The 54,888-nt window shown below is 69.8% G+C and carries 53 protein-coding genes and 1 riboswitch (2 of these 54 running past the window's edge); of the genes, 27 read left to right on the top strand and 26 right to left on the bottom strand.

The genetic code is table 11. The annotated features are described in order from the left end of the window. Positions 1-1,328 carry the 5' portion of an FMN-binding glutamate synthase family protein gene (locus G8A07_RS24975; RefSeq protein WP_195794607.1) on the bottom strand. The gene continues 352 nt to the left of window position 1, outside the view, so 1,328 of the gene's 1,680 nt are visible here — the first part of the coding sequence; the start codon lies at positions 1,326-1,328; its stop codon lies beyond the left edge, outside the window. A 100-nt stretch (positions 1,329-1,428) separates the two neighbouring features. On the opposite strand from G8A07_RS24975, the gene sppA reads away from it, so the two are divergent. The 5 genes from sppA (at position 1,429) to G8A07_RS24950 (ending at position 8,270) form a co-directional block, all read left to right on the top strand. Next, positions 1,429-3,291, top strand: a complete 1,863-nt coding sequence (sppA, locus tag G8A07_RS24970; protein ID WP_195794606.1) for a signal peptide peptidase SppA — start codon at positions 1,429-1,431, stop codon at positions 3,289-3,291. A 77-nt stretch (positions 3,292-3,368) separates the two neighbouring features. Next, positions 3,369-4,940, top strand: a complete 1,572-nt coding sequence (locus tag G8A07_RS28205; RefSeq protein ID WP_305798628.1) for a methyl-accepting chemotaxis protein — start codon at positions 3,369-3,371, stop codon at positions 4,938-4,940. Between the two features lie 23 nt (positions 4,941-4,963). Further along, positions 4,964-5,039: riboswitch (SAM riboswitch) on the top strand. A 50-nt stretch (positions 5,040-5,089) separates the two neighbouring features. Next, on the top strand, positions 5,090-6,220 hold the full coding sequence (locus G8A07_RS24960; RefSeq protein ID WP_195794605.1) for a homoserine O-acetyltransferase: 1,131 nt from the start codon (positions 5,090-5,092) through the stop codon (positions 6,218-6,220). Further along, positions 6,217-6,801, top strand: coding sequence for a methionine biosynthesis protein MetW (gene metW / locus G8A07_RS24955; RefSeq protein WP_195794604.1), 585 nt, complete (start codon positions 6,217-6,219; stop codon positions 6,799-6,801). Before G8A07_RS24960 ends, metW begins: the two co-directional genes overlap by 4 nt. A 92-nt stretch (positions 6,802-6,893) precedes the next feature. Next, positions 6,894-8,270, top strand: a complete 1,377-nt coding sequence (locus tag G8A07_RS24950) for an esterase-like activity of phytase family protein (RefSeq protein WP_195794603.1) — start codon at positions 6,894-6,896, stop codon at positions 8,268-8,270. 6 nt (positions 8,271-8,276) lie between these two features. Here G8A07_RS24950 and G8A07_RS24945 read toward each other — a convergent pair whose 3' ends face one another. Further along, positions 8,277-9,233 (bottom strand): succinylglutamate desuccinylase/aspartoacylase family protein, encoded by a 957-nt coding sequence (locus G8A07_RS24945; protein ID WP_195794602.1) that lies wholly within the window; start codon positions 9,231-9,233, stop codon positions 8,277-8,279. A gap of 69 nt (positions 9,234-9,302) precedes the next feature. Here G8A07_RS24945 and G8A07_RS24940 point away from each other — a divergent pair, with 69 nt between their 5' ends. Then, positions 9,303-9,548 (top strand): hypothetical protein, encoded by a 246-nt coding sequence (locus G8A07_RS24940; protein WP_195794601.1) that lies wholly within the window; start codon positions 9,303-9,305, stop codon positions 9,546-9,548. A 10-nt stretch (positions 9,549-9,558) separates the two neighbouring features. Here G8A07_RS24940 and G8A07_RS24935 read toward each other — a convergent pair whose 3' ends face one another. Together G8A07_RS24935 and G8A07_RS24930 are read right to left on the bottom strand one after the other, a co-directional pair. Beyond that, positions 9,559-11,178 (bottom strand): MORN repeat-containing protein, encoded by a 1,620-nt coding sequence (locus G8A07_RS24935; protein ID WP_195794600.1) that lies wholly within the window; start codon positions 11,176-11,178, stop codon positions 9,559-9,561. Beyond that, a complete protein-coding gene (locus G8A07_RS24930; RefSeq protein WP_195794599.1) occupies positions 11,175-12,539 on the bottom strand; it encodes a hypothetical protein in 1,365 nt (454 codons plus the stop codon). Before G8A07_RS24930 ends, G8A07_RS24935 begins: the two co-directional genes overlap by 4 nt. A 183-nt stretch (positions 12,540-12,722) precedes the next feature. Here G8A07_RS24930 and G8A07_RS24925 point away from each other — a divergent pair, with 183 nt between their 5' ends. Further along, positions 12,723-13,586, top strand: coding sequence for an alpha/beta hydrolase (locus tag G8A07_RS24925; RefSeq protein WP_195794598.1), 864 nt, complete (start codon positions 12,723-12,725; stop codon positions 13,584-13,586). A 36-nt stretch (positions 13,587-13,622) separates the two neighbouring features. Continuing rightward, on the top strand, positions 13,623-15,098 hold the full coding sequence (locus G8A07_RS24920; protein WP_195794597.1) for a M20 family metallopeptidase: 1,476 nt from the start codon (positions 13,623-13,625) through the stop codon (positions 15,096-15,098). Between the two features lie 92 nt (positions 15,099-15,190). Here the strand turns inward: G8A07_RS24920 and pobA are convergent, their stop codons facing one another. The 5 genes from pobA to G8A07_RS24895 form a co-directional block, all read right to left on the bottom strand. Then, the gene (pobA, locus tag G8A07_RS24915; RefSeq protein WP_195794596.1) at positions 15,191-16,366 is read right to left on the bottom strand and encodes a 4-hydroxybenzoate 3-monooxygenase; all 1,176 of its coding nucleotides are present in this window, start codon (positions 16,364-16,366) and stop codon (positions 15,191-15,193) included. Between the two features lie 78 nt (positions 16,367-16,444). Then, complete coding sequence (locus G8A07_RS24910; RefSeq protein ID WP_195794595.1) at positions 16,445-17,284, bottom strand: IclR family transcriptional regulator C-terminal domain-containing protein; 840 nt, start codon at positions 17,282-17,284, stop codon at positions 16,445-16,447. Positions 17,285-17,736: 452 nt separating this feature from the next. After that, complete coding sequence (pcaF, locus tag G8A07_RS24905; RefSeq protein WP_195794594.1) at positions 17,737-18,939, bottom strand: 3-oxoadipyl-CoA thiolase; 1,203 nt, start codon at positions 18,937-18,939, stop codon at positions 17,737-17,739. 33 nt (positions 18,940-18,972) lie between these two features. Then, positions 18,973-19,635 carry a 3-oxoacid CoA-transferase subunit B gene (locus tag G8A07_RS24900; protein WP_195794593.1) on the bottom strand — a complete coding sequence of 221 codons (663 nt, stop codon included), beginning with the start codon at positions 19,633-19,635 and terminating at the stop codon, positions 18,973-18,975. A gap of 2 nt (positions 19,636-19,637) precedes the next feature. Beyond that, positions 19,638-20,348 carry a 3-oxoacid CoA-transferase subunit A gene (locus tag G8A07_RS24895; protein ID WP_195794592.1) on the bottom strand — a complete coding sequence of 237 codons (711 nt, stop codon included), beginning with the start codon at positions 20,346-20,348 and terminating at the stop codon, positions 19,638-19,640. A 210-nt stretch (positions 20,349-20,558) separates the two neighbouring features. On the opposite strand from G8A07_RS24895, the gene G8A07_RS24890 reads away from it, so the two are divergent. The 5 genes from G8A07_RS24890 to G8A07_RS24870 all read left to right on the top strand — a co-directional run bounded on the left by G8A07_RS24890 (position 20,559) and on the right by G8A07_RS24870 (position 26,138). Then, positions 20,559-21,842 (top strand): HD-GYP domain-containing protein, encoded by a 1,284-nt coding sequence (locus G8A07_RS24890; protein ID WP_195794591.1) that lies wholly within the window; start codon positions 20,559-20,561, stop codon positions 21,840-21,842. Continuing rightward, positions 21,839-23,968, top strand: a complete 2,130-nt coding sequence (locus G8A07_RS24885; RefSeq protein WP_249937134.1) for a bifunctional diguanylate cyclase/phosphodiesterase — start codon at positions 21,839-21,841, stop codon at positions 23,966-23,968. The genes G8A07_RS24890 and G8A07_RS24885 overlap by 4 nt, the downstream gene beginning before the upstream one ends. A gap of 74 nt (positions 23,969-24,042) precedes the next feature. Continuing rightward, positions 24,043-24,363: a DUF1840 domain-containing protein gene (locus G8A07_RS24880; protein ID WP_249937133.1), complete on the top strand. Its 321-nt coding sequence runs from the start codon at positions 24,043-24,045 to the stop codon at positions 24,361-24,363. Next, the gene (locus G8A07_RS24875; protein WP_195794589.1) at positions 24,363-25,010 is read left to right on the top strand and encodes a histidine phosphatase family protein; all 648 of its coding nucleotides are present in this window, start codon (positions 24,363-24,365) and stop codon (positions 25,008-25,010) included. The genes G8A07_RS24880 and G8A07_RS24875 overlap by 1 nt, the downstream gene beginning before the upstream one ends. Positions 25,011-25,175: 165 nt before the next feature. After that, positions 25,176-26,138 carry a porin gene (locus G8A07_RS24870; RefSeq protein ID WP_371816393.1) on the top strand — a complete coding sequence of 321 codons (963 nt, stop codon included), beginning with the start codon at positions 25,176-25,178 and terminating at the stop codon, positions 26,136-26,138. A 68-nt stretch (positions 26,139-26,206) separates the two neighbouring features. On the opposite strand, the gene ruvB is transcribed toward G8A07_RS24870, so the two are convergent. The 4 genes from ruvB to G8A07_RS24850 all read right to left on the bottom strand — a co-directional run bounded on the left by ruvB (position 26,207) and on the right by G8A07_RS24850 (position 29,904). Then, on the bottom strand, positions 26,207-27,265 hold the full coding sequence (gene ruvB, locus G8A07_RS24865) for a Holliday junction branch migration DNA helicase RuvB (RefSeq protein WP_195794588.1): 1,059 nt from the start codon (positions 27,263-27,265) through the stop codon (positions 26,207-26,209). Then, positions 27,262-27,831, bottom strand: a complete 570-nt coding sequence (gene ruvA, locus G8A07_RS24860) for a Holliday junction branch migration protein RuvA (RefSeq protein ID WP_195794587.1) — start codon at positions 27,829-27,831, stop codon at positions 27,262-27,264. The genes ruvB and ruvA overlap by 4 nt, the downstream gene beginning before the upstream one ends. Positions 27,832-27,909: 78 nt before the next feature. Continuing rightward, on the bottom strand, positions 27,910-28,563 hold the full coding sequence (locus G8A07_RS24855; protein WP_195794586.1) for a response regulator transcription factor: 654 nt from the start codon (positions 28,561-28,563) through the stop codon (positions 27,910-27,912). Between the two features lie 99 nt (positions 28,564-28,662). After that, entirely contained in the window at positions 28,663-29,904 is a 1,242-nt protein-coding gene (locus G8A07_RS24850) for a sensor histidine kinase (protein ID WP_195794585.1), read from the bottom strand. 95 nt (positions 29,905-29,999) lie between these two features. Here G8A07_RS24850 and G8A07_RS24845 point away from each other — a divergent pair, with 95 nt between their 5' ends. Then, entirely contained in the window at positions 30,000-30,992 is a 993-nt protein-coding gene (locus G8A07_RS24845) for a PhoH family protein (RefSeq protein WP_195794584.1), read from the top strand. Further along, complete coding sequence (gene ybeY, locus G8A07_RS24840; protein ID WP_195794583.1) at positions 30,989-31,432, top strand: rRNA maturation RNase YbeY; 444 nt, start codon at positions 30,989-30,991, stop codon at positions 31,430-31,432. The genes G8A07_RS24845 and ybeY overlap by 4 nt, the downstream gene beginning before the upstream one ends. On the opposite strand, the gene G8A07_RS24835 is transcribed toward ybeY, so the two are convergent. Next, positions 31,423-32,523, bottom strand: coding sequence for a magnesium transporter CorA family protein (locus G8A07_RS24835; protein ID WP_195794582.1), 1,101 nt, complete (start codon positions 32,521-32,523; stop codon positions 31,423-31,425). The genes ybeY and G8A07_RS24835 overlap by 10 nt on opposite strands. After that, complete coding sequence (gene hemB / locus G8A07_RS24830) at positions 32,523-33,545, bottom strand: porphobilinogen synthase (protein WP_249937132.1); 1,023 nt, start codon at positions 33,543-33,545, stop codon at positions 32,523-32,525. Before hemB ends, G8A07_RS24835 begins: the two co-directional genes overlap by 1 nt. A gap of 293 nt (positions 33,546-33,838) precedes the next feature. Between hemB and G8A07_RS24825 the strand changes: the two genes are divergently transcribed. The 7 genes from G8A07_RS24825 to G8A07_RS24795 are packed head-to-tail and all read left to right on the top strand — an operon-like array spanning position 33,839 to position 38,796. Continuing rightward, complete coding sequence (locus G8A07_RS24825; protein ID WP_195794580.1) at positions 33,839-34,267, top strand: CopD family protein; 429 nt, start codon at positions 33,839-33,841, stop codon at positions 34,265-34,267. 2 nt (positions 34,268-34,269) lie between these two features. Next, complete coding sequence (locus G8A07_RS24820; protein WP_195794579.1) at positions 34,270-35,394, top strand: VanZ family protein; 1,125 nt, start codon at positions 34,270-34,272, stop codon at positions 35,392-35,394. Between the two features lie 31 nt (positions 35,395-35,425). Continuing rightward, a complete protein-coding gene (locus G8A07_RS24815; RefSeq protein WP_195794578.1) occupies positions 35,426-35,752 on the top strand; it encodes a ferredoxin in 327 nt (108 codons plus the stop codon). 10 nt (positions 35,753-35,762) lie between these two features. Next, positions 35,763-36,380, top strand: coding sequence for an alpha/beta hydrolase (locus tag G8A07_RS24810; protein ID WP_195794577.1), 618 nt, complete (start codon positions 35,763-35,765; stop codon positions 36,378-36,380). Positions 36,381-36,433: 53 nt separating this feature from the next. Continuing rightward, positions 36,434-37,582 carry a D-alanyl-D-alanine carboxypeptidase family protein gene (locus G8A07_RS24805; RefSeq protein WP_195794576.1) on the top strand — a complete coding sequence of 383 codons (1,149 nt, stop codon included), beginning with the start codon at positions 36,434-36,436 and terminating at the stop codon, positions 37,580-37,582. 35 nt (positions 37,583-37,617) lie between these two features. Beyond that, complete coding sequence (locus tag G8A07_RS24800; protein WP_195794575.1) at positions 37,618-38,499, top strand: D-amino acid aminotransferase; 882 nt, start codon at positions 37,618-37,620, stop codon at positions 38,497-38,499. 21 nt (positions 38,500-38,520) lie between these two features. After that, the gene (locus tag G8A07_RS24795) at positions 38,521-38,796 is read left to right on the top strand and encodes a DUF493 family protein (RefSeq protein ID WP_195794574.1); all 276 of its coding nucleotides are present in this window, start codon (positions 38,521-38,523) and stop codon (positions 38,794-38,796) included. A gap of 13 nt (positions 38,797-38,809) precedes the next feature. Here the strand turns inward: G8A07_RS24795 and G8A07_RS24790 are convergent, their stop codons facing one another. Further along, positions 38,810-40,120 (bottom strand): leucine-rich repeat-containing protein kinase family protein, encoded by a 1,311-nt coding sequence (locus G8A07_RS24790; protein ID WP_195794573.1) that lies wholly within the window; start codon positions 40,118-40,120, stop codon positions 38,810-38,812. A 185-nt stretch (positions 40,121-40,305) separates the two neighbouring features. Between G8A07_RS24790 and G8A07_RS24785 the strand changes: the two genes are divergently transcribed. From G8A07_RS24785 to G8A07_RS24780, 3 genes are all read left to right on the top strand, one after another. Next, positions 40,306-41,070, top strand: a complete 765-nt coding sequence (locus tag G8A07_RS24785) for a hypothetical protein (RefSeq protein WP_195794572.1) — start codon at positions 40,306-40,308, stop codon at positions 41,068-41,070. Positions 41,071-41,383: 313 nt separating this feature from the next. Continuing rightward, positions 41,384-41,641 carry a hypothetical protein gene (locus G8A07_RS28325; RefSeq protein WP_371816392.1) on the top strand — a complete coding sequence of 86 codons (258 nt, stop codon included), beginning with the start codon at positions 41,384-41,386 and terminating at the stop codon, positions 41,639-41,641. 29 nt (positions 41,642-41,670) lie between these two features. Continuing rightward, entirely contained in the window at positions 41,671-42,063 is a 393-nt protein-coding gene (locus G8A07_RS24780; protein WP_195794571.1) for a glyoxalase superfamily protein, read from the top strand. Positions 42,064-42,098: 35 nt separating this feature from the next. On the opposite strand, the gene G8A07_RS24775 is transcribed toward G8A07_RS24780, so the two are convergent. Further along, positions 42,099-42,743, bottom strand: coding sequence for a tetratricopeptide repeat protein (locus tag G8A07_RS24775; protein ID WP_195794570.1), 645 nt, complete (start codon positions 42,741-42,743; stop codon positions 42,099-42,101). 64 nt (positions 42,744-42,807) lie between these two features. Here G8A07_RS24775 and lipB point away from each other — a divergent pair, with 64 nt between their 5' ends. Beyond that, positions 42,808-43,476: a lipoyl(octanoyl) transferase LipB gene (gene lipB / locus G8A07_RS24770; RefSeq protein WP_195794569.1), complete on the top strand. Its 669-nt coding sequence runs from the start codon at positions 42,808-42,810 to the stop codon at positions 43,474-43,476. 23 nt (positions 43,477-43,499) lie between these two features. Further along, the gene (gene lipA, locus G8A07_RS24765) at positions 43,500-44,489 is read left to right on the top strand and encodes a lipoyl synthase (protein WP_195794568.1); all 990 of its coding nucleotides are present in this window, start codon (positions 43,500-43,502) and stop codon (positions 44,487-44,489) included. Positions 44,490-44,521: 32 nt separating this feature from the next. Here lipA and G8A07_RS24760 read toward each other — a convergent pair whose 3' ends face one another. The 9 genes from G8A07_RS24760 to G8A07_RS24720 all read right to left on the bottom strand — a co-directional run. After that, complete coding sequence (locus G8A07_RS24760; RefSeq protein ID WP_195794567.1) at positions 44,522-45,562, bottom strand: N-acetylmuramoyl-L-alanine amidase-like domain-containing protein; 1,041 nt, start codon at positions 45,560-45,562, stop codon at positions 44,522-44,524. Between the two features lie 100 nt (positions 45,563-45,662). Beyond that, positions 45,663-47,714, bottom strand: coding sequence for a glucans biosynthesis glucosyltransferase MdoH (gene mdoH, locus G8A07_RS24755; RefSeq protein ID WP_195794566.1), 2,052 nt, complete (start codon positions 47,712-47,714; stop codon positions 45,663-45,665). Beyond that, on the bottom strand, positions 47,687-49,255 hold the full coding sequence (locus tag G8A07_RS24750) for a glucan biosynthesis protein G (protein ID WP_195794565.1): 1,569 nt from the start codon (positions 49,253-49,255) through the stop codon (positions 47,687-47,689). The genes mdoH and G8A07_RS24750 overlap by 28 nt, the downstream gene beginning before the upstream one ends. A 161-nt stretch (positions 49,256-49,416) precedes the next feature. Beyond that, a complete protein-coding gene (locus G8A07_RS24745) occupies positions 49,417-50,808 on the bottom strand; it encodes a sigma 54-interacting transcriptional regulator (RefSeq protein ID WP_195794564.1) in 1,392 nt (463 codons plus the stop codon). Next, positions 50,805-51,383, bottom strand: a complete 579-nt coding sequence (locus G8A07_RS24740; protein WP_195794563.1) for a hypothetical protein — start codon at positions 51,381-51,383, stop codon at positions 50,805-50,807. The genes G8A07_RS24745 and G8A07_RS24740 overlap by 4 nt, the downstream gene beginning before the upstream one ends. After that, complete coding sequence (locus tag G8A07_RS24735) at positions 51,370-52,791, bottom strand: ATP-binding protein (protein WP_195794562.1); 1,422 nt, start codon at positions 52,789-52,791, stop codon at positions 51,370-51,372. Before G8A07_RS24735 ends, G8A07_RS24740 begins: the two co-directional genes overlap by 14 nt. Positions 52,792-52,825: 34 nt before the next feature. Beyond that, positions 52,826-53,335: a TlpA disulfide reductase family protein gene (locus tag G8A07_RS24730; protein WP_195794561.1), complete on the bottom strand. Its 510-nt coding sequence runs from the start codon at positions 53,333-53,335 to the stop codon at positions 52,826-52,828. Positions 53,336-53,370: 35 nt separating this feature from the next. Next, the gene (locus G8A07_RS24725; RefSeq protein WP_195794560.1) at positions 53,371-54,519 is read right to left on the bottom strand and encodes a hypothetical protein; all 1,149 of its coding nucleotides are present in this window, start codon (positions 54,517-54,519) and stop codon (positions 53,371-53,373) included. Positions 54,520-54,693: 174 nt separating this feature from the next. After that, on the bottom strand, positions 54,694-54,888 hold the end of the coding sequence (locus tag G8A07_RS24720) for an alpha/beta fold hydrolase (RefSeq protein WP_195794559.1). 504 nt of this gene lie beyond the right edge of the window; only the last 195 of its 699 coding nucleotides appear in the window; the start codon falls outside the window, past its right edge — the gene reads right to left on this strand; its stop codon occupies positions 54,694-54,696.

Here is a 54,888-nt window from a genome sequence, read left to right as displayed (position 1 = left end):
TGGGTGGTGACGCCGGTCGGGCAATGGCCGGTGTGGCAGCTCTGGGCCTGGATGCAGCCCAGCGCGAACATGAAGCCGCGCGCCGCATTGCACCAGTCGGCGCCCAGCGCCATCATGCGCGCGATGTCGAAGGCGCTGACCACCTTGCCGGCGCAGCCGATCTTGATCTGGTCGCGCAGGTTCAGGCCGACCAGGGTGTTGTGCACCAGCAGCAGGCCCTCCTGCAGCGGCGCGCCCATATGGTCGGTGAACTCCAGCGGCGCGGCGCCGGTGCCGCCCTCGGCGCCGTCGACGACGATGAAGTCCGGCACCAGGCCGGTGGCCAGCATGGCCTTGCAGATCGCGAACCATTCCCAGGGATGGCCGATGCAGAGCTTGAAGCCGGTCGGCTTGCCGCCGCTGAGCTGGCGCAGCTGCTCGATGAAGCTGAGCAGCTCGATCGGCGAAGCGAAGGCGCTGTGCGAAGCCGGCGAGATGCAGTCCTCGCCGATCGCGACGCCGCGCGCCGCGGCGATCTCGGGCGTCACCTTGGGGCCGGGCAGCACGCCGCCATGGCCGGGCTTGGCGCCCTGGCTGAGCTTGAGCTCGATCATCTTGACCTGCGGGTCGCGCGCATTGGCGGCGAAGCGCTCGGGGCTGAAGCTGCCATCGGGCTCGCGGCAGCCGAAGTAGCCGGAGCCGATCTCCCAGATCAGGTCGCCGCCGTTGACGCGGTGGTGGGCGCTGATCGAGCCCTCGCCGGTGTCGTGGGCGAAGCCGCCCTTCTTGGCGCCGGCGTTCAGCGCCAGGATCGCATTGGTGCTGAGCGCGCCGAAGCTCATCGCCGAGATGTTGAAGATGCTGGCGCTGTAGGGCTGGGCGCGGTTGGCGCCGATCAGCACCCGGAAGTCATGGCCGGCCAGGGCGGTAGGGCTGAGCGAATGGTTGATCCATTCATAGCCGCGCCCGCCGACGTCCAGCTGGGTGCCGAAGGGCCGCTTGTCGGGATCGCCCTTGGCGCGCTGGTAGACCAGCGAGCGCTGCTGGCGCGAGAAGGGTGCGGCCTCGTTATCGGCCTCCAGGAAATACTGGCGGATCTCCGGGCGAATGAATTCCAGCAGGAAGCGCAGATGGCCGATCACCGGGTAGTTGCGCAGCAGCGAGCGCCGCGTCTGCAGCACATCGTGCAGGCCCACCAGGGTCAGGGCGCCGAACAGCAGCAGCGGCAGCGCCTCGCTGGCGCCCAGCAGCCAGATCAGGGCGCTGAGCAGGGTGGCGATCGCGCACAGCAGCCAGGCGCTGTAGCGGACCGGGAAATGGTGGTCGAGTCGGTGCAGCCAGACGGGCATGGTGAGGGCCTTCGCAGTCGCCTTGCGGCCCATGCTAAGCGCTGTGCAGTGGCCGCCACTATCATGGCTGTCACTGATCTCGGGAGGAAAGGGACTGATCATGGCGATCCTGCGACCCATTGGGCGTTTTCTGGCCAAGGCCTGGTGGCTGCTGGATGCCAGCCGCCGCGCGCTGCTGAACCTGCTGTTGCTGGGCCTCATCGTGGCCCTGATCGTGGGCTTCGTGACCCGCGGCCCGAAGCCGCTGGAGGACAAGACCGTGCTGGTGCTGGACCTGCAGGGCCGCCTGGTCGAGCAGTTCTCCGGCTCGGCGCGCGAGCAGGCGATGGCGCAGCTGAAGGGCCAGTCCCCCGAGGCGCAGACCCGGCTGCGCGACGTGCTGCAGGCGCTGGAGGCGGCGCGCAGCGATCCGAAGATCGGCTCGCTGCTGCTGGACCTGGACCATTTCGCCGGCGGCGGCCAGGCCCAGTTGCGCGAGGTGGCGGCCGCGATCGGCCGCTTCAAGGCGAGCGGCAAGCCGGTGACGGCCTATGCCGGCAGCTATGACCAGCGCAGCTATCTGCTGGCCGCGCAGGCCGGCGAGCTGCTGCTGCACCCGATGGGCATGTTGGTGATCGAGGGCTTCGGCCGCCAGCGCAGCTACTACAAGGATGCGCTGGACCGCCTGGGCGTCGAGGCCAATGTGATCCGCGTCGGCACCTACAAGAACTTTGGCGAGCCCTACGCGGCCAACAAGCCCTCGCCGGCGACCTTGGAGTCGGAAGCCTTCCTCTACAGCGATCTGTGGACCCGCTACACCGGCATGCTGGAGCAGGCGCGCAAGCTGGAGCCGGGCGCGGTGGCGCGCGGCATCGAGGAGCTGCCGCAGCGCCTGGCCGCGGTGAAGGGCAATGCGGCCCAGCTGGCGTTGAAGGAGAAGCTGGTCGACGGCCTGAAGACCCGCGACGAGCTGCGCGAGCTGCTGATCGCGCGCGGCGCCAAGGACGAGCAGGCCAAGAGCTTCCGCCAGATCTCGCTGGGCGGCTACCTGGCGCATCTGAAGCCGAAGACCGGCGGCGATGCGATCGGCGTGGTGGTGGCCGAGGGCGAGATCATCGACGGCGAGGCCGGCCCCGGCAAGGTGGGCGGCGATTCGACCGCCAAGCTGATCCGCCAGGCGCGCGAGAACGAACAGATCAAGGCCCTGGTGCTGCGCGTCAACTCGCCCGGCGGCAGCGCCTTCGCCTCCGAGGTGGTGCGCCGCGAGCTGGAGCTGACGCGCAAGGCCGGCAAGCCGGTCGTGGTCTCGATGGGCGATGTGGCGGCCTCGGGCGGCTACTGGATCTCGCTGGCCTCGGACCGGGTGATCGCCGACCCGAGCACGATCACCGGCTCGATCGGCGTGTTCGGCATGCTGCCGACCGCCGACAAGCTGATGGACAAGCTGTCGATCCACACCGGCGGCCACCAGACCACCTGGCTGTCCGGCGGCTTCGACCCGCGCCGCCCGCTGGATCCGCGCATGCGCGCCTCGGTGCAATCGGTGATCGAGCATATCTACGACGACTTCACCGCCAAGGCCGCGACCGCGCGCAAGAAGCCGCAGGCCGAGATCGACGCGGTGGCCCAGGGCCGGGTCTGGACCGGCGCGCAGGCGCTGGAGCGCGGCCTGATCGACAAGCTGGGCAGCTATGGCGATGCGCTGCAGGCCGCCGCCGAGCTGGGCAAGCTGGGCGAGGCGCCGCGCATCAGCTATGTCGAGCGCGAACGCGGCCGGCTGGAGCGGCTGCTGGACGGCCTGGGCGATGTGCTGGCGCCCAGCCTGGTCGAGGCGCTGCGCGCGCAGTTCAGCCTGCTGACGCCGCCGCCGGTGCTGGCCGAGGCCGGCCGCGAGCTGGGCTGGCTGGCCGAGCAGGCCGCGCCCAGCACAAGCCGCAGCGCGCCCTTCGCGGCAATAGTGCACTGCCTCTGCCGCACACCCTGATGTGCGGCTGGCGCCCAGCCGGCTAGCATCCGCTCCGATGCGGCCCATTCGCGCGGCCGCCTATGGAGGAGACAAGAATGAACTGGATGAGTGGCTGGATGCGCGGGTTCACGATCAGGACCCGGATGCAGGGGGCGATCGCCATCGTGCTCCTGATGTTCGCGGTGGTCGGCGTGGCCGGCATGGTCGGCGGGCTGCGCCTGAAGGCGCTGTACGCCTCGGGCAGCGAGCATGCGGTGCAGCAGCTGATCGCCTTCGCCAATGTGCGCTCCGCCCTGGCCGAGGTGCGGCTGTGGGAAAAGGAGATGGTGATCAACTATGAGGACGGCGTGGCCGTGCTCAATGCCCGCGAGCGCTGGAGCGGCGCCATCAAGCAGACCCGCCAGATCCTGGTCACGATGCAGGAGGACAAGGTCGAGCGCTACCGCGCGCCGGCCGGCGCCGCGGTGACCGCGCTGGACGCCTATGCCAAGGCCTCGGAGCCGGTGCTGATGCAGATCCAGGACGGCGGCTTCGATACCGCCAAGGTGGCCGACCGCATGCTGGACCGGGCCAAGGAGCAGGTGCGCCAGGTCGAGCAGCAGGTCGCGAAGATCGGCCAGCTGACGCAGGAGGAGGCCGCTGAGGCGCGCGCCCAGTTCGACGCCGCGATCATGACGATGGGCGTGGTGTTCCTGGCCACCCTGGCCGCGGTGGTGCTGCTGGTGGTGCCGCTGACCCTGCTGAACTCGCGCACCATCACCGCGCCGATCCGCTATGCGCGCTCGGTGGCCCAGGGCATCGCGGCCGGCGACCTGAACCGCCGCATCGTGGTCGAGGGCGGTGACGAGCCCGGCGAGCTGCTGGCCTCGCTGCAGAGCATGCAGGACTCGCTGCGCCGTCTGGTGGGCCAGGTGCGCGAATCGACCGAACAGATCGAGACCGCCAGCGCCGAGGTGGCCTCGGGCAATCAGGACCTGAGCCAGCGCACCGAGCAGTCGGCCGCCAATCTGCAGCAGACCGCCAGCGCGATGGAGCAGCTGACCGGCGGCGTGCGCCAGAGCGCCGAGGCGGCCTCGACCGCCAAGAACCTGGCCGACCAGGCCGCCCGGGTGGCGCAGCGCGGCGGCACCGTGGTGGCCGAGGTCGTCACGACGATGGACGGCATCAACAGCAGCTCGAAGAAGATCGGCGACATCACCGGCGTGATTGACGGCATCGCCTTCCAGACCAATATCCTGGCGCTGAACGCGGCGGTGGAGGCGGCGCGCGCCGGCGAGCAGGGTCGCGGCTTCGCGGTCGTGGCTTCCGAGGTGCGCAGCCTGGCGCAGCGCAGCGCCGAGGCGGCCAAGGAGATCAAGAGCCTGATCGGCGCCAGCGTCGAGCGGGTCGAGGTCGGCGCGCAGCAGGTGCAGAGCGCCGGCGCGACGATGAGCGAGATCGTCGCCTCGGTGCAGCGCGTCGCCGACATCATGGGCGAGATCGCGGCCGGCACCGCCGACCAGAGCCAGCGCATCGGCCAGGTGCATGGCGCGGTGACCCAGCTCGACCAGATGACCCAGCAGAACGCGGCGCTGGTGGAGGAATCCGCGGCGGCGGCCGAATCGCTGAAGGACCAGTCGCAGCGGCTCACCCAGGCCGTGCGGCAATTCCACCTCGATCCGGCCTGAGGCCGCGCGCTGCCGATATACTGCGCAGCCACAGCGCCGATTTGTTCCGAATTGCGGGCGCTTTAAAAATACCGCTAAAGAGGAGCGCTCGCTTCCAACCGGCGTTCCGTTTTTGCGGAAGCCGGTTTTTGTTTTTCTGGAGGCGTTCGATGAGCTCGGTGGGGCATGTTGAAGCACAGCGGCTGCGGTTCGACCGCCCGCTGCCGCTGCGGAGCGGCGCAAGCATCAGCGATTACGAGCTGGTGTATGAAACCTATGGCCGGCTGAATGCCGACAAGAGCAACGCGGTGCTGGTCTGCCATGCGCTGAATGCCAGCCACCATGTGGCCGGCACCTATGCGGACCAGGACAAGAGCGAGGGCTGGTGGGACAACCTGATCGGCCCGGGCAAGCCGCTGGACACCGATCGCTTCTTCGTGATCGGCGTCAACAACCTCGGCTCCTGCTTCGGCTCGACCGGACCGATGCACCAGAACCCCGCCACCGGCCGCGTCTACGGCGCGGACTTCCCGGTGGTGACGGTGCAGGACTGGGTCGATGCGCAGGCGCGCGTGCTGGACCATCTGGGCATCACCCAGCTGGCCGCGGTGCTGGGCGGCAGCCTGGGCGGCATGCAGGCGCTGGACTGGTCGCTGCGCTACCCGGACCGGATGCGCCACTGCATCGCGATCGCGACCGCGCCCAGCCTGTCGGCGCAGAACATCGCCTTCAACGAGGTGGCGCGCCGCGCCATCATCACCGACCCCGATTTCCACGACGGCCATTTCTACGCCCATGGCGTGGTGCCCAAGCGCGGCCTGCGCGTGGCGCGCATGATCGGCCACATCACCTATCTCAGCGACGACGTGATGGAGCAGAAGTTCGGCCGCCAGATGCGCGCCGCCGAGCTGGGCTATTCGACCCAGGACATCGAGTTCCAGATCGAGAGCTATCTGCGCTACCAGGGTGACAAGTTCAGCGAGTATTTCGACGCCAACACCTACCTGCTGATCACGCGCGCGCTCGACTACTTCGATCCGGCGCGCGAGCATGGCGGCGACCTGAGCCGCACCTTTGCCAGTGCGCGCTGCAAATACCTGCTGGCCAGCTTCACGACCGACTGGCGCTTCTCGCCGGCGCGCTCGCGGGAAATCGTCAAGGCACTCTTGGACAACAAGCGCGACGTCTCCTATGCCGAGATCGATGCGCCGCATGGCCACGACGCCTTCCTGCTCGACGACCCGCGCTATCACGGCGTGCTGCGCGCCTACTTCAATCGCATCGCAGGAGAGTTCGCATGAGCGCCACCGGGGTGATGGAGCAGATCGCGGCCCTGGTGCCGGCCGGCTCGCGCGTGCTGGACCTGGGCTGCGGCACCGGCGAGCTGCTGGCCTATCTGCAGAAGCACAAGGGCTGCACCGGCTACGGCGTGGAGCTGGACGATGCGAACCTGCTCGCCTGCGTGGAGCGCGGCGTCAACGCGATCCAGCTGAACCTGGAGGAGGGGCTGGCAATCTTCGAGGACCAGAGCTTCGACGTGGTGTTGCAGCTGGAGACCCTGCAGCATCTGCGCAATACCGAGGCGATGCTGCGCGAGACCGCGCGGGTCGGCCGCATCGGCATCGTCAGCTTCCCGAATTTCGCGCATTGGCCGAACCGGCTGCAGGTGCTCCTGGGCCGCATGCCGGTGACGCGCGTGCTGCCCTACGAGTGGTACGACACGCCGAACATCCGCGTCGGCACCTATGCCGACTTCGAGATCCTGGCGCGCAAGAACCAGCTGCGCGTGCTGGACAGCTTCGGCATCCAGGACGGCCGCGCGGTGCGGCGCTGCCCGAACCTGCTGTCGAGCATGGCGGTGTTCAAGTTCGACCGGGGGTGACCTAGGCATGAGCCGGGGGCGTCATGCCCCTGTCACGCCTTCTTCATACGCTGCGCGGTTTCATCACCTCCTCTCCCTGGAGAACCGCGCCGATGTCCCGCTCCCTCGCCCCCCAGCTGCTTCTGCTGAGCGCCGCCCTGTGCGGCGCGCTGTCCGCCCAGGCCCAGCAGGCCTTCCCGGCCGAACTGGCCGGCCATGCCTGGCTGCCGGCGCGCAGCTTCGTCGCCGCGCCCAAGGATGCGCCGGCCTCGCTGCAGACCAGCGGCAAGTACACCGCGCCGGACGGCCGCCGCGTCGAGCAGCTGGAATCGATCATGGGCACCTCCTTCCTGTCGGACAAGGCGGCGCCGCGCGAGACCGGCGTCAAGCTGCCCTTCAAGGGCCAGCCGGTGCAGGGCTTCTCCGGCATCAAGGCGATGCGGGACGGCACGTTCTGGGTGCTGACCGACAACGGCTTCGGCGCCAGGAACAACAGCGCCGACGCGATGCTGATGTTCCACCAGGTCAGGCCCGACTGGAAGGCCGGCCAGGTCAAGCGCCTGCAGACCGTCTTCCTGCATGACCCGGACCGCAAGATCCCCTTCCCGGTCGTCAACGAGGGCACGGCCAAGCGCTACCTGACCGGCGCCGACCTGGACATCGAGTCGATGCAGATCATCGGCAACGAGATCTGGTTCGGCGACGAGCTCGGCCCCTACCTGATCCGCACCGACCGCAAGGGCAAGGTGCTGGCACTGCATGAGACCCAGCTGGACGGCAAGACCCTGCGCTCGCCCGACCATTTCGCGGTGACGACGCCGGCCGTGCCCGGCGCCTTCGCGACGCCGGTGCGCCGCTCGCGCGGCTACGAGGGCATGGCCGCCAGCCCGGACGGCCGCTTCCTCTACCCGCTGCTGGAGGGCCCGCTCTGGCTCGACGGCGAGAAGAAATGGGAGGCCCTGGCCGACGGCCGCGAGTATCTGCGCGTGCTGGAGTTCGACGTGGCCAAGGGCGCCTGGACCGGCCGCAGCTGGAAGTACCCGCTGGAGCTGAAGGGCAACAACATCGGCGACTTCAACATGATCGATGCCGAGACCGGCCTGATCGTCGAGCGCGACAACGGCGAGGGCGCGGCCGAGGACGCCTGCAACGGCCCGGCGCGCCCCGACTGCCAGAACGTGCCGGCGCGCTTCAAGCGCGTCTACAAGATCAGCCTGGCTGCGGCCGATGCCGATGGCCTGGTCAAGAAGATCGGCTATGTCGACCTGCTGGACATCGCCGACCCGCAGGGCGTGGCCAGGCGCGGCGCGAAGAACGGCCGCTTCGGCTTCCCCTTCGTGACGATCGAGAACGTCGACATCGTCGATGCCGAGCACATCGTGGTCGCCAACGACAACAACCTGCCCTATTCCAGCGGCCGCCAGCTGGGCGTGCAGGACGACAACGAGTTCATCCTGCTGAAGGTGCCGGAGCTGCTGAAGGCGCGCTGATCGTTCTCAGTCCTCGAAGCGGCCGAGGCGCACCATGGTGTTGCCCGGCCGCCCATGCTTGAGCGAGGGCATCACCAGCACGGTGTCGTCGTGCCGGGTGTGGAACAGGGTCGCGCCGTCGCGCGCGAAGGCGGTGCCGGCCGCGGGGATCACGTCCAGCCCGCGCACCGGGAACAGGAAGCGGAAGTCGGCGCTGCGCGCGGTGACGGCCTCGTCGACCCGGATCAGGCGCTGGCGCTGCGGCAGCGGCAGGCGCAGCCGCGTCGCGGCCCAGCCGGCGTCGACCACGCCGGTCAGGCGCAGAAAGCGCAGCAGGCCGTCGATCGCCACCTCGGCCGCGGCCGCCTCCCAATGCTGGCCGCATTCGATCAGCAGCGCCTGCTTCGGGCTGGCCGGGTCGCCGAAACCGCCGCGGTCGCGCATGCGCAGGCCGGAGGGATGGCCGGTGTCGATCAGCAGGTCGCCCGGCATGCCCAGCCGGCGCGCGAAGGCCGCGCCCTTGTCGAGCAGGCCGCAGACCATCAGCGGCCGGCAGGCGTCCTGCATCGAATGGATGTCGAACAGGAAATCGGCCGCGTCGACGAAGGGCCGCAGCGCGCGGGCGCGGCGCAGCTCCAGCGAATCGCGCGAACCCAGCAGCTGCTCATCGGACCAGACCCGGTTCAGGTCCTCGTCGACGCAGCGCGAGGCGTTCGGGTCGGCGGGATCGAAGCGCTGGTAGGCCGCGACATTGGCGAAGCTCAGGATCAGCCGCCCCTGCAGCGGCTGGATCGGCCCCTGGCGCAGCAGCCAGTCCAGCGCGATCGCGCCGCACAGCTCGTTGCCATGGGTCAGGGCCTGCACCATCACGGTCGGCCCGGCGCGGCCGGAGTCGAACACATGCACATGGTCGACGCCGCTGGCGCTGTGACGGTAGGGACCGATGTCGGGCGGCGCGAGCTCGATGGCGGGATCGGTGTTCATGCCCCGGCATCATGCCCAAACCCGCGGTGCTATGCTGAAACCGTCTGCCGCCATCCCTGGGAGACTGCCATGCTCAGCCCACCCGCCCGGTATCTGGTGCTGATCGATGCCGCGGGCGCCATGACCGCCCGCCTGTTCGATGCGCAGCTGCGCCACCTGATGGATTTCGATGCCAGCACCGAGGAGGTGCCGGTGATGCTGGCCGGCCTGACGCCGGAGCGGGACGGCGCCACCGCCTCGCGCTGGGACCGCGCGCTGGCCGGTCACAACGAGCAGGAGCGGCGCGAGGCCCAGGTCTATGCCCTGAGCGTCTGAGCGGCCGCCCTCAGGACGGCTTGCGCGTCAGCGTGCCGTCCTCGGTCGGGGCGTCGTCGCGGAACTCGCCCTCCCAGCGATCGCCATTGGCCCAGATGAACAGGCCGCGGCCATGCTTGCGGCCGGCCGTCCAGGCGCCGACATAGCGGTCGCCCGAGCTCCAGGCATAACTGCCCTGACCCTGGCTGTGGCCCTGTTCGAACTGACCCTCGTAGCTGCCGCCGTCGCTGAACAGCAGCCGGCCCTTGCCATGCGGCCGGCCGTCGGCGACCTCGCCCTCGTACTGGTTGCCGTTGGCGAAGCGCAGCCGGCCGCGGCCCTGCGGCTTGTCGCGCTGCCAGTCGCCGTCGAAGACCTGGCCGTCGGACCATTCGTAGCGGCCGCGGCCATGCGGCACGCCCTGGCTCAGGCGGCCGCGGTAACGATCGCCGCGGGCATAGACCATCTCGCCCTCGCCCTCGGGCACGCCATCCAGCACCTGGCCCTCGAAGCGATCGCCATTGGCGAAACGCAGCTGGCCGCGGCCGCTGGGCCGGTCTTCCTGCCACTCGCCCTTGTAGCGCTGGCCGTTGGCCCAGACCAGCTCGCCCTGGCCGTGCCGCCGGCTGCGCAGCAGCGCGCCCTCGTAGACATCGCCATTGGACCATTCGACCCGCCCGGTGCCGCTGACGACCTGGCCGGCCTCGCGCACGAACAGGCCCTTGTAGCGGGTGTCACCGGCGCGCACATCGATCTCGCGCGGCGCTTCCGTGATGGGTGTTGCCGGCGCGGCCGGAGCCGCGGCCACTGCCGCGACGGGGGCGGGCTTGGTGGGAGAGGGCTCGGCCGCGGGGGCAGGTCTTGCCGCGGCGGCGGCGGTGGCCGGCGGCGGCACCCAGGGTGTGCCGCGCTCGCGCGCCAGCGCCTGGGCGTTGTTGCCGGCCAGCTCCAGCGCATTGCCCTTGCAGACGGTCATGGCCTCGCGCCATTGACCCTCGGCCTGCTGCGACAGCGCCTGCTTCTCGGCGGCCGGGCGCTCGGCGGCGGCGCGCAGCTTCTGGGTCTGCTCGCGCGCGCGCTCGAAGCGCGGCGCGCAGAACTCGGCGTTGTGCGCGTCGGTTTCGGATTGCTCGCGGCGCTTCAGCGCGACCTCCTTCTGCGAGCCGCTGCATTGCTCGGCGGCCAGGTCCCACATGGTCTCGGCCTTGCGGTAGAAGCTGCCGGCCTCGCCCCAGCGGCGCTCGCCGAAGGCCTGGCGCGCCAGCTCCTGCAACGCGCCGGCGTCGCGATGCGTGCCCTCGCAGAGCGCGCCAGCCTGCCGGCGCTCGGCCAGCGCCAGGCGCAGCTTCTCGTTGTCGGCACCATGGCGCTGCGCGCGTTCGCGCGCGCGGCCCTCGCAGCCGGCGATCGCGGTGTGCCAGAGCTGCTGCACCTCGTCCAGCAGCCGGGCCTGCTGCTCCAGCGACGGCGGCGTGCCGCTGGCGCGCAGCTCGGCGCCCAAGGCGCGCGCGGTCAGTGCGCTGCAGCCGGGTGCGGCCTCGGGGGCCGAGGCAGCAGCGGCGGCCGGGGCCAGGTCTTGCGCGTGCAGCGAGGCGGCCAGCAGGGCGCCGGCCAGGCCGAGCAGGGTGGGGCGGTACTTCATCTTCATCATCGGGCGGCGGCGGGGGCGGGGGCGGAGGATTCGGCGGGGATCTCGAGCATCGCGTCGATCAGGCCGCGGGAGAAACGGCCGGCACCGGGATCGCTGCTGCTCTCGAAGGCAAAGGCCTCGGGCGCGGAGGCCAGCGGCATCGCGCCGAGCGCCAGCACCAGGTCCGCGGGCCTGAGGCCGCGCAGGATGGCCAGCACCTCGGGCTCCAGGCCCTGCGCGGCGGCCAACTTGTTGAGCGCCTCCAGGCGCTCGACGTCGAAGATCAGCGCATTGGCGCTCAGGCCGCGCTCGACCAGCTTCTGGTGCAGGGTGAAGCCGGCCAGCGGGTTGGCGCCGAGCCGGCCGGCGCGCTCGAAGGCCCAGCGGTCGGCGCGGTCGAACACGGTGGCGCCGATGCGGGCGATGCCGGTGAGGCTGCCGCGGTTGGCGGCGGCCTGCTGCATCGCGTCCAGCACCTGGGCCCTGCTGAGCTTCTGCGCGGCATCGGCCAGGCCCTCGCGGATGCGCTGCAGCGCCAGCGCGCGGCCCTGCTCGACCAGCTGCTGCTTCAGCAGCTCGCTGGCCACGCTGGCGGCGGCGCTCTTCGCGGCCTTGACCGCGGCATCGGCGGCCAGCGCCGCACCCTTCAGGCCGGAGGCCAGGGTCGCGAGGTTGTAGAGCGTGCCGGCGATGGAGCTGCCGTAGTGGTAGGTCTTCATGCGCGCGCCGCCTTCCTCCGACAGGCCCTGCGTCCACAGCACGGCCCACAGCGCCTCGTCGGCGCTGAGCTCGGCCTGCGTGATCTCCAGCGGATGCAGGCTCAGCAGCCAGTGGTAGTCCTGCAGCCGCGGCGTGTTGGGCGGGGCCAGCCGGGTGTAGCCGCGGCAGACCTCGAAGGGCGCGATGCTCAGGCTGCGGCCGCCCACCAGCTGCAGCGCGAAGGGCCGGCCGGCATCGCGCGCGGCGGCCAGCGCGGCCAGCATCTGCGTGCCGTCCTCGCTCTGCACGCCGGCCACGCGCAGCAGCTTGTCGCCCGGCTGCAGCGGCGCGCCCGGCGCGACGGCGACCACGCTCAGGCGCTCGTCCACGCCCAGCGCGCGCACCCAGGCGACGCGGTCGTTGTCGGACCAGCCCTGGCTGGTCGCGACCGCGAAGGGCAGCTCCCATTGGCGGTCGCAGTCGCGGTCCTGCAGCGCGGCGCTGCGCGCGATCGCGGGGCGCAGGCTGCGCTCACCGGCGCCATAGGCGTGGATCTGGCCCAGCAGCGCCGCATCGACCTGGCGACCGTCGTCGACGGTGTAGCGTGGCGGCGCGGCGCAGGCACCGAGCAGCAGGGCAAAGCCGAGCGCCAGCAGCCGGGCGAGGGGAGGGGCGGACCTCATGGTGGCGGCCAGTTTAGGGCGCCGGTCGCACGCCGCGGCGATCTGCGGACGGCCGCGGCGTGGCGCTGTTCACGCAAGCCTCGGGGGTTTGCCGTAACCAAATGTGGGGACGCTTTTGCGTACTTTCACCGACCGGGGAAGTCCCGGGCCGGCGCCCTCGGAGCGCTCCCTACACTGGTCGGCATGCGAACCCTGAGAACCGATGACGGCCTGCCCTTGCATTGGCGGCAGTGGAGCCGCCCCGGTCCCGAGCCGGTGCGCGGCACGGTGCTGATCGTGCATGGGCTGGGCGAGCATATCGGCCGCTACGAGCATGTGGCGGCCCGGCTCAATGAATGGGGCTGGCATGTGGTGGGCCATGACCAGCGCGGCCACGGCGCCTCGGGCGGGCCGCGCGGCGACATCCCCGATGCCGAGCGTCTGCTGCGCGACCTGGCCCAGGTGATCGACGAACTGCGCGCCGACCCGCTGCTGGGCGCGGGCCCGCTGGTGCTCTTGGGCCACAGCATGGGCGGGCTGGTGGCGGCGCGCTTCGTCGCCGGCGGCCTGGCGCTGGGCAATGGCGGCGTGCTGCCGGCCTGGTTCCGGCCGGTCGATGCGCTGGTGCTGAGCTCGCCGGCGCTGGACCCGGGCATGTCGGGCTTCCAGAAGCTGCTGCTGAGCGTGGCGCTGCCGCTGCTGCCGCATCTGGCGGTGGGCAACGGCCTGAAGCCGGGCTGGGTCTCGCGCGAGGCCGCGGTGGTGAACGCCTACCGCAACGATCCGCTGGTGCATGACCGGGTCACGCCGCGCCTGGCCGGCATGATCGCCGAGGCCGGCCCCGAAGTGCTGGACCGAGCCGCGCATTGGGTGCTGCCGACCCTGCTGCTGTGGGCCGGCAGCGACCGCTGCGTCGATCCCGAGGGCAGCGAGACCTTCGCCGCGGAGGCGCCCAAGGCGGTGCTGCAGTCCCATTGCTTCGAGCGCCTGTACCACGAGCTGTTCAACGAGCCGGAGCGCGAACAGGTCTTCGCCCGGCTGCAGGCCTGGCTGAACGACCGGTTTTAGAATCGGCCTTCCCCTGCCACAAGCCGGAAGACCACCATGAATGCACGCGATCCCGCGCTGCCGCTGCAGCCCGATGAAGCCACCGCCCTGGGTCAGTACGCCGCGCGCGTCTGGGACGAGGAAATCGTTCCCGCGCTGACCGACTACATCGCCATCCCGGCGAAGAGCCCGATGTTCGACGCCGACTGGGCCAAGAACGGGCATATCGAGAAGGTGCTGCGCGACGCGGCCAGCTGGGTCGAGAGCAAGAAGGTCGCGGGCCTGAAGCTCGAGGTGGTGCGCATCGAGGGTCGCACGCCGGTGATCTTCTTCGAGGTGCCGGCCACCAAGGCCGGGTCGGACGACACCATCGTGGTCTACGGCCACCTGGACAAGCAGCCCGAGTTCAACGGCTGGCGCAGCGACCTCGGTCCCTGGACGCCCAAGTACGAGAACGGCCTGCTTTACGGCCGCGGCGGCGCCGACGACGGCTATGCGGTCTACGCCTCGCTGACCGCGATCATGGCGCTGGACCGCCAGGGCATCCCGCGCCCGCGCTGCGTCGGCATCATCGAGACCTGCGAGGAAAGCGGCTCCTACGATCTGCCGGCCTATATCGACGTGCTGAATGAGCGGCTGGGCAAGGTCTCGCTGGTGGTCTGCCTGGATTCGGGCGCCGGCAACTACGAGCAGCTGTGGCTGACCACCTCGCTGCGCGGCATGGTCTCGGGCGTGCTGAAGGTCGAGGTGCTGACCGAGGGCATCCACTCGGGCGACGCCTCGGGCCTGGTGCCCTCGAGCTTCCGCATCCTGCGTCAGGTGCTGGACCGGCTGGAGGATTCCAAGACCGGGCGCCTGCTGCCCGACAGCTTCCATTGCGAGATCCCGGGCAACCGCGTCGACCAGGCGCGCGCCACCGCCGAGATCCTGAAGGACGAGGTCTGGAAGCGCTACCCCTGGGCCTGCGGCGCCGATGGCGGCAATGTGCTGCCGGTGACGCAGGATCCGGTCGAGGCGCTGCTGAACCGCACCTGGCGACCGACCCTGTCGATCACCGGCGTCGACGGCTTCCCGGAGCTGAAGAGCGCCGGCAATGTGCTGCGCCCCTTCACCGCCTTCAAGCTCTCGCTGCGCCTGCCGCCGCTGGTGGATGGCAACGAGGCCGCGCTGCGGCTGAAGGCGCTGCTGGAGGACAACGCGCCCTACAACGCCAAGGTCACCTTCGTGCCGGACGGCCGCGCCGGCGCCTATGGCGCGACCGGCTGGAACACGCCGGAGCTGAGCCCCTGGTTGAGCACCGCGCTGAACGAGGCCAGCCAGGCCCAGTTCGGCGCGCCGGTCGGCTTCATCGGCCAGGGCGGCACGATCCCGCTGATGAGCATGCTGCAGAAGGGCTTCCCGCAGGCGCAGATGATGGTCTGCGGCGTGCTGGGTCCGAAGAGCAATGCCCATGGCCCGAACGAGTTCCTGCATGTGCCCTATGGCAAGCGCCTGACCGCCGCCGTGGCGCAGGTGATGGCGGCGCATCCTTGACCCACCCCCTACGCGCTGCGCGCGCCCCCTCAAGGGGCGCGCCCGCAGGCCCGGTAGAGCCGGATCCTCGGGCTCCGCTGGGTGAAGAGGATTCAGTTCAAGGATTGACCGACGTAGCCCTCGGCCAGCACGGTCTGGGCCGCGCGCGAGCTGAAGAGATGCTCCAGCTCGGCCTGCTGGATCCGCTGGTCGAAGCCGTTGTGGTCGGGGAAGTGATGCAGCAGCCGCGTCATGCCCCATGAGAAGCGCTCGGCGCGCCAGACGCGCCGCAGCGCCTGCTCCGAGTAGCGCGCCAGCGCGGACTCACCCTGGCCGCGGTAATGGTCGATGAAGGCCTGCGCCAGATCGCGCGCATCGGCGGCCGCCAGATTCATGCCCTTGGCGCCGGTCGGCGGCACCAGATGGCCGGCGTCGCCGGCCAGGAACAGGCGGCCGAAGCGCAGCGGCTCGGCCACATAGCTGCGCAGCGGCATGATGCTCTTCTCCAGCGAGGGCGCCGGGCGCAGCGCCGCGGCGGTGGCCGGGTCCAGGCGCGCATGCAGCTCGTCCCAGAATCGGCCGTCGCTCCATTGCTCGACCTTGTCGCTCAGGCTGCATTGCAGATAGCAGCGCACGCGCGAGCGGCCGCGCATGCTGCACAGCGCGAAGCCGCGCTCATGCTGGGCATAGACCAGCTCCTCGTGCGGCGGCGTGGCGTCGGCCAGCACGCCCAGCCAGCCGAAGGGATAGCCGCGCTCGAAGCAGCGGTAGGCGCGCGTCGGCACGCTGGCACGGGCGATGCCGTGGAAGCCATCGCAGCCGGCGATGAAGTCGCAGGCCAGCTCGTGCGACTGGCCGAGGCGCTGGTAGCGCAGATAGGGGCGTTCGCCGTCGAAGTCGTGCAGGCTCAGCTGCTCGGTCTGGAAATGGGTCGGCAGCCCGGCCGCAGCGCGCGCGCTCATCAGGTCGCGGGTCAGCTCGTTCTGGCCGTAGACCAGCACCGACTGGCCGCTCAGGCCCTGCAGATCGAGGCGGTGGCGCTGGCCGCCGAAGCTGATCGCGATGCCCGCGTGGATCAGCGCGTCGCGGCGCATCGCGCCGCCCAGGCCCAGCTCGTCGATCAGCGCGGCGGTGCCGGGCTCCAGGATGCCGGCGCGCATGCGGGCCAGCACCTCGTCGCTGCTGTGCAGCTCCAGCACCTGGTTGGCAATGCCCGCCTTGTGCAGCAGGGCCCCCAGCAGCAGTCCCGCGGGGCCGGCGCCAATGATGGCGACCTGTGTACGTTGCATCCGTCCTCCCTTGCATCGGCGCAAGGGGGCCAGCTTGCCACCGCCTCAGGGCGGTGGGCACCGCAAGGTCTTACAGCTTCAGAGCAGCATGCGCAGATGCGCCTGGGCCTGCAGCAGCGGCGGCAGGCAATGCTCGACCAGCTGGTCCATGCTCATGCGCGAGGCATGCACGCTGATGTTCATCGCCGCGACGATGTCGCCGCGGTAGTTCTTCAGCGGCACGGCCACGGTGCGCAGGCCCAGCTCCAGCTCCTGGTCGATGCAGGCGTAGCCAAGGGCGCGGGCGCGGGCGATCTCGATGCGCAGGCGCTCGGGATGGGTGACGGTATGCGGGGTCAGCGGCGTCAGTTCCTGGCGCGCGATCCAGGCGTCGACATCGGCCTGCGGCAGGGCCGACAGCAGCACGCGGCCATTGCCTGAGCAATGGGCCGGCACGCGGGTGCCGGGCTGCAGGGTCGGGGAGACCACGCGGCCGGCGCTGGTGGCGGCGATGCAGATCACATCGTTGCCGTCCAGCACGCCGGCGGAGCTGGCTTCCTTCAGCGCATATGCCAGCTTGTGCAGCTCGGGCTCGACGATGCGCGGCAGGCGGGCCGAATGCATATAGCTCTGGCCCAGGCGCAGCACCTTGGGCGTCAGCGCGAACATCTTGCGGTCCTGCGAGACAAAGCCCAGGTGGGTCAGGGTCAGCAGGTAGCGGCGCGCGGCGGCGCGGGTCAGGCCGGTGCGGGCCGCGACCTCGGAGATGGTCAGGCGCGGACGTTCCTGGTCGAAGGCCTCGATCACCGCCAGGCCCTTTTCCAGGCCGGCGACCAGGTCGCGTTTTAGCGGGCCGGTGCTTTCGCTGCCGGTGGAGGCGGAGGTGGGAAGCGGGGCCGCAAGGGCGGCCAGGTCATCGAGTGCGCGGGCTGCAGACATGGCGTATTGGTGCGTTAGGCGCCCAAATATGCAGGGCGCAAGCCGGGAAAACACTGACTATAGGGAGCGCAAAACGCGCTGTCCAAGCAAATTCACCCTATTTGAGCGATATGCGCACATTTGTGCACCTTGGTGGTGCATTCTGAGTACAGCAGCCCCCACGGCCTGGAGCAGGCGGGTGTGCGATGCGTGGGTGGGCGAAAACTGGCTATTCAGAGCGGCTTTGGTACGAATTTGCGCGGTACGTAGTACCACTTACGAACCTGTGCCTTGGATTCGTGCTGTATATGTGCGCTATGCGTCATTAGTCTGGATCCAGTATCCCACGCATCGCCCAGACTCGATCGCCTTTACGCCGGCTTTACGATGACAAAAACTCAGTGAACACTGAGTTTTTGTCATAGGCCAGGCCGCTATTGCACCGTTGTGGTGCAATAGCGGCCTGGCTGGCCTCAGACCCGTTCGACGATCAGCGCAATGCCCTGGCCCACGCCGATACACATGGTGCACAGCGCATAGCGGCCGCCGCTGCGGTGTAGCTGATTGACGGCCGTCGTGACCAGGCGCGCGCCGCTGGCGCCCAGCGGATGGCCCAGCGCGATCGCGCCGCCGTTCGGATTGACGCGGGCATCGTCGTCGGCCAGTCCGAGCTCGCGCAGCACCGCCAGGCCCTGGGCCGCGAAGGCCTCGTTGAGCTCGATCACGTCCATCTGCGCCAGCGTCAGTCCGGTCTGGGCCAGCACCTTGCGGGTGGCGGGGGCCGGGCCGATGCCCATGATGCGCGGCGCGACGCCGGCGGTGGCCATGCCGACCACGCGGGCGCGCGGCGTCAGGCCATGGCGCGCGGCCGCGGCCTCGCCGGCCAGGATCAGCGCGCAGGCGCCGTCGTTGACGCCGGAGGCATTGCCGGCGGTGACCGAGCCGTCCGGCCTGACGACACCCTTCAGCCGGGCCAGCGCTTCCAGGCTGGTTTCGCGCGGGTGCTCGTCCTTCGCGACCACGATAGCCTCGCCCTTCTTCTGGGCGATCGTCACCGGCGTGATCTCGGCGTCGAAGAAGCCGGCCTGCTGCGCGGCCACCGCCTTCAGCTGGCTGGCCAGGGCCATGCGGTCCTGGGCTGCGCGCTCGATCTTGAAGTCGGCGGCGACGTTCTCGGCGGTCTCCGGCATCGAGTCGACGCCGTACTGTTCCTTCATCAGCTTGTTGATGAAGCGCCAGCCGATCGTCGTGTCATAGACTGCGTTGGCGCGCGAGAAGGCGCTGTCGGCCTTCGGCATCACGAAGGGGGCGCGGCTCATGCTCTCGACGCCGCCGGCGATCATCAGCTGGGCCTCGCCGGCGCGGATCGCGCGGGCGGCGCTGCCGATCGCGTCCATGCCCGAGCCGCACAGGCGGTTGAGCGTCGCGCCCGGCACCGCGATCGGCAGACCGGCCAGCAGCGCGGCCATGCGGGCGACGTTGCGGTTGTCCTCGCCGGCCTGGTTGGCGCAGCCGTACAGCACGTCGTCGACGGCCTCCCAGTCGACCTTGGTATGGCGCGCCATCAGCGCGCGCAGCGGGATCGCGCCCAGGTCGTCGGCACGCACCGAGGACAGGGCGCCGCCGTAGCGGCCGAAGGGGGTGCGCAGCGCGTCGCAGATGAAGGCTTGGCTCATGGAAGGGTCTCCGTGATGGTTTGTGGAATTGATTCAGTCGTGGGCGGCCAGCAGCGACTGGCCGGTCAGGCGTTCGAGGGCGGCCAGGTCCAGGCCGTCGACCCGGTCCAGCACCCGCAGGCCGGCGGGGGTGATCTCAAACACCGCGAGGTCGGTATAGATGCGGCCGACGCAGCGCGGCGCGGTCAGCGGATAGCTGCAGTCGGCGACGATCTTGCTGCTGCCGTCCTTGCCCAGCAGCTCCATCATCACGAAGGTCTGCTTGGCGCCGATCGCCAGGTCCATCGCACCGCCGACCGCGGGGATCGCGTCGGGCGCGCCGGTATGCCAGTTGGCCAGATCGCCGCGCACCGAGACCTGGAAGGCGCCCAGCACGCAGATGTCCAGATGGCCGCCGCGCATCATCGCGAAGCTGTCGGCATGGTGGAAGAAGGCCGCGCCGGGGCGCAGGGTCACCGGCTGCTTGCCGGCATTGATCAGGTCGTAATCCTCCTGCCCGGCCGGCGGCGGTGGGCCCATGCCCAGCACGCCGTTCTCGCTGTGCAGGATCACCTCGCGCCCGGCCGGGATCTGGGCCGCGACCAGGGTCGGCAGGCCGATGCCCAGGTTGACCACCGCGCCCTCGGGAATGTCCCGGGCGACGCGCGCGGCCATCTGCTCGCGGGTCCATCGGCCGTGGGTCGTCGTGCTGCTCATCGTCAGGCTCCCGGCTTGTTGCTGAAAAAACCGCCGCCGCTGGTGGTTCGGCGTTCGATCTTCACCAGCCGTTGCACGAAGATGCCCGGCGTGACGATCTGCTCAGGGTCCAGCCCGCCCAGCGGCAGCAGCTCGTGCACGCTGGCCACCGTGGTCTTGGCGGCCATCGCCATGATGGGGCCGAAGTTGCGGGCGGTCATCCGGTAGCTCAGATTGCCCCAGCGGTCGCCGCACTCGGCCTTGATCAGCGCGAAGTCGGCATGGATTGGGTACTCCAGCACCTGGCCGCGGCCGTCGATGATGCGGGTCTCCTTGCCCTCGGCCAACGCGGTGCCATAGCCGGTCGGCGTGAAGAAGGCGCCGATGCCGGCGCCGGCGGCGCGGATGCGCTCGGCCAGATTGCCCTGCGGCACCAGCTCCAACTCGATCCTGCCGCTTCTATATAAGGCATCGAAATGATGCGAATCGGCCTGGCGCGGAAAGCTGCAGATGATCTTACGCACCCGCCCGGCGGCCAGCAGGGCCGCCAGGCCGGTGTCGCCATTGCCGGCGTTGTTGTTCACCACGACCAGCTCGCGGGCACCCTGGTTCAGCAGGGCCCGGATCAGCTCGTCCGGCAGGCCCGCGGTGCCGAAGCCGCCGATCATCACCGTGGCACCGTCGGGCACATCGCGCAGCGCGGCGGCGGGGCTGTCGAGCTGTTTGTCGATCATAGTGAACTGTTCAAATATAGAACTTGAGTTCTGAAAAAGAACATGCTACGGGCGACCTTCATCGGCGGTCAAGCCAATCCCGTGACAATTCGCACATGAAAGTAGTTGTATCAATGCGCAAATTTCTACAAGGGCTGTTTTACTTAAGTTACGCAGCGATCGTGCCGATGCTGCTGCCGAGGGCGCCTCAAAAAAGGGCGTAGGAAAACAATGAAGGACAGAACTGCAGATCCTTTGATCGATGTGGGCCAGCTGAAGGTGGGAATGTTCATCCACCTGGATCTGGGCTGGATGTCGCATCCCTTTCCGCTCAGCAGTTTCAAGCTGAGTTCGGAGGATCAATTGCTGGTGCTGCGGCGGCTCGGCCTGAAGCAGGTGCGCTGGAGCCCGGGCCGCAGCGATCTGCAGCTGGACGCCGCGCCGCTGCCGGGCGCCCCCGCGGCCGAGGTGATCGAAGTGCCGACCGCGCTGACGCCGGAGCAACTGGCCCGCGAGGCCCACAAGCGCGCGCTCGCCGCGCAGCGCGAGGCGCTGGCCCTGTGCGAGCGCCAGTACGGCGAGGCCGCCAGCGCTTTCCGCGAGCTGATGGACCTGCTGCCGCGCGAGCCGGTGAATTCGCGTGACCAGTCGATCGCGCTGACCTCCGCGCTGCTGGACAAGATGCTGATCGAGGGTGACCTCAACATCCGCCTGCTCAACGAGGGGGCGGGCGACCGCAGCACCGCCCATGCGCTGAACGTCTCGATCATCTCGTTGCTGCTGGGCCGGGCCTTCGGCCTGGGGCGCGACGAGATGATGGACCTGGGCGTCGGTGCGCTGCTGCACGACATCGGCAAGACCGAGCTGCCGGCGCGCGTGCGCAACCGCGACGACAGCTTCACGATGGCCGAGACCCAGCTCTACCAGCAGCATGTGCAGAAGGGCGTGGCGCTGGCCCAGGGCATGGGCCTGGCGCCCGGGCCGCTGCTGGTGATCGCCCAGCACCACGAGAACGCCGATGGCAGCGGTTTCCCGCAGCGCATCAATGTGGACCGGATGAGCGCGGCCTCGCGCATCGTCGCGCTGGTGAACCGTTTCGACGGGCTGTGCAACCCGCTGTTGGCCTCCAAGGCGATGACGCCGCACGAGGCCCTGTCGCTGATGTTCGCCCAGGGGCGCAACCGCTTCGACGCGACCATGCTGAATGCCTTCATCCGCATGATGGGTGTCTACCCGCCTGGCTCGGCGGTGCAGCTGACCGACGACCGCTACGCGCTGGTGGTGGCGGTCAACTCCTCGCGCCCGCTCAAGCCCAAGGTGATGGTGCATGACACCAAGGTGCCGCGCGACGAGGCGCTGATCCTGAACTTGGAAGAGCATCCCGACCTGGGCATCCGCCGCAGCCTGAAGCCGAACCTGCTGCCGCGCGCCTCGCTGGACTATCTGAGTCCGCGCACCCGCGTCGCCTACTTCTTCGAAAGCGCCGCGGCGCCGCTCGGGGAGATGGCGGCGTGAAGCCCGCCGCCATCGGCAGTACCTCCACCTTCCCGGTCGCGACGCGCTACCAGGCCCTGCTCGAAGGGCTGCAGGAGGCGGTCTGGCTGGTGGATGCGCGCACCCTGTGCGTGCTGGCCGTCAATGGCGCGGCGACGCAGCTGCTGGGTCTGACGCCGGAGCGGCTGATCGGCGCCAGCATGGAATCGCTGGCCAGTACCGCCGAGGATGTGCTGTTCTGGATGGAGGCCGGCGCCGGCTCGCGCGATGGCCTGTTCACCGACACCATGCTGCGCCGCGCCGATGGCCAGATGCTATGGGTGGCGCGCCGCATCAGCCATGTCGCGCTGCCCGACGGCGACGGCGTCTGGCTGGTCTCGATGCGCGACCAGAGCCGTCAGCGCCAGCATGACGAGGAGCGCGAATCGCTGCTGGCCGAGCTGAAGGCCACCCTGGAATCGACCGCCGACGGCATCCTGGTCTCCGACCTGGCCGGGCGCATGCGCAGCTTCAACCAGCGCTTCGCCTCGCTGTGGGGTCTGCCCGAGGATCTGCTGCTGGAGCGCAACGACGAGGCGGTGCAGGCCTGGATGCGGCGCAGCGTCGTGGACGGCGCGGCCTATGCGATGCGCCTGGCCGCGATCCAGGAGGCGCCGCTGCTGCAGACCAGCGACATCATCAAGCTGCTGGACGGGCGCGTGCTGGAGCGGGTCTCGCTGCCGCAATGGAGCCGCGGCCGGCCGATCGGCCGGGTCTATTCCTTCCGCGACCTGAGCGAGAAGCTGGCCGCCAGCCAACGCATCGAGGAGCTGTCGCATACCGACATGCTGACCGGCCTGCCAAACCGCCGCGCGCTGGCCGAGCGGGTCGACTATGCGCAGGCGATGGCGCGCCGCGAGAACAGCGCCTTCGCGCTGCTGAATGTCGACCTGGACCGCTTCAAGCAGATCAACGACACCCTGGGCCATTCCTATGGCGACCGGGTGCTGAAGGAAGTGGCGCAGCGTCTGAAGGAATGCCTGCGCGAGGTGGACACGGTGGCGCGCCTGGGCGGCGACGAGTTCGCGCTGCTGATCCACCAGGCCGATGCGCGCGGCGCCGAGCATGCCGCCAGGCGCGTGCAGGAGGCGATGGCCCGGCCCTTCAGCTTCGACACCCTGAGCTTCACCGTCACCTGCTCGATCGGCATCGCGCTGTTCCCCAGCGACGGCGCGGGCGCGGACGAGCTGATGGCCAGCGCCGAGCGGGCGATGCACTGGGTCAAGGAAAGCGGCCGCGGCACCTTCCGCTTCCACCAGCCGCGCAAGGACGTGGACCTGCTGTCGCGCATGCGCCTGGACCATGCGATGCGCCAGGCCCTGCTGGAAGGCCAGTTCCGCCTGCATTACCAGCCCCAGGTGGACCTGGGCAGCGGCCGGGTGATCGGCGCCGAGGCGCTGCTGCGCTGGCGCGACCCGCTGCGCGGCGAGATCTCGCCGGCCGAGTTCATCCCGGTCGCGGAGGAGAGCGGCTTCATCGTCGCGATCGGCGACTGGGTGCTGCGCCAGGCGGTGCAGCAGGCGGCCGATTGGCTGCGCCAGGGCCGGCGCATGCAGGTGGCGGTGAATGTCTCGGCGCTGCAGTTCCAGCAGAGCCAGTTCGTCGACAACGTGGCCCAGATCCTGAAGGCGGCGGGCCTGCCGCCCTCGCTGCTGGAGCTGGAGCTGACCGAATCGATCCTGCTGCGCGACGCCGAGGAGGCGCTGCACCGGCTGCAGGCCCTGTCCGAGCTGGGCGTGTGCATGTCGATCGACGACTTCGGCACCGGCTATTCCAGCCTCGGCTATCTGAAGCGCTTCCCGATCCAGCGCCTGAAGATCGACCGGAGCTTCGTCAAGGGCCTGCCGGCCGACGAGAGCGATGCCGGCATCGTCAATGCGGTGATCCAGATGGGCCGGGCGCTGCGCCTGCTGGTGATCGCCGAGGGCGTGGAGACCGAGGCGCAGCGCGACTTCCTGGCGCGCGCCGGCTGCCATGAATTCCAGGGCTTCCTGTTCGCGCCGGCGCTGGAGATCCGCGCCTTCGAGGACAAGGTCTGGCAGCCGCAGCTGCCGCCGCCCCGGCCGGCGATCTCGCCGGTGCGCCTGGTGCGCGGCAAGGCGGCCTGAACGGCCGAGCGCAGGGCGCCGCCTCCGCTGCCGGCACAATGGCGCCGGTATCGAGCAAAGAGGTGATGGCCGTGATGTACAAGTTCAGATCCAAGGACAGCGCCGATGTGATCATGCTCGGCGCGACCGGCGAGCAGATCCTGCGCCTGATCGGCAAGGAACCGGCGCCGCAGGGCATCGTTACCCAGGCTCAACTGGCCGGCGCGATCTCCGCGCTGGAACAGGCGGTGGCCGAGGACGAGGCCACCTTCGCGCGCCTGCAGGCCGACGCCGAGGCTGCGGGCGAACCGGCGCCGCGGCGTCAGGGCATCACCCTGCGCCAGCGCGCCTGGCCCCTGCTGGAGCTGATGCGCAGCGCGCTGCGCGGCGGGCATGACTTGCTCTGGGGCAATTGATGGGTCTGGACAGCGTCACCACCATCCTGGCGATCCGCCATGGCGAAACCACCTGGAACCGCGCCAGCCGCATCCAGGGGCATACCGACATCCCCCTGAGCGAACTGGGCCTGGCCCAGGCGCGGCGGCTCGGCCAGGCCCTGGCGGGCGAGGCGATCGACGTCATCTATTCCAGCGACCTGGTGCGCGCCTGGCAGACCGCCGAGGCGGTGGCCGCCGTCGCCGGGCTGGTGCCGCTGGCCGAGCCGGGCCTGCGCGAGCGCGGCTTCGGCCGCTTCGAAGGGCTGACCTGGAGCGAGATCGAGACGCAATGGCCCGAGCAGAGCCAGCGCTGGCGCCGCCGCGATCCGGAGTTCGCGGCCGAGGGCGGCGAGGCGCTGCAGGACTTCTATGCGCGGGCGGTCGGCACCGTCGAGCGCCTGGCCCGCGACAACCCCGGCAAGACCCTGGTCGTCGTGGCCCATGGCGGGGTGATGGACTGCCTCTACCGCGCCGGCCGGCGCCTGGAACTGCAGGCGCCGCGCAGCTGGACCCTGGGCAACGCAACCATCAATCGGCTGCTCTACACCCCGGCCGGCTTCAGCGTCGTCGGCTGGAACGACGACCTGCATCTGGAAGGCCTGAGCCTGGACGAGAGCGCGGCCTGAAAGGGTTTTGGGGACGGTCCGGATAGCAAGAAGGGGGCGCTGGCAAGTGCGGATCCGCACCCTTCACTTCTTAACATAGGACTGTTGCGAATTAACGTCGGACCCCATTCGGTCAAACCCTAGGACTTCTATACTGCGCCCACATCAGCGAACAAGACCAGGGACATGGACCCTGGCTCCTTCCTCAACTCTCAAAGGCAAATGATGAAAAAGATTGCTCTCGTCGCTGCCCTGGCCGCTGTGTCGGCTTCGGCTTTCGCGCAAAGCTCGGTGACCCTCTACGGCCGTATCAACACCACCGTGGAAAGCCAGAAGGTTGGCAACCAGGACCGCAAGGTGGTCGTGGCCAACAACGCTTCGCGTTTCGGCCTGAAGGGCGCGGAAGACCTGGGTGGCGGCCTGAAGGCTTCGTTCATGCTGGAAAGCGGCCTGGGCTCCGATGACGGTAGCGCCGACACCAAGAACTTCTGGGGCCGTGAGTCCTGGGTGCAACTGGCCGGTTCCTTCGGTGCCGTGCGTCTGGGTAACTTCACCCCCGAGTCCTACTTCGCCACCGCTGACTACGTCAGCATGCACAACCACGACACCGGCTCGTCGGAAGACAAGCTGTACGGCGGCCCCTTCCGCAAGACCAACAAGATCGGCTACTTCACGCCGAACTACAACGGCTTCAGCGGCAGCGCCTCGGTGTCGGCCGGCGAAGGCCAACCCGGCGTGAAAAAGGCTTACGACCTGGCAGCCAACTACGATGGCGGCCCGCTGCACCTGGGTGCTGGCTACAGCAAGGAAGGCGATGCCAACCAGTTCGCCGTCCGCGGCCTGTATGAGCTGGGTGCCTTCACCTTCGGCGGCTACTACCAGCGCGTCGACATCGGCAATGACAAGCGCAACAACTATCGCGTGTCGGGCATGTATGTCCTGGGCCAGTCGGAGTTCCACGTGAACGTCGGCGGCACCCAAGGCCGTGCCGATTTCGCAGGCCAAGGCAAGACCACCCAGTTCACTCTGGGCTACAACTACAACCTGAGCAAGCGCACCAAGGTGTACGCGTACTACACCGACGTGAACGCCAAGCTGAACACCAAGGATTTCAACTCCCTGGCCGCTGGCATCCGCCACAACTTCTGATCCCCGGATCGGATGAAAGAAAAGCGACCTTCGGGTCGCTTTTTTCATGGTCGATCGGGTTTGTTCGCTTACTCGTCGAACAACTGCCCGGCCGTCTTCGGCGGCGCCACGCCCAGATGGCGGAAGGCCGCCAGGGTCGCGATGCGACCGCGCGGGGTGCGCTGCAGATAGCCCTGCTGAATCAGGTAGGGCTCGATCACATCCTCGATCGTGCCGCTCTCCTCGCCGATCGCCGCGGCGACATTGTCCAGGCCGACCGGGCCGCCGTCGAAGCGGTGCACCACCGCCTCCAGCAGCTTGCGGTCCATCAGGTCGAAGCCCTGCGGGTCGACATCGAGCATCGCCAGTGCCTTGTCGGCGATCGCCTTGGTGATGCGGCCATCCCCCTTCACATCGGCGTAGTCGCGCACACGGCGCAGCAGCCGGTTCGCGATACGCGGCGTGCCGCGTGAACGGCGCGCCACCTCAAGCGCGCCCTCCGGGTCGATCGGTGCATTCAGCAGGCCGGCGGAGCGGGTGACGATGCGCTGCAGTTCCTCGGCGGTATAGAACTCCAGCCGCGCGACGATGCCGAAGCGGTCGCGCAGCGGGTTGGTCAGCATGCCGGCACGCGTCGTCGCGCCGACCAGGGTGAAGGGCTGTAGGTCCAGCTTGATCGAGCGCGCGGCCGGGCCCTCGCCGATCATGATGTCGATCTGATAGTCCTCCAGCGCGGGATAGAGGATTTCCTCGACGACCGGGGAGAGGCGGTGGATCTCGTCGATGAAGAGCACATCGTTCTTCTCGAGGTTGGTCAGGATCGCCGCCAGATCCTTGGGCTTTTCCAGCACCGGCCCGGAGGTCTGGCGCAGATTGACGCCCAGCTCGGCCGCGATGATGTGGCTCAGCGTGGTCTTGCCCAGGCCCGGCGGGCCGAACAGCAGCACATGGTCCAGCGCCTCGTTGCGCTTGCGCGCCGCGCCGATGAAGATCTCCAGCTGCTCGCGCGCCTTGCCCTGGCCGACATACTCGTCCAGCAGCTTGGGCCGCAGCGCGCGTTCGATCGCCTCCTCGTTGGGCGAGGTGGCGACGGCGCTGATGACGCGCTGCTGCGGCGCCGGGCTGAAGTCGTCGGTTTGGATGCTCATGACAGCTTCTTCATGGCCAGCTTGATGCCTTCGCTGACGCCCACATCGGGCGGCAGCGCCTTCAGCGCCGCGCCGGCTTCCTTCTCGCTATAGCCCAGCGCGACCAGGGCCTGCAGGATGTCGGCCTGCGCATCGTTGGCCACGGCCGCCGGCAGGGCCAGATCCGGCCCCAGCTTGCCCTTGAGCTCCAGCAGCAGTCGCTCGGCGGTTTTCTTGCCGATGCCCGGCACCTTGACCAGGCGACCAGCCTCCTGCTTGGAGACGGCCTGGGACAGCTCGGCCACCGACAGGCCCGACAGCAGCGACAGCGCCATCTTCGGGCCGACGCCGCTGATCTTGATCAGCAGGCGAAAGGTGCTGCGCTCCTCGGCGGTCAGGAAGCCGAACAGCACATGGGCATCTTCGCGGATGCTCAGATGCGTCAGCAGGCTGGTGCGCTCGCCCAGGCCCGGCAGGTTGAAGAAGGTGCTCATCGGCACGTCGAGCTCGTAGCCGACGCCCTGCACATCGATGAGAACCTGCGGGGGCGTTTTTTCCGCGATGACGCCGGTGAGCTTGCCGATCATGGCCGCGGATTATCCGCGTTTGGCGCGGGCCGGCTGGGTATTCGTCCAGTATTTTGCCGAGGCGCGCCGCCGGCGCGCTCAGTTGCGGCCGAACAGTCCCAATCGCTGGGCTTCGAGAGCGGCTTCGGCGCGCGAACTCACATTGAGCTTGCGATAGATCTGTTTCACATAGTCGGCGATCGTGTGGCGCGACAGGCCCAGTTGCACGCCGATCTCCGGCAGGGTGAAGCCCTTGGCGACGCGCAGCAGCACCTCGGTCTCGCGGTCGGTCAGCGAGACCTCGTGCAACAGCGCGGCGGCCTGCGGGCGGCTCTGCGCGGTGAAATAGGCGATCACCTTGCGGGCGATCGAGGGCGACAGCGGCGGTTCGCCCTGGCTGATGCGCTGCAACTGCTCGACGAGCAGCTCGCGCGACTGCTCCTTCAGCAGATAGCCGAAGGCGCCGGCTTGCAGCGCGGGGAACAGGTGCTCGTCGTCGTCGTGGATCGTGACGATGACCGACTGCACCTCGGGCTGCTGCTCGCGCAGCGCGGTCACCACCTCGACGCCGGAGCCGTCGGGCAGGCCCAGGTCCAGCAGCGCCAGGGTGAAGCGCTGGGTCTGCACCTGCTTCAGCGCGTCCTGCACGCGCGAGCATTCGGTGATCTGGGCATTCGCGAAGATCTGCTTGACCAGGGCCTTGAGCCAGGCGCGGATCTCGGGGATGTCTTCGAGCAAGAGGATATGGTTCATGTCTTGTGCTTCCTTCCCGCAGGCGGGCGGCGGCCCGATGCTTGCAACTTAGCTTTTATCGGCGCGCTTGCCAATGACTGCAGCGCGCCGGCCTCATGTTCAGAGTGGAATCGTGAGACGGATCACGGTTCCCCAGCCCGGCCCGGATTCGACCAGGCATTGGCCATGCATCTGCTTGGCGCGCGATTTCATGCTGGCCATGCCATGGCCCTTGTCCAGGCGCCCGTCCAGCTCGGTCGAGATGCCCTGGCCATTGTCCTGGATCACCACCAGGAAGTCGCCCTCCTGCACGGTGCAGCTGACGGTGCAATGGGTGGCGCCGCTGTGCTTGATGATGTTGCTGACCGCCTCGCGGAAGATGCGCGTGGTCTGCACATAGGCGCGCGCCGGCAGGGTGTGCACCACGTCCTCGGCCGGCGCCTTCCACTCGGCCAGGATGTTGGCCTGGCCCAGGCGCGACACCACCTCGGCGCGCCAGTCGCCCAGGGCGTCCAGCAGCTGCACCGGCTTGCCGGTCAGGCCGCGCACCGACAGGCGCATCTCCTCCAGCGCCTCGCGCGCCAGGGTCGAGATGCGGTCCGATTCGCTGGTGTGGACGATGGTCAGCAGTTTGGCGCCGAGGTCGTCGTGCAGGTCGGCGGCGATGCGCTTGCGCTCGCGCTCGGTCACCTGCTCCAGCTTCTGTTCGGCCATCTCGCTGTAGTTGCGTTCGATGTCGGCCACCTTGGCCTGCACATGTTGCTCCAGCTCCAGCTGGCGGCGCTCGGCCGCGTCGCGCGCGCGGGTGATGCCCAGCACCAGCTGCAGGCCCAGCACCAGCCACAACGGCGGCAGCGCATAGGCCAGCACCGGCCAGGGCCCCAGCTCGGCCAGCAGCGCCACGCCGCCGGCGATCAGCAGCGGCGTGGCGGGGCCATCGTCCAGCAGCAGGCCGGGGTTGCGCAGGCGCTGCGCGATCGCGGCCAGCAGCTCCAGCGCCAGCAGCGCGCTCCAGGCCTGGCTCAGGCGCGGCGCCAGCTCGGGCAGCAGCAGCAGGCTGGCCGGCAGCAGCAGCGCCTGCAGCGGCAGGGCCCAGTAGAGCCAGGGCTGGCGCGCGCCCATGCTGCGCTGCAGATAGATGATCATCGCGGCGGCGGCCCAGGGCAGCAGCGCCGGCTGCAGCAGGGCCTGCGGCAGCCCGGGCAGTTCGCCCAGGAAGCTGCGCAGCGCCCAGATGCCCATGGCCGCGGCCAGCCAGCCCCAGTGGCGTTCACGGGCGTGGCGCTCGGCCAGCAGGCCCAGCAGCAGGCCCATCGGGACCAGCATTGCGCTGAGCAGCAGGGGAAGGCTTGTGCTTTGCATGGGGCGCGATTGTGCAGGAAGCCCGGGCGTGGCGGCCTGGGGCATGTACCGGCGACAATGGACGTCCCCGCTTCGTCCGACCGCGAGATCCCGACTTGATACTCCGACAGCAATTCACCCCGATCGACAACCACCGCCTGGCGCATCTGTGCGGCGCGCTGGACGAGCATCTGCGCCAGATCGAGACCGCGCTGGGCCTGCGCATCACGCGCCGCCACGAGCAGTTCCGCATCGAGGGGCCGAAGGCCGCGGCCGAGCGGGGTCAGGCCTTGCTGGCGGCGCTGTACGAGCGCGCGCGGCGCAGCATCCCGCCCGAGACCCTGCAGCTGGCGATCGCCGAGGCGCTGGCGGACCTGGGCGCGGCCGCCAAACCGGCCGCCGGCAAGCCCGCCGTCGCCGGCACGCAGGAGGTGGTGCTGCGCACCCGCCGCGCCGACCTGGCCGGCCGCACGACCAACCAGCACGACTACCTGCGCTATATCCTGAACCACGACATCACCTTCGGCATCGGTCCGGCCGGTACCGGCAAGACCTTCCTGGCGGTGGCCTGCGCGGTGGATGCGCTGGAGCGCTCGACGGTGCAGCGCATCATCCTGACCCGCCCCGCGGTCGAGGCCGGCGAGCGCCTGGGCTTCCTGCCCGGCGACCTGACGCAGAAGGTTGACCCCTATCTGCGCCCGCTCTACGACGCGCTCTACGACCTGATGGGCTTCGACCGCGTCACCAAGGCCTTCGAGAAGGGCCTGCTGGAAATCGCGCCGCTGGCCTTCATGCGCGGCCGCACCCTGAACCATGCCTTCGTGATCCTGGACGAGGCGCAGAACACCACGCCCGAGCAGATGAAGATGTTCCTGACCCGCATCGGCTTCGGCAGCAAATGCGTGGTCACCGGCGATACCAGTCAGATCGACCTGCCCAAGGGCATGACCAGCGGCCTGGTCGACGCCGAGCGCGTGCTGGCCCGGGTCAAGGGCATCGCGATGACCCGCTTCACCAGCGCCGACGTGGTGCGCCATCCGCTGGTGGCGCGCATCGTCGATGCCTACGAGAAGCAGGCCAAGAAGAAGGCGGCGGAGCAGCAGCCATGAGCCGGCCCGAGCTGAGCCTGTCGCTGCAGTTCGCTGACCCGCGCCACAAGGCCCTGCTGCCGCGCCACAAGGTGCAGCGCTGGATCCGCGCGGCGCTGGAGCTGCCCGGCGAGATCGCGGTGCGCATCGTCGATGCCGAGGAGGGCCGCCAGCTCAATCACGAGTTCCGCGGCAAGGACTACGCCACCAATGTGCTGACCTTCGACTACAGCCACGAGCCGGTGGTCGGCGCGGACCTGGTGATCTGCGCCGAGGTGGTCGAGCGCGAAGCGAAGGAGATGGGCATCGCCATCGCCGACCATTACGCCCATATGCTGGTGCATGGCACCCTGCATGCGCAGGGCTACGACCACGAAGAGGACGACGAGGCCGAGTGCATGGAGGCGCGCGAGAGCGAGATCCTGCGGGGGCTCGGCTTCGCCGATCCCTATCAGCGTTGAGTGCCTAGATAACGCTTGCGCCAGAAGAAGGCGCCCAGCCCGAGGCCAACCAGGGCCATCAGCCCGAAGGCGATCCAGAAGCCGCGGGCGCTGTGGATCAGCGGCAGCGCGTCGAAGTTCATGCCGAAGATGCCGGTGATCAGGTTCAGCGGCAGGAAGATCGCGGTCAGCACCGTCAGGGTGCGCATGATGCTGTTGGTGCGATGGCCCAGCGCCGAGAAATGCATCTGCACCGCGGATTCGGCCGAGGACTCGAGCCGCCGCACATGGGTCAGCACCCGCTCCACATGCTCCAGTACGTCGCGCGAGCGCACCCGCAGCAGTTCGCGCTCACGCTGCTGCTGGGCGTTGGCGGAGGGCGGCAGGTCGTCCAGCGCATCGATCCATTCCTGCACCGCGCTGCGCTGGTCCTCGCAGGTGTCCTCCAGCCAATGCAGGGCATTGCGCGAGTCCATCAGCACGGTCCATTCGGTGAAGCGGCTGTGCGGCGCCAGCAGCGCCTGCTGCAGGGTGTTCAGGTGCCGGCTCAGCAGGCGGCGCAGCTCCAGATAGCTGTCCACCATGTGGTTGACCATGCGCAGCACCAGCTCGGCCGGGCTGGTCGGCAGCCGCGCGCTGCCGCGGAAATCGGCCGCGCCCTGGGCCAGCTTGCCCAGGCGGTCGGCAAAATAGTCGCGCACCAGGCAGTCGGTCGGGTGCACGCTCAGCAGCACGCGGTCGAACACCGCGAAGCCGACCGGGCTGGTGTCGATCGCCTTCAGCGCGCGCTGCGCCGAGGCCAGGGTGCCATGGCTCTCGTCCAGGAACAGCTGCTCGCTGCCGGGCGCGGCCGCCAGGCGACGGAACACCAGCAGGTCGTACCAGGAGGTGTAGTCGTAATGCGAGGGCAGCTGGTTGTTCAGCAGGTCGGAGACATGCAGGTCCACCAGCTGGCCGCCGGTCCAGGCCTGCAGCGCCGCCTGCACCGCGGCGACCTGGGTCTCGAACTCGCGCCGCCCGTAGCCCACCCACAGAAAGCCCTGCTCGGGCAAGCGCTCCGGCAGGGTCTGCAGCTCGGTGAAGCGCTCGCCCTGGATGTGGAAGATGCGCATCAGCCCTTCTTGAGCAGGCGTGCCGCGTCCAGCGCGAAGTAGGTCAGCACGCCATCGGCCCCGGCGCGCTTGAAGGCCAGCAGCGATTCCAGCATCACCGCGTCATGGTCCAGCCAGCCGTTCGCGGCCGCGGCCTTCAGCATCGCGTACTCGCCGCTGACCTGGTAGGCGAAGGTCGGCACGCGGAACTCCTCCTTCACGCGCCGCACGATGTCCAGGTAGGGCATGCCGGGTTTGACCATCACCATGTCCGCGCCCTCGGCCAGGTCCAGCGCGACCTCGCGCAGCGCCTCGTCGCTGTTGCCAGGGTCCATCTGATAGGTCTTCTTGTCGGCCTTGCCCAGATTGGTCTTCGAGCCCACCGCGTCGCGGAAGGGGCCGTAGAAGGCGCTGGCGTACTTGGCGCTGTAGGCCATGATGCGGGTGTGGATGTGGCCGTCGGCCTCCAGCGCCTGGCGGATCGCGCCGACGCGGCCGTCCATCATGTCGCTGGGCGCGACGATGTCGACGCCGGCGCGGGCCTGGACCAGGGCCTGCTGCGTCAGGATCTCGACGGTACGGTCGTTCAGGATGTAACCCCGCTCGTCCAGCACGCCGTCCTGGCCATGGCTGGTGTAGGGGTCCAGCGCCACGTCGGTCAGGATGCCCAGCTGCGGGAAATTTTCTTTCAGCGCACGCACCACGCGCGGGATCAGGCCGTCGGGATTGGTGGCTTCCTTGCCGTCGGGCGTCTTCAGCGCCGGATCGATCGCCGGGAACAGCGCCAGCACCGGGATGCCCAGTGAGACGCATTCTTCGGCCACCGCCAGCAACCGGTCCAGGCTCAGGCGCGCGACGCCGGGCATCGAGGGGATCGGCTCGATCTTGTCGACGCCCTCGTGCACGAACACCGGCAGGATCAGGTCGTCGGTGCCGAGCGCATGTTCGCGCACCAGGGCTCGACTGAAGGCATCGCGGCGCAGGCGGCGGGGACGGCTGGTGGGGAAGGGCGCGGGCAGCGCGAAGGCGCGGGAGGACGACAAGGGGACACTCCGAGAATGAGGGGGTTGGGCCGAGGATCGTGCCAATCTGCTCACTCTACGCAACATCCCGTAGAGACGCGGCCGAGAGCCCTCTGTTAAACTTGTTCCCGAATGATAGCCGCAAGGTCGTCATTCCCTGCTTTTCCTCCCTGAGCAGGAGCCTTGACGTGATGACAGCGAAAAGGCTTTCCAACCCCGGCTTCGAGCCGGGGTTTTTTTTGCCCGGGTGAGCCCTGTGCGGCCAGCGTGGGAGCGCGAAGCCGGCATCATGCCCCGCGCCTTATGATGAGCCGATGCTCTGGATCAAAGCCCTCCACATCGTCTTCGTCGCGGCCTGGTTTGCTGGCCTGTTCTATCTGCCCCGCATCTTCGTCAACCTGGCCCAGGTGCCGGGCGACAGCCACGCCGAACGCGAACGCCTGCTGCTGATGGCGCTGCGCCTGTACCGCTTCGCCACCCTGTTGATGATCCCGGCCCTGCTGTTGGGGGTGGTGCTGTGGCTGTACTTCGGCATCGGCCGCGGCCCGGGCAATGGCTGGATGCATGCGAAGCTGAGCCTGGTGCTGCTGGCGATCGGCTATCACCACTACTGCCGCACCCTGCTGCGCCGCTTCGAACAGATCGCCAACAAGCGCAGCGAGCGCTGGTTCCGCGTCTTCAACGAGGTCTCGGTGCTGGGCTTCGCGGCCATCGTGATCCTGGTGGTGGTCAAGCCCTTCTGACGATGGGCTGGCTGCCGTCCCGCCTGCCGCCGCGGCGCAGTTCGGCCACCCTGCTGGCCTGGGCCTACGCGGTGCTGGTGGTCTATGCGAGCCTCTATCCCTTCGGACCCTGGACCTGGCCGCCCGGCCTGAGCGCGCGCGACCTGGTCGGCCTGCCCTGGCCCAAGTACTGGGGCGGCTTCGACGTGCAGGCCAATCTGCTGGGCTATCTGCCGCTGGGCCTGCTGCTGTTCGCGGCCGCGGTGCGCAGCGGGCGCGGCTTGGTCGCGGCGCTGCTGATCGGGTTGGCTTTGCCGCCGGCCCTGTCCTTCCTGATGGAGAGCCTGCAGTATTTCCTGCCGCGGCGCGTGCCCTCGCTGGTCGACTGGCTGCTCAACGCCGGCGGCGCGGCCGCCGGCGTGCTGCTGGGCCTGGTGCTGTACCTGCCCGGCGGGCTGACGCGCTGGCAGGCGCGGCGCGAGCATTGGTTCGTGCCGCACAGCGCCGGTGCGCTGGCGCTGCTGGCCCTGTGGCCGATGGGCCTGCTGTTCCCGGCGCCGGTGCCGCTGGGCCTGGGCCAGGTGCTGCCGCGCCTGCAGGAGCTGGCGGCCAGCGCGCTGGAGGACACGCCCTGGGCCCTGCAATGGGAGCCGGGGCCGCTGCCCGATGCGCCGCCGCTGCCGCCGGGGCTGGAGGGCATCACGATCGCGCTGGGCCTGCTGGCGCCCTGCGTGCTGGCGCTGTCGGTGGCGCGGCCGGGCTGGCAGCGCCTGGCCCTGGTGTTCGGCGCCGCGGCGCTGGGCGTGCTGAGCACCGCGCTGTCGACCGCGCTGAACTTCGGCCCGCAGCATGCCTGGGCCTGGCTGACCGTCAGCAGCTGGCCGGGGCTGGCGCTGGGCCTGGGTCTGGCCTGCATCCTGTGCGCCTTCTCGCGCCGCGCCTGTGCGGCCTGGGGCCTGGTGGCGGTCTGCGCGCTGATCGCGCTGGTCAGCGAGGCGCCCAGCGATCCCTATCTGGCGCAGAGCCTGCAGGGCTGGGAGCAGGGGCGCTTCATCAGCTTCTACGGCCTGGCCCAATGGATCGGCTGGCTCTGGCCCTTCGCGGTGCTGGCCTGGCTGCTGGCGCTGCTCGCCCACCGCGATACATAAGTAAAAACCCGAGCTGCCTACAATGGCGGCCATGAGCTATTTCCAGCGCCACATCTTCTTCTGCCTCAACCAGCGCGAGAACGGCGAGAACGCCTGCGCCCAGCATGGAGCGCAGGCCGGCTTCGATCACTGCAAGTCGCGGGTCAAGCAGCTGGGCCTGGCCGGCAAGGACGGCGTGCGTGTCAACAAGTCGGGCTGCCTGGATCGCTGCGCCGGCGGGCCGGTCGCGGTGGTGTATCCGGAGGCGGTCTGGTACAGCTATGTCGACCAGAGCGACATCGACGAGATCGTCGAGGAGCATCTGCAGCATGGCCGCGTGGTCGAGCGCCTGGTGCTGCCCGACGCGATCGGCCGCTGAGGACCCGCGCATGAACTCGCAGACCGAAAAGCTGCTGATCGCCGGCCCGGCCGGTGCGATCGAATGCGCGATCGACCGCCCGGCGGCGGAGCGCGTGCCGCGCGGCGTCGCGGTGCTGTGCCACCCGAACCCGACCCAGGGTGGCACGATGGACAACAAGGTCGTGCAGACCCTGGCGCGCGCCTTCGTGCAGCTGGGCTATCGCGCGGTGCGCTTCAACTTTCGCGGCATCGGCAAATCCGAGGGCGTGTGGGACGAGGGCCGCGGCGAGGTCGACGATGCGCTGGCCGTGATCGCGGCGCAGCGCGAGGCCGGCCTGCCGCTGGCGCTGGGCGGCTTCTCCTTCGGCGGCTATGTGGCCTCGCGCGCGGCGCTGCGCCTGAGCGAGGGCGAGAAGCCCGAGCGCCTGGCCCTGATCGGGCCGGCCGCCAGCCGCTTCGACATGGCCGCGGTGCCGGCCGACAGCCTGGTGGTGCATGGCGAGGTGGACGATGTGGTGCCGCTGTCCGCCGTGCTGGACTGGGCGCGGCCGCAGGCCCTGCCGGTCACCGTGGTGCCCGGCGTCGGACATTTCTTCCACGGGCAGCTGCCGCTGCTCAAGGACATCGTGGTGCGCGGCTGGCATTGAGGCCGGCCGCGCATCGTTTCTTGTTTCTTCCCTTTTTGAGGTCCCCCGTTCCGATGAAGCGTTTGATTGCCTTTGCGCTGGCCGCCACCGCGGCCTTCAACACCCTGGCCCAGGCCCCGCAGCCGCCCGAGATCGCGGCGCGCAACTATCTGCTGCTGGACGTCACCGCCAACAAGGTGCTGGCCGAGCGCGAGGCCGATGTGCCGCAGGATCCGGCATCGCTGACCAAGCTGATGACGGCCTATATCGTGTTCAACGCGCTGAAGGAAAAGCGCCTGACCCTGGACCAGCCGCTGACCGTCTCCAAGCGCGCCTGGGACGAGCGCAAGGGCGATCCCTCGCTGATGTTCATCGACACCACGATGACGCCCAAGGTCGATGAGCTGCTGAAGGGCATGATCATCCAGAGCGGCAACGACGCCTCGGTGGCGCTGGCCGAGGGCGTGGGCGGCACGGTCGAGCAGTTCGTCGCGATGATGAACCGCCAGGCCCAGGCCTGGGGCCTGAAGAACACCGAGTTCAAGAACGTCACCGGCATCACCGAGCCGGGCCACAAGAGCTCGGCGCGCGACATGGCGACGATCGCCTCGCGCATCATCACCGACTTCCCCGACTACTACGCCTACTACTCGCAGCGCGACTACGTCTTCAACAAGATCAAGCAGCACAACCGCAACCTGCTGCTGGGCCGCGACCCGAGCGTCGACGGCATGAAGACCGGCTTCACCGATGCCGCCGGCTACTGCCTGGTGGCCAGCGCGCAGCGCGAGTTCCCGAACGGCAAGCGCCGCCTGCTCAGCGTCGTGATGGGCACGGCCTCGAAGGAGGCGCGCGCCACCGAGAGCCAGAAGCTGCTGAACTGGGGCTATGCGGCCTTCGACGCGGTACGCCTGTTCGACAAGGACCAGGCCGTCTCCACCGTGCCGGTCTGGAAGGGCGCCGCGCCCGAGGCCAAGCTGGGCGCGCTGGGGCCGGTGTTCGTCGCGGTGCCGCGCGGCGAGGGCGGCAAGCTGCAGACCAAGGTCGAGCGCACCGACCCGCTGGTCGCGCCGTTGACCAAGGGCCAGCGCGTCGGCACCCTGAAGGTCACGACCACCACCGGCGTGGCCGTGGCCGAGGTGCCGCTGGTGGTGCAGCAGGACGTGCCGCTGGCCGGCATCTTCGGCCGCGCCTGGGACGCGATCCGCTTGTGGATCAAATGAGCCGCCGCGCTTAAGCTAGTTCAAGGAGGTCTCGCATGATCACCAATGCCCTGCCCGACGTGCAGTGTTATCTGAACGGCGACTACGCCCCGCTGGCCGAGGCCAAGATCTCGGTGCTGGATCGCGGCTTCATCTTCGGCGACGGTGTCTACGAGATGATCCCGGTCTATGGCCGGCGCCTGTTCCGCTTCGAGCAGCACATGGACCGGCTGGAGCGCAGCCTCGCCAAGCTGCGCATCCCGAACCCGCTGGGGCGCGAGCAATGGCTGGCGGTGGCGCGCCAGCTGATCGCCGACCTGCCGGCCGAGGATCAGTGGGTCTACATCCAGATCACGCGCGGCCCGGCGCCGCGCAACCATGTGATGCCCAAGGAATGCCAGCCGACGGCCTTCTCCTATGCGGTGCCGGCCAAGCTGCCGACGCCCGAGGAGCGCCATCACGGCGTGGCCTGCATCACCGCGCGCGACTTCCGCTGGGAGCGCGGCGACATCAAGAGCGTGTCGCTGCTGGGCAATGTGCTGGCGCGGCAGATCTCGGCCGATGTCGGGGCCTGGGAGACCATCATGTTCCGCGACGGCCATCTGACCGAGGCGGCCTCATCCAACGTCTGGATCGTCAAGGAGGGCGCGCTGCTGGGCGTGCCCAAGAGCGAGCAGGTGCTGGAGGGCATCCGCGTCGAGCTGCTGCGCGAGCTGTGCGAGGACTGCGGTATCGGCTACAACCTGCGGCCGATCACCGAGGCCGAGGTGCTGTCCGCCGACGAGATCATCATCAGCTCGGCGACCAAGGAGATCCTGCCGGTCACGACCCTGGATCGCGAGCCGGTCGGTCATGGCGCGCTGCACGGCAAGCCCGGCCCGGTCTACGCGCGCCTGTTCGAGGCCTACCAGCGCGCCAAGCAGTTGCAATCGATCTGAGTGACAGGAAGCACAGCAGCCATGCGTGAAATCTCCCCCGAAGAATCGCTGATCGAATACCCCTCGCGCTTCCCGATCAAGGTGATGGGCGCCCATGTCGAGGGCTTCATCGAGGCGATCGCCAGCGTCGCGCGCCAGTTCGATCCCGGCTTCGACGCCGCGACGATCGAGCAGCGCCCCAGCAAGGCCGGCAACTATCTGGGCCTGACGATCACCGTCACCGCGACCAGCCGCGAGCAGCTCGACGAGCTGTATCGCACCCTGAGCACCCATCCCATGGTGAAGGTCGTGCTGTAAGCGCCCGACCCGCTTAAGCGAGCGCCCGCGCGATCGCCGCAAACAGCGGCCGGTCCGCGGGCGTTTCCACGAGGCAGGCCCGCATCAGCGCCGTGATCTCGTCCGGCAGCGGCGCATCGTCGTCGCAGCGCGCGATCAGCTCCTCCAGCAGATAGCCGAAGGCACGCGCCTCGACGCGTTGCAGCGCCAGGGCCTGCGGCGTGCCCGGCGCGAACAGCGAGGCTGCGCCGAAGTCGCCCAGGTAGGCCCGGCCGTCCGGCGCATGCAGGATGTTGTGGGCGTAGAGATCGCCATGGCTGATGCCGCGCGCGTGCAGCTGCGCCACCGCCGCGGCGACGCCGCCGGCCAGGCGCCGCAGGGTGGCGGCATCCGCAACACGGGTCTCGGGCGCATAGACATCGCGGCTGCAGGAGGCCAGGCTGGGCGGGCCGGCCAGCGCGCGGAACTCCGGGCCGACCAGGGGCATCACCAAGCCCTCGCTGCCGGTCGGATGGCCGCCGAGGCGGCCCGTCACCGGGATCAGGCTCGGATGCGCGCCGGCCGCCAGCCAGGCCGCCATCTCGCTGCGCGGCCAGCCGTCGCTGGTGACCTCGCCCTTGAAGAGCTTCAGCGCCAGCGCCTGGCCCCCATGCTCGGCGCGGTGGATCACGCCGGAGGCGCCCTCGCCGAGCCGCTCCCGCAGATGCAGTGCCGGCCAGGGTAGGGTGGGCACTGGCGTGCCGGCCAGGGCGTCGCGCTCGCGTGCCTCGGCGAAGGGGTTGCCGGCAAAGGCCAGCCAGGCCAGGCGCGGCAACGCCGGCAGCCAGTCGGGCAACCCCTCCAGCCGATTCGCCGAGATGCGCAGCAGCTCCAGGCCGTGGCTGTGCGCCATGGTCTCGGGCAGGGCCGTCAGGCGGTTGCCGGCCAGCGCCAGCTTCTGCAGGCGCGGGCGCCGGCCCAGCTCCGGCGGCAGGGTCTCGATGGCGTTGTCGGTCAGGATCAGCCAGCGCAGCCGCGCCGGTAGCGCCTCGCCGTCGACCTCGCGGATGCGGTTGCTCTTGAATCCCACCATCTCCAGCTGCGGGCAGCGCCCCAGCACCGCCGGCAGCTCGGTGAAGCGGTTGTTCGACGCGAACACGATGCGCAGGCGCGGCAGCTCGGCCAGGACCTCGGGCAGCTGCTCCAGCGCATTGCCGGAGACGTCCAGGATCTCCAGCGTGTCGGCGATCTCCGGGTCGAAGATCTCCGGCGGCAAGGCGGTGAGCCGGGCGCCGTTCAGGCTCAGGCGCGTGCTGCCGCGCAGGGCGCCGCTGCGGAGTTGGGCAAGGGAAGGATGGTCGGACACGCGGTAAGGAGGCCAGGCAGAACAGAGGGACCGCGATTGTCGCCGGCCGTCCGGACGGACCGCCGCGGCCGCCGATGAATGGGTGGGGCTTGCCTGCGCGATCGCCTCCCGGTTACCCTCCTTGCGTCATGTCATCATTTCGACACTTGTTTTCGCTAGGGAAGCCCGTCGAGGCGGACGCGAGCATGTTGTCGTGGTGGCGGACGTTGTGCGCGCTGGCCCTGCTGAACATCGGCCTGTGGCTGACCGTGCTGCACCTGGGGCCCGTCGGCGGTGCCCATGCGGAGTTGCAGCTGGCCCTGTCCGGCGTCTATGTGCTGGTCTGCGCCTACCGCTCGGTGCTGCCGCGGGTGGACCTGGAGCGGCTGGTGGTCGTGGACACGCGGCTGTCCAGCATCTTCCTGGGCCGCGCCGCCGCCACGGTGGCCGAGATCTGTTTCGCGCTGCAGCTGGGCCTGCTGGTCCATCAGCTGGGGCTGCATGCCGGCATGCCCTGGGTGCAGACGGCCGCCTGGGCGATCCCGGCGTTCATGATCGTGGCCCAGGGCTTTTGCTGGCACAGCGTGCTGACGCTGAACCACATCACCCAGGCCATCGAGTCCTCGCTCTGGGCGGCCGGCTTCTCCTGGATGGCGGTGCTGCTGGGCGTCATTGCGCTGGGCAGTAGCGGCTGGGTCGAGGCCCTGGCGATCTGCGGGATCCTGGGCGCGCTGGCCTTCGTCGCCTACGTGGTGAGCGTGGACGTGCCGATGTACTGGCGCCGCTACCAGCATGGCCGCGCGCGCGGCCAGGCGTATATGCGCCTGGACCAGGGCGCGCGCGACGCCTGGCAGCGCCGCGTGCCCAGTGGGAACTGGGCGGCCTGGAAGGCCGATGCGCTCTGGCTGACGCCTTACTTCAGCGTCGGCGTCTGGGTGAGCATTGCGATGGTGTGCGTGCCGGGCGTTTGAATGGCAGGGCCGGCGGCATCGCAAATGGTGCGGCGGTGACGAGTCGCACCTTGGGGCGATTGACGGGCAGGGGCTCCCCGGCTCCAATGCCGTGCCGGCATGGTTGCTAGCGATGAGGCTTGCAACTTGCAGGAATCGCCAGCCAGGCTCGCCGAGCAAGCGTCGTGTATGGCTGGGCAATATTGTCCCCGGAGTCCTTCTCGCGCTCGTCGGCCTGTGGTGGCTGAAGGCCGCCTAAACCCGCCCTCGATCAGAAGACCATGAGCGGGTTTCGCGAACTTTTGATCTGCGCTTCTTTCAAACGCTGACGCTCATGACGGCACACTGCTGCGACTCGATGTCCTACTGGGCAAATAGGACTTGCGATCAACATGCAACTCCATTTGAATGTCCCGATGCGCTGGTGCTGTTCGATGCGACGAGTGGCCAGTACGGGCTGATCGTGCACGACGGCGGTTCTTCAACGATAACGATCCAGCACTGCCCTTGGTGCGGCCATCGCCTTCACACACCGCATCGGACCGATGAGCCTGAACCGCCGGCTTCAGCGGATGGATTCGTGCCCCGTTAACCTTCGCCCCCAGGCCTCGGAAACAGACCATGGAATCCATTCAGCTCGAATCAGTCTCCCCGATCCTCACCGTGCACGATCTGGCGCAGGCCATCGAGTTCTATCGGCGCGTGCTCGGTTTCGATCTGGCCTGGTCCTGGGGCGAGCCGGCCGAGATGGCGGCCGTATGCCGTGGCAAGGTGGAGCTCACGCTTGTTACCGCCCAGCGTGCCGACGTAAAACCCGCCGGGGCGTCTCACATCTACATCGGCGTATCCGGAATCGACGCCTACTACGCGCAGATCGAACAACGATCCGGCGCCGCGATCCTGGTTCCCATCGGGGACCGCCCCTACGGCATGCGGGACTTCCGCATCGCCGATCCCAGCGGCAATGAACTCAGCATTGGGCAGGCGATGTCGGCCGGTGCCGGCGGGGCCTGAAGTCACTCAAGCCGAAGCCGCTTGGCGCCGCGCGCTCACGCCCCCTTGAGCCTCGCATCCAGCTCCCTCAGCTTGGCCGGCGCCGCCTCGTCGCCGTTGCGGGCGGCGATGTCGTACCAGTAGCGCGCCAAGCGCAGGTCGCGTTCGACGCCCAGGCCTTTTTCGTACATCGAGGCGATCAGGTACTGCGCGCCGACATCGCCGTTCTTCGCCGCCTCGCGGTACCAATGGGCGGCCTGGCTCATGTCCTTGCCGAGGCCGCGGCCGAGGTAGTAGGCGGTGGCCAGCTGCACCTGGCCGTCGACGCTGCCCTGCGCGGCGGCCAGGCCCCACCAATGCGCGGCCTGGCGCAGGTCCGGCTTGCCGGACAGGCCCTGCTCATGCCATTGGCCCAGCGCCAGCTGGGCGCGCACCAGGCGGCGCGCGGCGGCACGTTCCAGCAGGCGCTTGGCCTCGGCCAGGTCGGGCTTGGGCAGCTCGCCGCGGATATGCATCATCGCCAGGTTGTAGTCGGCCAGCGGCAGGCCCTGGCTCGACAGCGCGCTGAAGTCGCGCGCCGCTTCTTCCAGTCGGCCGGCCTCGTAGGCCTGCAGCGCCTCGGCCAGCGAGGCCGCGGCCCCGGCGCAGGTGGGCAGCCCCAGGCAGGCGGCGAGCAGCAGTGGCGTGGCGATCCGGATCATGAGGCGCGCTCCTTGTTGGCCCCGGCGCTGCAGGGCCATGCGTCTGGACGCTACCATTCCCGCCATGATTGTGAAGACCCTGGGCCGGGTGGACTATGCAGCCACCGAACAGGCCATGCGCGAGTTCACCGAGACGCGCGGCCCCGACACCGAGGACGAGCTCTGGCTCTGCGAGCATCCGCCCACCTACACCCAGGGCCTGGCCGGCCAGGCCGGCCATGTGCTGAATCCGGGCGGCATCCCGGTGGTGCAGACGAATCGCGGCGGCCAGGTCACCTACCATGGCCCCGGCCAGGTGGTGGCCTATCCGCTGGTCGACCTGAAGCGCCTGGGCATCTACGTCAAGGAATATGTGTTCCGGCTGGAGGCCGCGGTGATCCAGACCCTGGAGCAGTTCGGCGTCACCGGCCACCGCGTCGCCGGCGCGCCTGGCATCTATGTGCGGCTGGACGAGCCCGGCGCGCATGGCGCGCTGACCGGCCCGGCCGACCCGAGCGACCCCTTCCGCGGCCTGGGCAAGGTCGCCGCGCTGGGCATCAAGGTCAGCCGGCATTGCACCTACCACGGCGCGGCGCTGAACGTCGCGATGGACCTGCAACCCTTTCTGGGCATCAACCCTTGCGGCTACGCAGGGCTGGAAACGGTGGACCTCGTTAGAATCGGGGTTTCTACGGAATGGCCCGAGGTGGCCCGGCGATTCGGCGAGCGGCTGCAGGCCCAGCTGACGCGCTGAACTCGAACGAAGAGCTAGCTGCCATGGCAACCGAGAACGTGATTCATCAGGCGCAAGGCGCCGCCGACTACGACGCCAGCGCCAAGCAGAAGGCGCAGGCCAAGACCGCCCGCATCCCGATCAAGATCGTGCCGGCGGAAACGCTGAAGAAGCCCGATTGGATCCGTGTCAAGGCCGGCTCGCCCAGCACCCGCTTCTACGAGATCAAGCAGATCCTGCGCGAGCACAAGCTGCACACGGTCTGCGAGGAAGCCAGCTGCCCCAACATCGGCGAATGCTTCGGCAAGGGCACGGCCACCTTCATGATCATGGGTGACAAGTGCACCCGCCGCTGCCCTTTCTGCGACGTCGGCCATGGCCGCCCGGACCCGCTGGACGTGGACGAGCCACTGAACCTGGCCAAGACCATCGCGGCGCTGAAGCTGAAGTACGTGGTGATCACCAGCGTCGACCGCGACGACCTGCGCGACGGCGGTGCCGGCCATTTCGCCGAGTGCATCACCAAGGTCCGCGAGCTGAGCCCGACGACCCAGATCGAGGTGCTGGTGCCCGACTTCCGCGGCCGTGCCGACCGCGCGCTGAACATCCTGAAGGCCGCGCCGCCCGACGTGATGAACCACAACCTGGAGACCGCGCCGCGCCTGTACAAGGAAGCGCGCCCCGGTTCAGACTACGAGTTCAGCCTGAACCTGCTGAAGCGCTTCAAGGAAGAAGTGCCGGGCGTGCCGACCAAGAGCGGCATCATGGTGGGCCTGGGCGAGACCGACGAGGAGATCCTCCAGGTCATGCGCGACATGCGCGCCCACAACATCGACATGCTGACCATCGGCCAGTACCTGGCGCCCTCGGGCCACCACCTGCCGGTGCGCCGCTATGTGCACCCGGACACCTTCAAGATGTTCGAGGAAGAGGCCTACAAGATGGGCTTCACGCACGCGGCGGTCGGCGCGATGGTGCGCTCCAGCTACCACGCCGACCAGCAGGCCCACGCGGCGGGCGTGGCCGCCGCTTAAGAGCCTCGGCGGGCGTCGCCGCCGCCTGATCCTCAGTTCGCCAGGGCGGCCGTCAGCGCCGCCGGCCGGGCCGGCCGCGGCTGCGGCGCCATCGGCGGCACCTCGGGCCGCTCGTTCAGGCGCAGGAACTTGAAGCCGGCCAGCGCCGGCTTGTTCTGCCCGGCCTGGCGCGCATCGCGCTCGTTCATGCGGGCGATGAAGTCCTGCAGGCTCTCCTCGCGCACCGCCGGCTCGGCCGAGTGCAGCAGCTGGCGCCGGCCGTCGGCGCCGGTGACGATCAGGCCGACATGCGAGGCCCAGTAGCCGCCGTCACGGCCCGAGATCACGTTGACGAAGTCGCCGTCTTGCAGCTGCGCCTCGATCGCGGCCACGTCCTCCTTGCGGATGAAGCGGTCCTCGAACTGCTGCACCGGGATCGCGCGCTCGATCTTGAACTGCTTGCGCAGGAAGGCCTGGCGGTCGATGCGCTGCGTGTAGGCCTGCGCGCGCGGGCCGCCCAGCTCGGCGGTGATGTCCTGCAGCAGCCAGCGGTTGGCCGGGTTCCAGTCGGCCTCGGTGTAATGGTTGCGGGTGGCCACGCCGATCACGCCGTCGCGGTAGCGCAGGCGCTGCAGCATCCAGAAGAACTCCTCCCAGGAGGCGCTCAGCGCCATCGCGTAGACATGCTCGGCGAACACCACGCAGTCGCTCTTCTCGAGGTTGAACAGCGGCTGGCCGTCGTAGCTCTCGAAGGGGAACTCGCCCAGCAGGTAGAGCTCGTAAGGCTGGCCGATGTTCTGGCGCGCCAGCGCCGCGATGCGGCGGCGCAGGTCCGGCTCGGCCAGTTGCAGCCAGGCCAGGTAGGGGCTCAGCTCGGCCGGCTTCATCCGGTACAGCGGCTGGTTCAGCAGCCGGTTCAACTGCTCCGGTGCCAGGCCGACCTGGCCGGCCTGGGCCAGTTGCGGCGGCGTGGCCTGGCGCTGCGGGCCTGGCGGTGGGGCGGGCGGCAGCTGTGCGCAGCCGGCGGCCAGCAGGGTCAGGCTCAGCGCGGCCAGGCCGCGGGCGAGGGGAGAGGGAAGGAACGCTGGGCTCATGATCGTCTGCGCTGCCGGTGGACCGAATGGGCCAGTGTCCGGCAGGCGCAGCGCGCCGCGCAAGCCGCCGCCCATCACGGATGCGGCGGCGGCCATAAGCTCAGGCCATGCGCAGCCAGGCCAGGCTGGCCGGCTCGCTGAGGCAGCGCATGCGCGCGGCCGGGCTCAGCGGGGCGCCGGCCAGCTGCTGGCGGCGCATGCGGCCGCGCAGGCCGTGGGCGGTGCGGCGCGGGCCCATCGCCAGCTGGGCCAGCTCGGCCAGCCGGCCGCTGCGCAGCGCCTCGCCCCAGCTCGGTGCCGGCCGGGCGTTGCGGGCATAGGCCCAGGCCTGGTTCAGCACGGTGGGCGGGCAATGCTCCTCGGGGATCAGCAGCAGGCGGGCACGGCGCAGCTTCTCGCCCAGCCGGCTGCGGCTGGACCAGACGGTGATCGGCGCGGCCAGCAGCAGCGGCAGGGCCACCGGCGCGATCCAGACCAGGGTCGAGGGCCGCAGCAGGGCCAGGGCCAGCACCAGGACCAGCATCGCGGCCGACAGCGGCGCATGGTGGGCGAAGGCCTCGCGCCAGCCGATGTCGGTCGCCTCGCGCGGGGGCGAGCGCCATTCCAGCTTGATGCCCGACAGCGCGCCCAGCACGAACAGCGTGTGTGCCGCCATGCGCAGCGGCGCCTGCAGCACCGACAGCAGCGCCTCCAGCAGGCTGCCGGCCAGCAGCGCGGCGGTGCCGCCGAAGCCGGCCTGCTCACCTTTCAGTAGCACGGCCGCCAGGCCCAGCAGGCGCGGCAGCGCCAGCATGCCGATGGTGCCGGCCCACAGGCCCAGCACGCTGTGCGGCAGCTCGGCCGGCAGGATCGCGTCGCCGCTGCCGGACAGCCACAGCAGCGCGCCCAGGCCGACATAGAGCAGCCACAGCGGCGCCGACAGGTAGGCCAGCGCGCCGGTCAGCAGCATCGCGCGGTGCACCGGGTGCAGGCCCGGCTCGGTGATCAGGCGCGCGTTCTGCAGATTGCCCTGGCACCAGCGGCGGTCGCGCTGCAGCTCGGCCAGCAGATGCGGCGGCTGCTGCTCGTAGCTGCCCGGCAGATCGTGCACCAGCCAGACGTGGTAGCCGGCGCGGCGCATCAGCGCGGCCTCGACGAAGTCATGCGACATGATGTCGCGGCCGTTCAGCGGCGCCAGCGCGCAATGCTGCATGAAGGGCGCGATGCGGATGATCGCGTTGTGGCCCCAGTAATGGGCCTCGCCCAACTGCCAGTACTGCATGCCGGCGGTGAACAGGCGCCCGGCGACGCGGCCGGCGAACTGCTGCGCGCGCGCGTGCAGGGTGGCGTGGCCGCAGGCCTGCGGCGCGGCCTGCATGATGCCGGCGTCCGGATGCGCCTCCATCAGGCGCACCAGGCCCACCAGGCAGTCGCCGCTCATCACGCTGTCGGCATCCAGCACCACCATGTAGCGGTAGTTGCGGCCCCAGCGGCGGCAGAAGTCGGCCACATTGCCGGCCTTCTTCCGGCCGCGGCGCTGGCGCCAGCGGTAATGGATGCGGCCCTGGCCGGCGAACTGCTCGCGCAGCTCGGCCCAGGCCGCCAGCTCGGCGGCGCGCAGCGCCGGGTCGGTGCTGTCGGACAGGATGTAGACGTCGAACAGGCGCAGCGCGCCGGAGGCCGCCAGCGATTCGCAGCTGGCCCGCAGGCCGGCCATCACGGTCGCGACATCCTCGTTGCAGATCGGCATCACCAGCGCGGTGCGTGCCTCGGCCGAGAGCGGCGCGGTGCCGGTGTCGCGGTGCATCGACATCGCATGCGGGTCGCCGCGCAGCAGCACCCAGAAACCCATCACCGCGGTCAGGCAGCCGGCACTGACCCAGGCGAACAGCAGCGCGAACAGGCCCAGGTGCAGGGCCTGCAGCCCGGGCGCGAGCGAGTCGGGCTGGGCGTGCGCCAGCACCGCGGTGGCCAGCAGGGTGGAGAGGGTGACGCCGGCCATCAGGGTGCGGCGGCGGCGCTGGGCGGCGCGCTCCCAGGGGGCTGCTTCTGTGCGCTGCGGCGTGTCCTCATGCGGCAGCCCCCAGGGGCGGGGCAGCATCGCGCCGCGGGTGATCGGCGGCATGCCGCGTTGCTTGGGGTGGGTCAGCGGGAAGGAAGAATCGTGCTCCATGTTTCCGTCAAGGCCTGCTCTTTGTGTTTCAGGAAACCACGCAGCTCGGTCGGCTGCGAGGGGCGGAGTTGGCGCACCCGGACCGTCATGCGCCAGGCGCCGGTGACCGGGTTGCGGTAGGCATTGCGTTCGGTGATGTGGCCGTTGGCGTCGGTGCTGAGCACCGCCTCGACCGGCGCGTCCGCCCCCAGCGCCTCCAGCGCGGGGCCGCTGAAATCGACCACGTACTGCTGCTCGTCCGGCGCCAGCTCGGCGAAGCCGCGGCCGACGCGGGTCTGCGTGACCCAGGCGCCGGGCGGGCGCTGCTGACGCTCGCCCTGCAGATGCAGCCGGTAGGCGAAGTCCAGCGGCTGGCCCGGCGCGGGCTGGCGCTCCGGCACCCAGTAGGCGACCACGTTGTCGTTGGTCTCGTCGGGCGTGTGCAGCAGCATCAGCTCGACGCGGCCCGGCCCCCAGTCGCCGACCGGCTCGACCCAGGCGCTGGGGCGCTGTTCGTAGCGCGCCTCGGTGTCCTCGTAGTTGGCGAAGGCGCGGTCGCGCTGCATCAGGCCGAAGCCCTTGGGGCTCCTGGTCGCGAAGGAGGTGGTCAGGGTGGCAGCCGGGTTGATCAGCGGGCGCCAGATCCATTCGCCCTCGCCGGTGGCCAGCATCAGGCCGTCGGAGTCATGCACCTCGGGGCGGAAGTCGCTGCGGTGCGGCTGGTTCTCGCCGAACATGTACATGCTGGTCAGCGGCGCCAGCGCCAGGGTGCGCACCGGCGCGCGCAGGAACAGCCGGGCGCGCACGTCCATGCGGCTGTTGGCGCCCGGGTGGATCACGAACTGGTAGGCGCCGCTGGCGCGCGGCGAGTCGAGCAGCGCATGGATCGTCAGGGCCTTGGCGTCCGGCGCGGGGCGCTCGATCCAGAACTCGGTGAAGCGCGGGAACTCCTCGCCGCTGCCGCGTGCCGGGTCGCCGGTCGGGTCGATCGCCAGGCCGCGCGCCGACAGGCCGTAATGCTGGCCGGCGCCCAGGGCGCGGAAGTAGCTGGCGCCCAGGAACACCACCAGCTCATCCTTGTAGGCCGCGTTGTTCAGCGCGTAATGGGCGCGAAAGCCGGCGAAGCCGAGATCGCCCCAGGCCTGCTGCCGGCCGGCGCCGAAGCGGTTCTTGCCGTAGTCGAAGTCCTCCTGGCGGAACGCGATAGGGCGCACCGCGCCCTGCGGCGAGACCTCGTTGATGCGCACCGCCTGGGTCTGGAACTTGCCCAGGTGGAAGAACATCAGCTCGAAGGGCAGTTGTTGCTGGCGCCACAGCGCGCGCTCGGGCTTGAAGCGGATGTCGCGCAGCTGGTCGTAGCTCAGGTTCCTGAGCTCGGCCGGCAGCGCATCGGCCGGTGCGGCATAGGGCTTGGCGGCCAGCCTGGCGGCCTGGGCCGCGACCTCGTCGAAGCCGAAGGCCAGGGCCTGCTGCGCGAGCAGCAACCCGGCCAGGCCGGCCAGGCCGCGGCGCAGCGCCGGCGCGAACCGGGGAGTGGGGGGGGATGAAGAAAAAGGGGGCATTGGTCCCGCTAGTGCGAAACCCGTGCCAGGTCGGGATTTCCTTTCAGATCAAGGACTTAGCGCCGCGCCGCGGCGCGCGCGCGGGAAATCCGTCGCCGATCGGCGACAGGGATCCGGCCCCTGCAGCCAAGTGCTTGATTTGAAAGGGGAAAGACCTGTCGTCAGACGGCGACAGGGGGCTCGGCGGCGTCGCCGTCGGCGCGGAACAGGCCCGGCGTCAGGCCATGCTTTTGCAGCAGGCGGTAGAACTCGGTGCGGTTGCGGTCGGCCAGGCGCGCGGCATCGGCCACCTGACCGTCGGTCAGCTTCAGCAGGCTGACCAGGTAGTCATGCTCGAAGCGCCGGCGCGCCTCGGCATAGGGCAGCAGCTCCACGCGGGGCGAGCGTAGCGCGCGCTGCACCAGGGCCAGCGGGATCAGCGGCGTGGTGGCCAGCGCGCTGACCTGCTCCACCACGTTGTGCAGCTGGCGCACATTGCCGGGCCAGGCGGCGGTGGACAGGGCCTTCAGCGCCTCCGGCGCGAAGCCGTTCAGGCGCTTGTCGTACTTCTCGGCCAGGCGCAGCAGGAAATGCTGGGCCAGCAGCGGGATGTCCTCGCGGCGCTGTGCCAGGGTCGGCATCTGCAGCGCCACCACATTGAGCCGGTAGTACAGGTCCTCGCGGAACTGACCCTCGGCCATCGCCGCGTCCAGGTCGCGGTGGGTGGCGGAGAGGATGCGCACGTCCACCGGCACCGCGGCGCTGGCGCCGACCGGGCGCACCAGGCGCTCCTGCAGCACGCGCAGCAGCTTGACCTGCAGCGGCAGCGGCATGTCGCCGATCTCGTCCAGGAACAGGGTGCCGCCGTCGGCGGCCTGGAACAGGCCGCGGTGATTGGCCACCGCGCCGGTGAAGGCGCCCTTCACATGGCCGAACAGCTCGGACTCCAGCAGCGACTCCGGGATCGCGCCGCAGTTGACCGCGACAAAGGGCTTGCCGGCGCGCGGGCTGGCCTTGTGGATGGCCTGGGCCAGCAACTCTTTGCCGCTGCCGCTCTCGCCGCGGATCAGCAAGCTGGCCCCGGAGGCCGCGACCAGCTTGGCCTCGGCCAGCAGCTCGGCCATCGCATTGGAGCGGCTGACGATCGCGGCGCGCCAGTCCTCGTCCGGCGCGGCGGCGGTGCGGGCGGCCTGCGGCGCGGTCAGCGCCAGCGCCTCGGCGATCGTGTCGAGCAGCGCGCGCCCGTCGAAGGGCTTGGTCAGGTAGGTGTAGACGCCGCGCGCGGTGGCTTCCACCGCGTCGGGGATGGTGCCGTGGGCGGTCAAGAGGATCACCGGCAGGGCTGGGTCGCGCTCGCGGATCGCGTCGAACAGCGCCAGGCCGTCCAGGCCGGGCAGTTGCACATCGCTGATCACCAGGGCCGGGCGTTGCACCGCCAGCTGGGCCAGCGCGGCCTCGGCGCTCTCGACCGCGCTGACCTGGTAGCCGGCCGCGACCAGGCGCATCGACAGCAGCTTCAGCAGGTCGGCATCGTCGTCGACCAGCAGCAGTCGGGTCGCCGTCGCGCCGTTCATTTGCCGCTGCCCGGGGCCGGCGCCGGCCGCGCATGCAGGCTGCGCTCGATCGCCTTCAGCGCCTCCAGCTTCTCGTGGGTCTGCTCCAGGCGGCGCTGGCTGTCGCGCGCCTGCTGGTTCAGCTTGTCGATCTCGCCCTCCAGCCGGCGCTGCTCGGCCAGGCGGCCGGCCAGCAAGCGGGCCCAGCCGGCCCAGGCCTTGGCCTCGGGCGCCTCGCTGCGCTGCACCTGCTCCAGCAGGGCCTGGGCGCGCGGGGTCTCGGCATGGGCCAGGGCAAGGGTCAGGGCCAGCTGCACCGCGGCCTGCGGCGCACGCGCGCCGTCCTCGGCCGCGGGGCCGGCGGCGGCGATCTCCTGGGCCAGCTCGGCCGGCGCCAGCGCGCGCAGGCGCTCATGCTGGATCAGCAGCTGCTGGGCCGCGCGGTCGGCCGGCGAGATCAGCGGCACCGGCACCTCGACCAGCTTCTCGCGCAGCTCGATCCTGGGCGGCAGCGGCGCGCAGGCGGCCAGCAGGCTCGTCAGGGCCGCCAGGGCCAGGAGGGATGAAGAGAAGAAGGGGCGGTCAGGCGCTGACATGCGGTAGGCGGATCTGAAAATGGGCGCCGGGCTCGGTGGGCAGCAGCTCGATCTGCCCGCCATGCGCGGCAATGTATTCCTGCACGATGGAGAGCCCCACGCCGGTGCCGCGCAGGGCATCGGCCGGCTGGCGCTCGCCGCGGTAGAAGGGCTCGAACACGCGGGCCCGGTCGGCCGGCGCGACGCCCGGGCCCTCGTCCCGGATGTCGATGCGCACCTGGCCGTCCTGTTGCGCCAGGTGCAGCCGGATACCGCCGCCGACGGGGCTGAAGCGTATCGCATTGGACAGCAGGTTGGCGCAGGCCGTACCCAGCTTGTCCGGATCCACCTCGGCCAGCACCGGGCCGCCATCGAGCTCGATGTGCAACTGGCGTGCCTGCCATTGCAGGCGCTGCGCCTCGATCAGGCCGCGGATCAGCGCGGCCAGCTCGGTGGGGCGGCGCTGCAGCCGGCGCGCCTCGAAGGCGGCGGCATTGAAGCGCAAGAGGTCCTCGATCTGGCGCTGCAGCTCGGCGGTGTTGTCGCGCAGGATGCGGGCGATCTCGCGCTGGTCGGGCGTCAGCGCGCCGGCCACGCCATCTTCCAGCAGCGCGACGCCCTCGCGCAGCGCGGCCAGCGGGGTCTTCAGCTCATGCGAGACATGGCGCAGGAAGCGCGCCTTGTCGGCGTCCAGCTCGCCCAGGCGCAGGCGCAGCCAGTCCAGGCGCTGGCCCAGCGAGCGCAGGTCGCTGGGGCCCTCGATCTCGACCGGCCGGTCGAAGCGGTTCTCGCCCAGGCCCTCGATCGCGCGCTCGAGCCGGCGCAGCGGCCGCGTCAGCCAGAAGCCGAAGGCCAGCGAGAGCAGCGCGGCCAGCCCGATCGCGCCGGCCACCTGGCGGCCCAGGCGCACGCGGCCGTCCTCCAGCTGCTGCTGCAGGGCCAGGCTGCGCGCCTCGGTGTGGCGGTGCACCGCGTCGCCGATCTCCTGGGTCAGGTTCTCCAGCTCGCGGAACAGGCCGGTCAGCGATTGGTCGCGCCGGCGCGCCGGGGCGCTCTGGTCCAGGCGGGTGCGGATCGTGCCCATCAGCTCGCGCCAGGCCTGGGCCTGCTGTGCATTCAGTGGCTGATCTTGCAATTGCTGCAGCAATTTCTCGGCGTCGGCCGCGGCCTCGTCGAAGCGCTGGCGCAGCGCGCGGTCCTCCAGCACCAGGAACTGGCGCGCGGAGCGTTCCATTGCGACGCTGCGCTCGCTCAGTTGCTGCAGGGTGGCGTTGAGGCGGCCGGCGCGCTCGGCGGCCTCGCGGCTCTGCGCGCTCAGGCGGTCCAGGGTGAACAGGCCGCCCAGCGCGGTGGCGGCCAGCACGCCGGCGATCAGCAGGAAGCCGATCAGCAGCAGCTGCCGGAAGGAGGCGCGGTACAGCGTCAGCATCCTGGGCGAGGCGCCGGGCGGGCGCCGGGGCCGATCAGCTTTCGGCCAGCAGCTGCTCGACCAGGCCGTGCAGCGCGGCGAAGTCGGGCGCGCCGACATAGCGCTTGACGATCTCGCCGCGCTTGTTGATCAGGAAGGTGGTCGGCGTCAGGCGGATGTCGCCGAACTTCTGCGCGATCGCGCCGGTGTTGTCGATCGCGACGCCGAAGGGCAGCTTGCGGCTGGCCGCGAAGTTGGCCACATAGGCCGGCGGGTCGTAGCTCATCGCGACGGCCAGGGTGTCGTAGCCGCGCGCCTTGTACTTCTCGTGCGTGGCGACGATCTCGGGCATCTCGGCCACGCAGGTGGTGCAGCTGGTGGCCCAGAAGTTGACCAGCATCACCTTGCCCTGCCATTGCGCGGATTCGGCTTTGGCGCCGTCCAGCAGCACATAGCTGAAGGCGGGGGCGGTCTCGCGCTGGCCCAGGCTCTGATAGGCCAGCAGACCGCCGCCGGCCAACAGGGCCAGGGCCACGGCGGGAACAAGGAGTCGGCTCGGCTTCATGCGGCCAGTGTAGACCAGGGCCGCGGGCGGGGACTTCAGTGGGTCTTCGAGAGTTCGAACAGCAGCATCGCGGGCAGCGCATCGGCCAGATGCTGGCGCGCGATGCGGGCGATGCCGTCGGGGGTGGCGGTGGAGAGCTGGGTCAGCTGCTCGCCGTCCAGCACCTCGATGAAGCTGAACTCCGGCACCTCGCGCAGCAGCTCGGCGCGCAGCTGCTCCAGCGCCGGACCGCGCTGCGGGCTCTCGAACAGGATGCCATGCGGCAGGCCCTCGGCGCAGAACTGCAGGGCCTCGTCCATCGTCGCCACCGCGTCGATGATCAGGCCCATATGGCGCACCGCCTCCTGCAGCTGCTGGCGCAGCTCGCGGCGCGGCGAGACGATCAGCAGATGGCTGCCGGCCAGCGGCTTGGAGTTGGCGGCCAGGGCCGGGTCGGGTTCGGCCGCCGGCGGCGGCGTGGCGAGGCCGGGCTCGTCGCCGATGGTCTGCGGGAACTCCAGCGTCAGCACGGTGATGCCGGAGGCGTCCTCGCGCAGCGGCAGCACGCCCATCGTCAGCGCGGTCTGCTCGACCAGGCGCCAGGCCAGCGAGTTCAGCGAGGCCGGCGGCTGCTGGCCGGCCTGCGCCTCCAGCAGGTCCAGCGAGCGGTGCGCGAAGCGGCACACCAGGCGCGCCTTGGCCGGCCAGGGGGTCAGGTCCAGGCGCAGATCGATCGAGGAATGGGTGCTGGTCAGGGCCCAGTCCATCAGCGCGTTCAGCAGCGCGAACATCAGCGCGCCGTCGGCCATCACCTCGACCGGCTTGAACATCTGGCGCACCTGGATGCCACGCGCCTGGGTCTCGCGGCTGCGATGCGCCAGCACATTGCGCAGCAGCTGGGCCAGGTGCAGGCGCTCGCGTGCCAGGCGCAGCCGGCCGGCCGCCAGGCGGGCCAGCTGCTGGCCCATCATGCCGGCCTCGCGTGCCTGGGCCACGCTCTCGCGCAGCGCGCGCAGGCCCTGGCGGTCGATCTGGCCGGTGACGGTCAGGTTGTGGATGCGTTCCAGCGCGGCCGACAGCGGCCCGGCGATCTCGGCGCCCAGCTGCTGCATGATCTCGGCCCATTGCGCGTGGCTCAGCCCCTGCGCCACATCATTGGCGGCGCCGCTGACCGGAGCGGAAGGGGCGGGCGGGGTGCTGGACATGAGGGGCAGGGGACGGCTTCCGGAGGCTGGGTGTTGGACTTGTGGCTAAGGCGACGCGGAGCCGGGACTCCTGAAGCGGTCGCCATGGTCCGAGCACCCCCCTAACTCGTAAATCCCCCGTCCCGGGGGAAACACCCAGCGCGGCGCCGCCGCCCCGCGTTTGCGAGAACTATCTCACGCCAGGCTCAGCAGCTGGCGCAGCAGTGCGTCTGGCGCGCTGACCATCGCGTCGTGGCCGGTCGGGATCTCCAGCACCTGCCAGCCGGGCTCGGCGCGCACCCGACGGCGCGAGCGATCGATGGTCGGCAGGGCCGGGTCGGTGCAGTCGATGAAGGTGCGGGGCAGGGCGGCGATGCGCGCGGCGTCGAA

Source organism: Roseateles sp. DAIF2, from assembly GCF_015624425.1.
In the GTDB taxonomy this organism is placed as follows: Bacteria; Pseudomonadota; Gammaproteobacteria; order Burkholderiales; family Burkholderiaceae_C; genus Kinneretia.
The sequence above is the reverse complement of the archived record's forward strand: the minus strand, read 5'-3'. Positions and strand labels throughout refer to the sequence as shown.

What these genes read in the sequence shown, in the direction of transcription:
- G8A07_RS24950 (WP_195794603.1), top strand. Translation starts at nt 6,894, where the DNA reads ATGTCCCGCTCCCTCGCCCCCCAGCTGCTTCTGCTGAGCGCCGCCCTG.
- G8A07_RS24815 (WP_195794578.1), top strand. Translation starts at nt 35,426, where the DNA reads ATGAGCTATTTCCAGCGCCACATCTTCTTCTGCCTCAACCAGCGCGAG.
- lipB (WP_195794569.1), top strand. Translation starts at nt 42,808, where the DNA reads ATGATTGTGAAGACCCTGGGCCGGGTGGACTATGCAGCCACCGAACAG.
- lipA (WP_195794568.1), top strand. Translation starts at nt 43,500, where the DNA reads ATGGCAACCGAGAACGTGATTCATCAGGCGCAAGGCGCCGCCGACTAC.
- G8A07_RS24930 (WP_195794599.1), bottom strand. Translation starts at nt 12,539, where the DNA reads ATGAGGTCCGCCCCTCCCCTCGCCCGGCTGCTGGCGCTCGGCTTTGCC.
- G8A07_RS24775 (WP_195794570.1), bottom strand. Translation starts at nt 42,743, where the DNA reads ATGATCCGGATCGCCACGCCACTGCTGCTCGCCGCCTGCCTGGGGCTG.
- G8A07_RS24745 (WP_195794564.1), bottom strand. Translation starts at nt 50,808, where the DNA reads ATGAACGGCGCGACGGCGACCCGACTGCTGCTGGTCGACGACGATGCC.
- G8A07_RS24960 (WP_195794605.1), top strand. Translation starts at nt 5,090, where the DNA reads ATGAGCTCGGTGGGGCATGTTGAAGCACAGCGGCTGCGGTTCGACCGC.
- G8A07_RS24800 (WP_195794575.1), top strand. Translation starts at nt 37,618, where the DNA reads ATGATCACCAATGCCCTGCCCGACGTGCAGTGTTATCTGAACGGCGAC.
- metW (WP_195794604.1), top strand. Translation starts at nt 6,217, where the DNA reads ATGAGCGCCACCGGGGTGATGGAGCAGATCGCGGCCCTGGTGCCGGCC.
- G8A07_RS24935 (WP_195794600.1), bottom strand. Translation starts at nt 11,178, where the DNA reads ATGATGAAGATGAAGTACCGCCCCACCCTGCTCGGCCTGGCCGGCGCC.
- G8A07_RS28205 (WP_305798628.1), top strand. Translation starts at nt 3,369, where the DNA reads ATGAACTGGATGAGTGGCTGGATGCGCGGGTTCACGATCAGGACCCGG.
- G8A07_RS24785 (WP_195794572.1), top strand. Translation starts at nt 40,306, where the DNA reads ATGTTGTCGTGGTGGCGGACGTTGTGCGCGCTGGCCCTGCTGAACATC.
- G8A07_RS24740 (WP_195794563.1), bottom strand. Translation starts at nt 51,383, where the DNA reads ATGTCAGCGCCTGACCGCCCCTTCTTCTCTTCATCCCTCCTGGCCCTG.
- G8A07_RS24850 (WP_195794585.1), bottom strand. Translation starts at nt 29,904, where the DNA reads ATGCAAAGCACAAGCCTTCCCCTGCTGCTCAGCGCAATGCTGGTCCCG.
- G8A07_RS28325 (WP_371816392.1), top strand. Translation starts at nt 41,384, where the DNA reads ATGACGGCACACTGCTGCGACTCGATGTCCTACTGGGCAAATAGGACT.
- G8A07_RS24820 (WP_195794579.1), top strand. Translation starts at nt 34,270, where the DNA reads ATGGGCTGGCTGCCGTCCCGCCTGCCGCCGCGGCGCAGTTCGGCCACC.
- mdoH (WP_195794566.1), bottom strand. Translation starts at nt 47,714, where the DNA reads ATGGAGCACGATTCTTCCTTCCCGCTGACCCACCCCAAGCAACGCGGC.
- G8A07_RS24730 (WP_195794561.1), bottom strand. Translation starts at nt 53,335, where the DNA reads ATGAAGCCGAGCCGACTCCTTGTTCCCGCCGTGGCCCTGGCCCTGTTG.
- G8A07_RS24735 (WP_195794562.1), bottom strand. Translation starts at nt 52,791, where the DNA reads ATGCTGACGCTGTACCGCGCCTCCTTCCGGCAGCTGCTGCTGATCGGC.
- ruvB (WP_195794588.1), bottom strand. Translation starts at nt 27,265, where the DNA reads ATGAGCATCCAAACCGACGACTTCAGCCCGGCGCCGCAGCAGCGCGTC.
- G8A07_RS24760 (WP_195794567.1), bottom strand. Translation starts at nt 45,562, where the DNA reads ATGAGCCCAGCGTTCCTTCCCTCTCCCCTCGCCCGCGGCCTGGCCGCG.
- G8A07_RS24940 (WP_195794601.1), top strand. Translation starts at nt 9,303, where the DNA reads ATGCTCAGCCCACCCGCCCGGTATCTGGTGCTGATCGATGCCGCGGGC.
- G8A07_RS24805 (WP_195794576.1), top strand. Translation starts at nt 36,434, where the DNA reads ATGAAGCGTTTGATTGCCTTTGCGCTGGCCGCCACCGCGGCCTTCAAC.
- G8A07_RS24875 (WP_195794589.1), top strand. Translation starts at nt 24,363, where the DNA reads ATGGGTCTGGACAGCGTCACCACCATCCTGGCGATCCGCCATGGCGAA.
- G8A07_RS24890 (WP_195794591.1), top strand. Translation starts at nt 20,559, where the DNA reads ATGAAGGACAGAACTGCAGATCCTTTGATCGATGTGGGCCAGCTGAAG.
- ybeY (WP_195794583.1), top strand. Translation starts at nt 30,989, where the DNA reads ATGAGCCGGCCCGAGCTGAGCCTGTCGCTGCAGTTCGCTGACCCGCGC.
- G8A07_RS24870 (WP_371816393.1), top strand. Translation starts at nt 25,176, where the DNA reads ATGGACCCTGGCTCCTTCCTCAACTCTCAAAGGCAAATGATGAAAAAG.
- G8A07_RS24825 (WP_195794580.1), top strand. Translation starts at nt 33,839, where the DNA reads ATGCTCTGGATCAAAGCCCTCCACATCGTCTTCGTCGCGGCCTGGTTT.
- G8A07_RS24835 (WP_195794582.1), bottom strand. Translation starts at nt 32,523, where the DNA reads ATGCGCATCTTCCACATCCAGGGCGAGCGCTTCACCGAGCTGCAGACC.
- G8A07_RS24855 (WP_195794586.1), bottom strand. Translation starts at nt 28,563, where the DNA reads ATGAACCATATCCTCTTGCTCGAAGACATCCCCGAGATCCGCGCCTGG.
- G8A07_RS24945 (WP_195794602.1), bottom strand. Translation starts at nt 9,233, where the DNA reads ATGAACACCGATCCCGCCATCGAGCTCGCGCCGCCCGACATCGGTCCC.
- G8A07_RS24910 (WP_195794595.1), bottom strand. Translation starts at nt 17,284, where the DNA reads ATGTCTGCAGCCCGCGCACTCGATGACCTGGCCGCCCTTGCGGCCCCG.
- G8A07_RS24780 (WP_195794571.1), top strand. Translation starts at nt 41,671, where the DNA reads ATGGAATCCATTCAGCTCGAATCAGTCTCCCCGATCCTCACCGTGCAC.
- pobA (WP_195794596.1), bottom strand. Translation starts at nt 16,366, where the DNA reads ATGCAACGTACACAGGTCGCCATCATTGGCGCCGGCCCCGCGGGACTG.
- pcaF (WP_195794594.1), bottom strand. Translation starts at nt 18,939, where the DNA reads ATGAGCCAAGCCTTCATCTGCGACGCGCTGCGCACCCCCTTCGGCCGC.
- G8A07_RS24925 (WP_195794598.1), top strand. Translation starts at nt 12,723, where the DNA reads ATGCGAACCCTGAGAACCGATGACGGCCTGCCCTTGCATTGGCGGCAG.
- G8A07_RS24795 (WP_195794574.1), top strand. Translation starts at nt 38,521, where the DNA reads ATGCGTGAAATCTCCCCCGAAGAATCGCTGATCGAATACCCCTCGCGC.
- ruvA (WP_195794587.1), bottom strand. Translation starts at nt 27,831, where the DNA reads ATGATCGGCAAGCTCACCGGCGTCATCGCGGAAAAAACGCCCCCGCAG.
- G8A07_RS24750 (WP_195794565.1), bottom strand. Translation starts at nt 49,255, where the DNA reads ATGCCCCCTTTTTCTTCATCCCCCCCCACTCCCCGGTTCGCGCCGGCG.
- G8A07_RS24895 (WP_195794592.1), bottom strand. Translation starts at nt 20,348, where the DNA reads ATGATCGACAAACAGCTCGACAGCCCCGCCGCCGCGCTGCGCGATGTG.
- G8A07_RS24725 (WP_195794560.1), bottom strand. Translation starts at nt 54,519, where the DNA reads ATGTCCAGCACCCCGCCCGCCCCTTCCGCTCCGGTCAGCGGCGCCGCC.
- G8A07_RS24920 (WP_195794597.1), top strand. Translation starts at nt 13,623, where the DNA reads ATGAATGCACGCGATCCCGCGCTGCCGCTGCAGCCCGATGAAGCCACC.
- sppA (WP_195794606.1), top strand. Translation starts at nt 1,429, where the DNA reads ATGGCGATCCTGCGACCCATTGGGCGTTTTCTGGCCAAGGCCTGGTGG.
- G8A07_RS24880 (WP_249937133.1), top strand. Translation starts at nt 24,043, where the DNA reads ATGTACAAGTTCAGATCCAAGGACAGCGCCGATGTGATCATGCTCGGC.
- G8A07_RS24900 (WP_195794593.1), bottom strand. Translation starts at nt 19,635, where the DNA reads ATGAGCAGCACGACGACCCACGGCCGATGGACCCGCGAGCAGATGGCC.
- G8A07_RS24810 (WP_195794577.1), top strand. Translation starts at nt 35,763, where the DNA reads ATGAACTCGCAGACCGAAAAGCTGCTGATCGCCGGCCCGGCCGGTGCG.